This is a genomic window from Limosilactobacillus portuensis (assembly GCF_014838735.1).
In the GTDB taxonomy this organism is placed as follows: domain Bacteria; phylum Bacillota; class Bacilli; order Lactobacillales; family Lactobacillaceae; genus Limosilactobacillus; species Limosilactobacillus portuensis.
This window is the reverse complement of sequence record NZ_JABUXQ010000005.1, coordinates 1-57,671: the sequence shown is the minus strand read 5'-3', so window position 1 is coordinate 57,671 and position 57,671 is coordinate 1. Positions and strand designations below refer to the sequence as shown.

The 57,671-nt window shown below is 41.6% G+C and carries 45 protein-coding genes, 1 tRNA gene, 2 pseudogenes, 1 riboswitch and 1 other annotated feature (1 of these 50 running past the window's edge); of the genes and pseudogenes, 25 read left to right on the top strand and 23 right to left on the bottom strand.

Annotated elements, in window-relative coordinates:
- A protein-coding gene (locus HUK49_RS02550; protein WP_191912537.1) for a D-alanyl-D-alanine carboxypeptidase family protein crosses the window boundary here: on the top strand, positions 1 to 169 show its end. 1,067 nt of this gene lie to the left of the window's left edge; the window shows 169 of its 1,236 coding nt (coding positions 1,068–1,236); the start codon falls outside the window, past its left edge; its stop codon occupies positions 167 to 169.
- Positions 170 to 880: 711 nt separating this feature from the next.
- Here the strand turns inward: HUK49_RS02550 and HUK49_RS02545 are convergent.
- A complete protein-coding gene (locus tag HUK49_RS02545; protein WP_191912536.1) occupies positions 881 to 3,013 on the bottom strand; it encodes an LTA synthase family protein in 2,133 nt (710 codons plus the stop codon).
- A 127-nt stretch (positions 3,014 to 3,140) separates the two neighbouring features.
- Complete coding sequence (locus HUK49_RS02540; RefSeq protein WP_191912535.1) at positions 3,141 to 3,413, bottom strand: hypothetical protein; 273 nt, start codon at positions 3,411 to 3,413, stop codon at positions 3,141 to 3,143.
- Between the two features lie 157 nt (positions 3,414 to 3,570).
- Between HUK49_RS02540 and HUK49_RS02535 the strand changes: the two genes are divergently transcribed.
- From HUK49_RS02535 to HUK49_RS02525, 3 genes are all read left to right on the top strand, one after another.
- Positions 3,571 to 4,224: a histidine phosphatase family protein gene (locus HUK49_RS02535; protein WP_102168380.1), complete on the top strand. Its 654-nt coding sequence runs from the start codon at positions 3,571 to 3,573 to the stop codon at positions 4,222 to 4,224.
- Positions 4,225 to 4,675: 451 nt separating this feature from the next.
- Positions 4,676 to 6,082 (top strand): basic amino acid/polyamine antiporter, encoded by a 1,407-nt coding sequence (locus tag HUK49_RS02530; RefSeq protein ID WP_191912534.1) that lies wholly within the window; start codon positions 4,676 to 4,678, stop codon positions 6,080 to 6,082.
- Positions 6,054 to 7,175, top strand: coding sequence for an aminotransferase (locus HUK49_RS02525; protein WP_191912533.1), 1,122 nt, complete (start codon positions 6,054 to 6,056; stop codon positions 7,173 to 7,175). The genes HUK49_RS02530 and HUK49_RS02525 overlap by 29 nt, the downstream gene beginning before the upstream one ends.
- Positions 7,176 to 7,217: 42 nt before the next feature.
- Here the strand turns inward: HUK49_RS02525 and HUK49_RS02520 are convergent, their stop codons facing one another.
- Both HUK49_RS02520 and HUK49_RS02515 read right to left on the bottom strand, forming a co-directional pair.
- Positions 7,218 to 8,042 (bottom strand): DNA-binding domain-containing protein, encoded by an 825-nt coding sequence (locus tag HUK49_RS02520; RefSeq protein ID WP_102168377.1) that lies wholly within the window; start codon positions 8,040 to 8,042, stop codon positions 7,218 to 7,220.
- 11 nt (positions 8,043 to 8,053) lie between these two features.
- Positions 8,054 to 9,337, bottom strand: a complete 1,284-nt coding sequence (locus HUK49_RS02515) for an ATP-binding protein (protein WP_191912532.1) — start codon at positions 9,335 to 9,337, stop codon at positions 8,054 to 8,056.
- A gap of 201 nt (positions 9,338 to 9,538) precedes the next feature.
- On the opposite strand from HUK49_RS02515, the gene HUK49_RS02510 reads away from it, so the two are divergent.
- The gene (locus HUK49_RS02510; RefSeq protein ID WP_191912564.1) at positions 9,539 to 11,086 is read left to right on the top strand and encodes a YfcC family protein; all 1,548 of its coding nucleotides are present in this window, start codon (positions 9,539 to 9,541) and stop codon (positions 11,084 to 11,086) included.
- Between the two features lie 281 nt (positions 11,087 to 11,367).
- Here HUK49_RS02510 and HUK49_RS02505 read toward each other — a convergent pair.
- Positions 11,368 to 11,442, bottom strand: a tRNA-His gene (locus HUK49_RS02505).
- 203 nt (positions 11,443 to 11,645) lie between these two features.
- Between HUK49_RS02505 and hdcC the strand changes: the two genes are divergently transcribed.
- From hdcC to hisS, 4 genes are all read left to right on the top strand, one after another.
- Positions 11,646 to 13,100, top strand: a complete 1,455-nt coding sequence (gene hdcC / locus HUK49_RS02500; RefSeq protein ID WP_191912531.1) for a histidine-histamine antiporter — start codon at positions 11,646 to 11,648, stop codon at positions 13,098 to 13,100.
- Between the two features lie 260 nt (positions 13,101 to 13,360).
- Positions 13,361 to 14,296 carry a histidine decarboxylase, pyruvoyl type gene (gene hdcA / locus HUK49_RS02495; RefSeq protein ID WP_102168373.1) on the top strand — a complete coding sequence of 312 codons (936 nt, stop codon included), beginning with the start codon at positions 13,361 to 13,363 and terminating at the stop codon, positions 14,294 to 14,296.
- A gap of 145 nt (positions 14,297 to 14,441) precedes the next feature.
- Positions 14,442 to 14,966, top strand: coding sequence for a histidine decarboxylase maturation protein HdcB (gene hdcB, locus HUK49_RS02490; protein WP_191912530.1), 525 nt, complete (start codon positions 14,442 to 14,444; stop codon positions 14,964 to 14,966).
- Between the two features lie 330 nt (positions 14,967 to 15,296).
- A complete protein-coding gene (gene hisS, locus HUK49_RS02485) occupies positions 15,297 to 16,598 on the top strand; it encodes a histidine--tRNA ligase (protein ID WP_191912529.1) in 1,302 nt (433 codons plus the stop codon).
- 100 nt (positions 16,599 to 16,698) lie between these two features.
- On the opposite strand, the gene HUK49_RS02480 is transcribed toward hisS, so the two are convergent.
- Both HUK49_RS02480 and HUK49_RS02475 read right to left on the bottom strand, forming a co-directional pair.
- The gene (locus tag HUK49_RS02480; protein WP_191912528.1) at positions 16,699 to 17,874 is read right to left on the bottom strand and encodes an MFS transporter; all 1,176 of its coding nucleotides are present in this window, start codon (positions 17,872 to 17,874) and stop codon (positions 16,699 to 16,701) included.
- Between the two features lie 355 nt (positions 17,875 to 18,229).
- Entirely contained in the window at positions 18,230 to 19,171 is a 942-nt protein-coding gene (locus HUK49_RS02475) for a LysR family transcriptional regulator (protein ID WP_191912527.1), read from the bottom strand.
- Between the two features lie 130 nt (positions 19,172 to 19,301).
- On the opposite strand from HUK49_RS02475, the pseudogene metE reads away from it, so the two are divergent.
- Together metE and metF are read left to right on the top strand one after the other, a co-directional pair.
- A pseudogene (gene metE / locus HUK49_RS02470) lies at positions 19,302 to 21,564 on the top strand (5-methyltetrahydropteroyltriglutamate--homocysteine S-methyltransferase).
- Positions 21,565 to 22,410, top strand: coding sequence for a methylenetetrahydrofolate reductase [NAD(P)H] (gene metF / locus HUK49_RS02465; protein WP_191912526.1), 846 nt, complete (start codon positions 21,565 to 21,567; stop codon positions 22,408 to 22,410). It abuts the pseudogene before it with no gap.
- Positions 22,411 to 22,485: 75 nt separating this feature from the next.
- On the opposite strand, the gene nhaC is transcribed toward metF, so the two are convergent.
- A complete protein-coding gene (nhaC, locus tag HUK49_RS02460) occupies positions 22,486 to 23,853 on the bottom strand; it encodes a Na+/H+ antiporter NhaC (RefSeq protein ID WP_191912525.1) in 1,368 nt (455 codons plus the stop codon).
- Positions 23,854 to 24,253: 400 nt separating this feature from the next.
- The gene (locus tag HUK49_RS02455) at positions 24,254 to 25,579 is read right to left on the bottom strand and encodes a nucleobase:cation symporter-2 family protein (protein WP_328797252.1); all 1,326 of its coding nucleotides are present in this window, start codon (positions 25,577 to 25,579) and stop codon (positions 24,254 to 24,256) included.
- Positions 25,580 to 25,634: 55 nt separating this feature from the next.
- Positions 25,635 to 25,733: riboswitch (purine riboswitch) on the bottom strand.
- Positions 25,734 to 25,815: 82 nt separating this feature from the next.
- Between HUK49_RS02455 and HUK49_RS02450 the strand changes: the two genes are divergently transcribed.
- Complete coding sequence (locus tag HUK49_RS02450) at positions 25,816 to 27,246, top strand: C69 family dipeptidase (protein WP_191912524.1); 1,431 nt, start codon at positions 25,816 to 25,818, stop codon at positions 27,244 to 27,246.
- Positions 27,247 to 27,720: 474 nt separating this feature from the next.
- Here HUK49_RS02450 and HUK49_RS02445 read toward each other — a convergent pair whose 3' ends face one another.
- Complete coding sequence (locus tag HUK49_RS02445) at positions 27,721 to 28,638, bottom strand: magnesium transporter CorA family protein (protein WP_191912523.1); 918 nt, start codon at positions 28,636 to 28,638, stop codon at positions 27,721 to 27,723.
- Positions 28,639 to 28,782: 144 nt separating this feature from the next.
- On the opposite strand from HUK49_RS02445, the gene HUK49_RS02440 reads away from it, so the two are divergent.
- From HUK49_RS02440 to trxA, 4 genes are read left to right on the top strand one after another with little or no spacing between them, the layout of a single operon-like run.
- Positions 28,783 to 29,760: a choloylglycine hydrolase family protein gene (locus tag HUK49_RS02440; RefSeq protein WP_191912522.1), complete on the top strand. Its 978-nt coding sequence runs from the start codon at positions 28,783 to 28,785 to the stop codon at positions 29,758 to 29,760.
- Positions 29,760 to 30,662, top strand: a complete 903-nt coding sequence (locus tag HUK49_RS02435; RefSeq protein WP_191912521.1) for an RluA family pseudouridine synthase — start codon at positions 29,760 to 29,762, stop codon at positions 30,660 to 30,662. Before HUK49_RS02440 ends, HUK49_RS02435 begins: the two co-directional genes overlap by 1 nt.
- A gap of 22 nt (positions 30,663 to 30,684) precedes the next feature.
- Positions 30,685 to 31,446, top strand: a complete 762-nt coding sequence (locus HUK49_RS02430) for a DUF475 domain-containing protein (protein ID WP_191912520.1) — start codon at positions 30,685 to 30,687, stop codon at positions 31,444 to 31,446.
- A gap of 2 nt (positions 31,447 to 31,448) precedes the next feature.
- Entirely contained in the window at positions 31,449 to 31,763 is a 315-nt protein-coding gene (trxA, locus tag HUK49_RS02425) for a thioredoxin (RefSeq protein ID WP_191912519.1), read from the top strand.
- Between the two features lie 204 nt (positions 31,764 to 31,967).
- Here the strand turns inward: trxA and HUK49_RS02420 are convergent.
- The 6 genes and pseudogenes from HUK49_RS02420 to trpX form a co-directional block, all read right to left on the bottom strand.
- Positions 31,968 to 33,304: pseudogene (locus HUK49_RS02420) on the bottom strand (MATE family efflux transporter).
- A 160-nt stretch (positions 33,305 to 33,464) separates the two neighbouring features.
- Complete coding sequence (locus HUK49_RS02415; protein ID WP_003716514.1) at positions 33,465 to 33,794, bottom strand: ArsR/SmtB family transcription factor; 330 nt, start codon at positions 33,792 to 33,794, stop codon at positions 33,465 to 33,467.
- Positions 33,795 to 33,826: 32 nt separating this feature from the next.
- A complete protein-coding gene (locus HUK49_RS02410) occupies positions 33,827 to 34,402 on the bottom strand; it encodes a cadmium resistance transporter (RefSeq protein WP_191912518.1) in 576 nt (191 codons plus the stop codon).
- Between the two features lie 75 nt (positions 34,403 to 34,477).
- Positions 34,478 to 35,242, bottom strand: a complete 765-nt coding sequence (locus tag HUK49_RS02405; protein ID WP_191912517.1) for an ABC transporter ATP-binding protein — start codon at positions 35,240 to 35,242, stop codon at positions 34,478 to 34,480.
- Positions 35,235 to 36,134, bottom strand: coding sequence for an ABC transporter permease (locus tag HUK49_RS02400; protein WP_191912516.1), 900 nt, complete (start codon positions 36,132 to 36,134; stop codon positions 35,235 to 35,237). The genes HUK49_RS02405 and HUK49_RS02400 overlap by 8 nt, the downstream gene beginning before the upstream one ends.
- The gene (trpX, locus tag HUK49_RS02395; RefSeq protein ID WP_191912515.1) at positions 36,131 to 37,120 is read right to left on the bottom strand and encodes a tryptophan ABC transporter substrate-binding protein; all 990 of its coding nucleotides are present in this window, start codon (positions 37,118 to 37,120) and stop codon (positions 36,131 to 36,133) included. Before trpX ends, HUK49_RS02400 begins: the two co-directional genes overlap by 4 nt.
- A 383-nt stretch (positions 37,121 to 37,503) precedes the next feature.
- On the opposite strand from trpX, the gene HUK49_RS02390 reads away from it, so the two are divergent.
- The 3 genes from HUK49_RS02390 to HUK49_RS02380 all read left to right on the top strand — a co-directional run bounded on the left by HUK49_RS02390 (position 37,504) and on the right by HUK49_RS02380 (position 40,530).
- Positions 37,504 to 39,045: an ABC-F family ATP-binding cassette domain-containing protein gene (locus tag HUK49_RS02390; protein WP_191912514.1), complete on the top strand. Its 1,542-nt coding sequence runs from the start codon at positions 37,504 to 37,506 to the stop codon at positions 39,043 to 39,045.
- Positions 39,046 to 39,086: 41 nt separating this feature from the next.
- On the top strand, positions 39,087 to 39,869 hold the full coding sequence (locus HUK49_RS02385; protein ID WP_191912513.1) for a putative ABC transporter permease: 783 nt from the start codon (positions 39,087 to 39,089) through the stop codon (positions 39,867 to 39,869).
- Positions 39,870 to 39,936: 67 nt separating this feature from the next.
- The gene (locus HUK49_RS02380) at positions 39,937 to 40,530 is read left to right on the top strand and encodes a glycoside hydrolase family 73 protein (protein WP_191912512.1); all 594 of its coding nucleotides are present in this window, start codon (positions 39,937 to 39,939) and stop codon (positions 40,528 to 40,530) included.
- Positions 40,531 to 40,988: 458 nt separating this feature from the next.
- Here HUK49_RS02380 and brnQ read toward each other — a convergent pair whose 3' ends face one another.
- Positions 40,989 to 42,353: a branched-chain amino acid transport system II carrier protein gene (brnQ, locus tag HUK49_RS02375; protein ID WP_191912511.1), complete on the bottom strand. Its 1,365-nt coding sequence runs from the start codon at positions 42,351 to 42,353 to the stop codon at positions 40,989 to 40,991.
- Positions 42,354 to 42,432: 79 nt separating this feature from the next.
- Positions 42,433 to 42,676 (bottom strand) — a binding site (T-box leader).
- A gap of 68 nt (positions 42,677 to 42,744) precedes the next feature.
- The gene (locus tag HUK49_RS02370; RefSeq protein ID WP_191912510.1) at positions 42,745 to 43,986 is read right to left on the bottom strand and encodes a DUF2325 domain-containing protein; all 1,242 of its coding nucleotides are present in this window, start codon (positions 43,984 to 43,986) and stop codon (positions 42,745 to 42,747) included.
- A 127-nt stretch (positions 43,987 to 44,113) separates the two neighbouring features.
- Between HUK49_RS02370 and HUK49_RS02365 the strand changes: the two genes are divergently transcribed.
- Positions 44,114 to 45,193, top strand: a complete 1,080-nt coding sequence (locus HUK49_RS02365; RefSeq protein ID WP_191912509.1) for a DHHA1 domain-containing protein — start codon at positions 44,114 to 44,116, stop codon at positions 45,191 to 45,193.
- A 236-nt stretch (positions 45,194 to 45,429) separates the two neighbouring features.
- Here the strand turns inward: HUK49_RS02365 and HUK49_RS02360 are convergent, their stop codons facing one another.
- The 3 genes from HUK49_RS02360 to HUK49_RS02350 form a co-directional block, all read right to left on the bottom strand.
- Positions 45,430 to 46,080: an HAD family hydrolase gene (locus HUK49_RS02360; RefSeq protein ID WP_191912508.1), complete on the bottom strand. Its 651-nt coding sequence runs from the start codon at positions 46,078 to 46,080 to the stop codon at positions 45,430 to 45,432.
- Between the two features lie 143 nt (positions 46,081 to 46,223).
- Entirely contained in the window at positions 46,224 to 47,123 is a 900-nt protein-coding gene (locus HUK49_RS02355; protein ID WP_191912507.1) for a proline-specific peptidase family protein, read from the bottom strand.
- A 97-nt stretch (positions 47,124 to 47,220) separates the two neighbouring features.
- Positions 47,221 to 49,626, bottom strand: a complete 2,406-nt coding sequence (locus HUK49_RS02350) for a Xaa-Pro dipeptidyl-peptidase (protein WP_191912506.1) — start codon at positions 49,624 to 49,626, stop codon at positions 47,221 to 47,223.
- Between the two features lie 669 nt (positions 49,627 to 50,295).
- On the opposite strand from HUK49_RS02350, the gene HUK49_RS02345 reads away from it, so the two are divergent.
- From HUK49_RS02345 to HUK49_RS02330, 4 genes are read left to right on the top strand one after another with little or no spacing between them, the layout of a single operon-like run.
- Positions 50,296 to 51,390: an ABC transporter ATP-binding protein gene (locus tag HUK49_RS02345; RefSeq protein ID WP_191912505.1), complete on the top strand. Its 1,095-nt coding sequence runs from the start codon at positions 50,296 to 50,298 to the stop codon at positions 51,388 to 51,390.
- Positions 51,390 to 52,196 carry an ABC transporter permease gene (locus tag HUK49_RS02340; protein ID WP_191912504.1) on the top strand — a complete coding sequence of 269 codons (807 nt, stop codon included), beginning with the start codon at positions 51,390 to 51,392 and terminating at the stop codon, positions 52,194 to 52,196. Before HUK49_RS02345 ends, HUK49_RS02340 begins: the two co-directional genes overlap by 1 nt.
- Position 52,197: 1 nt before the next feature.
- Positions 52,198 to 53,013, top strand: coding sequence for an ABC transporter permease (locus tag HUK49_RS02335; RefSeq protein WP_191912503.1), 816 nt, complete (start codon positions 52,198 to 52,200; stop codon positions 53,011 to 53,013).
- The gene (locus HUK49_RS02330) at positions 53,010 to 54,083 is read left to right on the top strand and encodes an ABC transporter substrate-binding protein (protein WP_191912502.1); all 1,074 of its coding nucleotides are present in this window, start codon (positions 53,010 to 53,012) and stop codon (positions 54,081 to 54,083) included. The genes HUK49_RS02335 and HUK49_RS02330 overlap by 4 nt, the downstream gene beginning before the upstream one ends.
- A 350-nt stretch (positions 54,084 to 54,433) precedes the next feature.
- Here HUK49_RS02330 and HUK49_RS02325 read toward each other — a convergent pair whose 3' ends face one another.
- Both HUK49_RS02325 and HUK49_RS02320 read right to left on the bottom strand, forming a co-directional pair.
- The gene (locus tag HUK49_RS02325; protein WP_191912501.1) at positions 54,434 to 55,762 is read right to left on the bottom strand and encodes an APC family permease; all 1,329 of its coding nucleotides are present in this window, start codon (positions 55,760 to 55,762) and stop codon (positions 54,434 to 54,436) included.
- A 306-nt stretch (positions 55,763 to 56,068) separates the two neighbouring features.
- A complete protein-coding gene (locus HUK49_RS02320; RefSeq protein WP_191912500.1) occupies positions 56,069 to 57,091 on the bottom strand; it encodes a zinc-binding alcohol dehydrogenase family protein in 1,023 nt (340 codons plus the stop codon).
- Positions 57,092 to 57,255: 164 nt separating this feature from the next.
- Here HUK49_RS02320 and HUK49_RS02315 point away from each other — a divergent pair, with 164 nt between their 5' ends.
- Entirely contained in the window at positions 57,256 to 57,570 is a 315-nt protein-coding gene (locus tag HUK49_RS02315; protein WP_191912499.1) for a winged helix-turn-helix transcriptional regulator, read from the top strand.
- Positions 57,571 to 57,671: the final 101 nt, after the last annotated feature.

Here is a 57,671-nt window from a genome sequence, read left to right as displayed (position 1 = left end):
TAACCATAAAGCAAGGTTGAAGGCACCAGTTAAGAAGGGTGAACGACTTGGAACTATCGCAGTTACTGGCTCTGACATCAGAACCGTTGATAATAAGCCTCTCGCTATTCCGTTACAGAGTACCGAAACAATCAACCGCGGAAACCTTTGGCAGAGAATTTGGAATTAATTAGAGTGTAAGCCGCGACGAATTAGCCACCGAGTACTAGGAAGTTCAGTCGATGATTGGAAGACAATCGAGACTGGACTAATTAGACGGAGGTGGCGGTCGTTATCTTGAGGGAGCTTAGGCTGAACACTTTTTGGCTATGATACAGTAAAAGTTTAACTACATAACAAAGCAAAAACCACCGGACTACAATTGAAATTGCAGTTCGGTGGTTTTTGAATTTTGTAGCAGAGTAGAAACGTATTCGACTTGCTAGAGCTAATGTTCTAGGCAATATAGTCGAGATCGGCTCGCCCTAACCTTCCTCGAGCTAACGACCTCCGCCTCCGACGACAAGACACCGTTCAGCGGAGAAATCGTTAGCCACCGGAAGGTTTTAACGGGCTCACACTCTATTAAATGCGTTCGTCGTGACCGCAACTTCCGCCTTAGGCAACATTGTCAAAACGTGTTTGCCAGGGACTTGCTAGAGCTAACGTGTCCTACTGTAACTTAGTCGAAACGCGTTCAGCCTAAGCTCCCTCAAGATAACGACCTCTCTCCGCAGTAGCTGACTGAACTTTATATCCATAAAGTTCTAGTCATCCTTGCTAGGGTTCACAGACGAAAACAAGTTTTCTGGTTCACCGCTTAGGCGCAAGTCGCCCTCGTCGAGAGAAATCGTTATCATCCGGGAGCTCTTTACGGCTTCACGCTCTGCTGGCTCACACTCTACTTGTTATTCCCATCCGGGTTAGTAATTTTAATTCGGTTAGAATCAGTTGAAGAGTGGTTTTGTTCAGGTGCGTCGGTTGAGTAATCATCAACGGTTGAATGATCGCCATTCTTCGAGAAGATACTGGTTGACTTATCTCCTAATTTCTTTTCGATCCGTTTCTCGCGCTTCAAACCATTGGAATAATTGTAGTCCGCAGGGTTAACTTTCTTGAAGCCTTTTGGATGGTAGAAACGAAGAAGGTTCTTTTCGTTTAAGGAATCAGAAAGCGACAATTCGGTATTAACAAGTTTGCGATCCTTCTTTAGCTGCTTCTTTTGTTTTGCAGTTAATTCAGCAATTTTACCAGTCTTATTATCGTAAATTGTTCCGCTAATGCTGGAGAAACGTGGAGTCACGAAATCGTGATTACGGAAAGCAACAACCTGACTGTGCTGACTAGAGAAGAGGTCGGTACCAAACTGGATATACCGCTTGGTACTAATCCCAAGAAGGTGAAGCAGGGTCGGTAAGACATCAACCTCACCACCATATTGGTGATAAATTCCTCCGTGACCGCCAGAGCCAGGGATAACAAACATTAATGGTACTCGCTGAAGTTGAGTATTATCAAAGTCAGTCCAATCATCTGGATTACGATCAAGGGCGGTTGCTAAAGCCTTATTTTCAGAATTTGAAATTCCGTAATGGTCACCATAAATCATGATCACTGAGTTTTTATCTAACCCGGTCTTTTGCAGGTAAGCAAAGAATTCAGCAAGTGATTGATCGAGATAATGGGCTGTCACGAAATAGTTGTCAACAGTAGTGTTGCCGGTATTGGTAGTTTGAAAATTAGGATCCTTATCCTCATCGTCCAAGCTGTATGGGAAGTGGTTAGTAACAGTGATGAACTTGGTATAGAACGGCTGCTGTAAGTTTTGCAAGTAGTTAATGGAGTTCTTAAAAAGCAGCTTATCCTTAAGACCATATCCCGTTGCCTTATCACCAGAAGTATCATAGTAGCTTGCGTCGAAGAAGTATTGGTATCCTAAGTTTTTGTATACGTTGTTCCGGTTCCAGAAACTGGCAACGTTACCGTGAAAGACTGCGCTAGTATAGCCAGCTCGTTGATTTAGAATTGCTGGCGCTCCCTGGAAAGTATTATCACTACCAAGAGTAGCAAAAAGTGACCCTTGAGGAAGCCCAAATGTACTGGTTTCAAGCATATTTTCAGCATCACTGGTCTTTCCTTGACCAACTTGGTGGAAGAAGTTATCGAATGCATAAGTATCATTGCCATGATATAAGGAGTTTAGGAATGGGGTAACTTCTTGCCCGTTAACTTTTTTATCAATTAAGAATTGTTGGAAACTTTCAAGGTGGATAACAATAACATTGCGTCCCTTAGCGATCCCGTACATTTTGGGATTCGGGGATGCATAGTGCTTATCAGTAAACTTTTTAACTTTTAGCAACTCTGATTTTGTGGCACTTTGCCGCATTTTGTTAATATGTTGTGATTTCAAAACATCATACCCGGTAAACGCATCAATTCCAAGATACTTAACAATGTAAGTTCGGTCGAATGTCCGGGTAAGTAATTGTGGTCGGCTCATTTCGGCAAATGAAAGGTTAATGCCAAAAAGAGTTAATGCCATTGAAGTAAACGCAAAGGCTAATTTACTGCTGATAGCACGAGGATCAAAGTGGATCTTGTGCAATAGCATTAGAATGATAATAACGACAATATCAAGCCAATAAAAAAGATCGTGAATGTTGGTGAGAGCTAGTGAACTGCCACTTAATCCCTGATTAACCTTTGAATAACCAGTCATGGTTGCAATTGTCATAAAGTCAGTAAATTCACGATAATAGATGACGTTTAGGTACAGTAAAAGCGTGTTAGCAATATCTAATCCCATTAGAACTGGGTAGAAGAAGCGGGATCGCTTAAAGTAAAAGGTAATACTGTAAATTAATGCGGTAATTGGTAACGGATTAATCAGCAGAATCAGGTATTGAAAAATGCCTTCTGCTCCTAATTTAAAGTCAGTAAAGTAAGCAAATAATGTCTTTAACCAAAAAAGGACTACTAGAAGGGTGAAGAACCCGATCCTAGTGTCCACGAATTTGCTTAGTTTTTTCATTAGGAATGTTCCTCGCAATCGAGATTTAATAGTTATTTAGTGCTAGCAAAACTAGCAAATCAATAGCCATTCTATCACAGATCAATCGAGAAACATTTATCTAAGAAAGATTGTTGTCAAAATTTAATTATTTATTTACCTTAACCGGAGCCGGTTCAGGTTCTACTAACCAGTCATGACTGAATAACTTGCGTAACTTCTTGTTGACAGGAATCCAAATTCCAGCACGAAGAATGTCTTTTAAGGATTCAAGCATCGTTTTGTCCTGCCGGTATTCCTTGGTCAATGGAATTACCAATAAGTGGCCTTCTTCCGTCACTACGGTAACTTTTTTGGCACTCATGGCAATGATTTTAGCCGCGACAATGTTAGGTTGAGAAGTAGTTTCTTTTAATGTCATTAATAATCCCTTCCTTCATCTTGGTTTTAAGAATAATGGGAAAATATGAAGAAACTGTGAAAACGAGAATAAGCAATTTCAAAGAATTGGTTCCGCTTCTAAATCACTAATGGTAGCGCTATAATTAAGGAAATCACAGAAGAACGGAGGATGGGTCATGACAAAATTAAATATCTACTTAGTACGACATGGTCAAACATATTACAACATTTATAATAAGCTTCAGGGATGGAGTAATTCACCGTTGACTGAAAAGGGAAAGCAAGACGCGAAGAAAGCAGGTGAGCGGCTGAAAGAGATTCACTTTGACGCGGCTTTTTGTAGTGACACAACACGGGCAATGGAAACTATTCAAGAGATTCTCGATTTGAACCAAGCTGATTCCGTGCATTCACCGGTCATTGCCCCATATTTCCGTGAGGAGTTTTATGGTTCTTATGAGGGAACGAATATGGACTTAGCTTGGTATAACGCTGGTGCTCCACATGGTTACAATACGTTTAAGGAAATTGTTCTTGCTAGTTCCATCGGTCAAGCGAAGGATTGGCTGAAGGAAGCCGATCCATTCCACGATGCGGAAAATAATCAGGAATATTGGGAACGAATGAATAAAGGACTTGACTTGATCCGGCATGCTGACCTTCCTGAAGATGCCAACGTTCTGTGGGTGAGCCATGGGAATACCCTCTTAAGCCTTGTCGAAAAATTTGGTGGCGGTAAATATGATGTCACCGTCCGTCCAAAGAATGGTAGCCTCACCACCGCCACCCTCACCGACCACGATTTCAAGATTGAGGAGTATGACAAATAAGGAGAGTGTCTTCGCCCCAAAGAGTTTCCGGAAAGCTAGCGATTTCTCCTGACGAAGGCGACTTGCGCCTAGGAGGGAGGTCGCTAGCTCTAGGAAACTCGGGCGAAGCACGTTTTGACAATGCTGCCTAAGGCGGAAGTTGCGGTCACGGCGAACACGTTTGGTCTATGTTGCAGTAGAAGTAGCGATTTCTCCCGACTAGATGCTGAAACCCTCTACTGCAGGAGGTCACTAGCTCTAATATTAACGCGAATATCATTAAATACTGGGAGACTAATGACCTGTTAATCTCTCAGTTTATTTGATCCCAGATCCGAATTCGACCAATTTATCAAACCCAATTGAAAGTAATCACCAATCCTGTTATAATTACCGTCAATTAATAAATATTCATTATTTTGAATAAAAGATATTGGCTATTGCTTGAGGATAGAGATTGGAGTCAATGCTAATGGACGAGAAAAAAGGAATTAATACAACCGAGTTAACGTTGTTGATTATCGGTTCAACAATTGGTTCGGGAGTTTTTGGAATAACAAGTGATTTAGCAACAGCAGCCGCGCCTGGACCGGCGATTCTAGCATGGATTATTGTTGGGATTGGGGTCTTAACGTTAGTATTATCGCTAAATAACCTTTCGCAAAAACGACCAGATCTGGATTCAGGAATCTTCAGTTATGCAGGAGCTGCATTTGGACCACTTGGTGAGTTCATTTCTGGATGGGCGTATTGGCTATCGGCTTGGCTTGGTAACATTGCATTTGCCACGATTACAATGAGTGCGTTCGGGACATTCTTCCCTAAGGTATTTGCAAATGGTCAAAATCTAGTATCCATTATTGTAGCAATTATTTTAACTTGGATTTTGACACTTTTAGTTAACCGGGGGATTGAATCGGCAGCTTTTATAAATTCAATTGGAACAATATGCAAAATCATTCCGCTAGTTGTATTCGTCATTTGTGTAATTATTGCGTTCAAAGCAAAGATGTTTACGGCAGACTTTTGGGGTAATGTTGCTCAAAACGTTCACGGACTAAAACAAACATCCCTATTTACCCAAATTCGGTCGTCAATTATTGTTATGATGTGGCTGTTCGTTGGTGTTGAGGGTGCGTCAGTGCTTTCAAGTCGGGCACGAACACGAACCGATGCAGAACGAGCTTCAATTCTCGGTCTTGCTAGTTTGCTAACAATCTACATTGTCGTTTCGATCTTGCCTTATGGGGTAATGACCCGGGCACAGTTAGCTGCTGGTGGTCAACCGGCTCTTGGGGCAATTATACAACACCTAGTTGGTAGTTGGGGTGCCGCATTGATTAGTATTGGGTTAATCATTTCAGTGCTAGTTTCCTGGCTTTCATGGACGATGCTGCCAGCTGAATCATTAATGTTAATGGCAGATGACCAAACTTTGCCAACCGCTTGGGGAAAGTTAAATAGTAAGAAGGCCCCAACTCGAGCATTAGTCATCACTGGGGTGCTTCAATCAATTTTCCTGTTCTCATTATTATTCACTAATTATGCGTATAATTTTGCATATACTTTATGTACGGCTGCGATTCTGATTTGTTATTTCTTAGTGGGAGTTTACCAAATGGAATATAGCGGTCAAAATAATGAATGGGGTCAGTTTATTATTGGGTTAATCGCAACTTTGTTTGAATTAATGGCAATGATTTTGTCTGGCTGGAAGCAAGTGATGGTAGTTTCTGTCGGCTTTATTCCTGGCTTTATTTTCTACTTGCAGGCATGTAAGGAGTTTAAACACGTTGTTACCACAAAGGAAAAAGTTGTCATGGTTTTAATCGTTCTTTTTGCTGTGACTTATGGTAGAAATCGCTCCATTTGGTGTTGAAGCATGGTTGAATAAATGGGAAAAGAGTGCTAAATATGATATTTCCCAGAGTACAATTGCTTCGTTAACAATGCATGAAGTCCTAAACCTTGACGATAATAATGGTCAAGAGTTCTATGAGATGCTGGATCAGAAAAAGATGAACTATGGCTGGATTGAGGGTTCACCTGAATTCAAGCAAGAAGTTGCTAAGCTGTACCAACATGTGGAACCGGAGAATGTGCTACAGACTAATGGGGCAACCGGTGCCAACATCTTAGCCCTATATAGTCTGATTCAACCCGGCGATCATGTTATTGCAGAATACCCTTCATACCAGCAGTTATACGATATCCCTAAGTCGCTTGGAGCAGAAGTTGACTTTTGGCATATTCATGAAGAAGCTAACTGGTACCCTGATATTGATGAGCTGAAAAAGTTGATTCGTCCTGATACGAAGATGATTTGCTTAAACAATGCTAATAATCCAACCGGGACAATTTTAGACAAGCAATTCTTAGAGCAGGTTGCCGAAATTGCTAAGTCGGTTGGCGCGTATGTTTTGGTAGATGAAGTTTATTTGCCATTAGATGATCCAACAAAGTTTACATCAATTATTGATCTTTATGACAAAGGAATTGCGACTAATTCGCTTTCGAAGACCTATTCAGTACCAGGAATCCGGATTGGCTGGACCGCAACTAATAGTGAACTTGCGGATGTCTTTCGGAAATTCCGTGACTATACAATGATTTGTGGCGGGGTCTTTAATGACTTGCTTGCCACCTACGTTCTTCGTCACCGTGACCAGGTGTTGGCACGTAATCGAAAGCTGGTTCTCGGTAATTTGAAGATTTATCAAGAATGGATTGAAAATGAGGATCGCGCTTCAGTAGTAATGCCCCAAGCGGTTTCAACTTCATTCCCAAAGTTAGATGTTCCAATTGATATTCATACCTTCTGCGAAAACCTGCTAAAGGATGAAGGGGTCTTACTTGTTCCGGGAGATGCCTTTGATACACCTAAGCACGTTCGTTTAGGATACTGTGCTCCAGAAGATACCTTAAAAGAAGGGCTTAAACGGTTATCAAGTTACCTACATCAGTGGGACTAGTAAAAAAGAGCTGGAAAATTATTTTCCAGCTCTTTTTTACTTTTACTCTTTACTAACAAGTCCATCCAAGAATTTTTGAATAGAAATTCTCCCACCAGAGGGGCGTTTGCCTTGCTGATATAGCATTTCACTATGGACGCTTTCGTAGCCAAAGAGCAGGTTAGAAATATCGGATAGCTGCTCGTCATAAGGGTTATCAATCAAGCGGTTAGCAATGTTTGCCAAACCAACCTTAATTGCCCGGCGAATTCGTTGCTCGATTATTCGCCGTTCATGCTCAGAAAGGTCCATCAATTGTTCCAAGTCAAGGTTCCGGTAATTCTCATTCTGCGCTTCCATTAACGAAGCGATCTTAAGAATATCGCTAGTTCCCTTTTCTGAGGTCATCCCGAGATAGCTAAGGGTAGCAGTCGCTTGGTGATGAGCTTTAACTGATTTTGGTTGCGATCGGGGAGTGAAATTGTTAACCATCTTTGAAATCGAAGATAGCTGAGACGCCATTTGAAGACTTTGCTTAACGTTTTTGAGAACTGCTTGAACCTCGATTAAATTAATTGGTTTATTAATGAAAAATTCAATTCCGGCTTTATAGGCTTCAGCACGCATTTCGCTGTTCTGAACTTTGGAGATCATGACAAAGCGAATATTTGGTTTCACATCTTTGACTTTTCGGACAAGGTCAACGCCTGATAATTCAGGCATTAAAAGATCGACAAGGACAATATCGACGTCCTTAACCATCAATTCTTGCAATGCGCCAGTTGAAGAACTGGTCATCCCGACAACTTCATCGTTAAAATTTTGTTCAATAATATTCTGCAGAACATAGAGGATTGATTGGTCGTCATCTACAATATAAAATTTCATTTTTGCTCCCCCTAACTAATTAACTTTTGCCGATCTAATGTTACGAAAAACGTTGTCCCGACATTTGAAGTCGAATCAACAGTGATCTTTCCAGCAAATTGTTCTTCTGCAATTGCCTTGACGTTTGAAAGGCCGATTCCCCGATAGATATCCCCAAATTGATCAAACTTAGTCGAAAAACCTGGTTTGAAGATCAGTGGGAGAAGATTTTTCGGGATCCCACTTCCATTGTCGGTGACAGAAAAGTAGACGTGCCGACTATCAGCAGTTACTTTAATTAGCAGCTCCCCATTTCGCTTAGTCCCGATCGCATCAATCCCGTTGATGATGAGGTTTGACAGGATAGTAACTAAGTAGAAATGACGCGGGATCGTAATGTCAACGTGATTTTGAACAACGAGGTTAATATGAGCTTGTTTCTCACGGATGATCATTTGTGAATAGTCAACAACGATTTTTAAAATGTCCATCATTGTCATTGGCGCGTTACTCTGATCATCAAAATAATCGCCCAGTCCCTTAATGAGATTTTGGTAGGAATGTTTGATTTCATGGACGTTTTGAGCAATTTTATATGCCATTGCCTGTTCCTCAGGAAGTCCCTTCTCTTTTAAGCGTTGGTTAAGTTGGTAGGCGTTCTTTGTTACCTGCTCAATCTCGTTAATCGTCTTTTTCATGAAGTAAACTTCACTCTTAACCGCTGATGCGACCCAAATGAAGTGATAATATTGTCGTTCGTGGCTTTCGCTATTTACCGTCAAAAATTGAAAGTAACGAATGGGAAAAGCAATGAGGAAAGCTAATGTCGAGCGAGCAAAGGCAAGAATAAATAGTCCTTGAAGAGTATTAAAGGAGAACGCGCTGAAGTGATTTAAAAAGGCAATCTCGGTCATATTAGCAAAATAGTCACAGATAATAATCGTAAAGTAAAAGGCAACATTATTTTGAAAACTACGGAGCCAATAAATTAAATAATAAAGGAACACGTAGCAGGTAAAAAAGATAATGTCTGCGATAGTATAGGTGAGGGCATTCGATGCCGTTGCGCCATTACTGACCAGTAAAATAAAGCCCCGAAAAACCGGGGAGGCAATGGCAATTGCCAGACCTAATTGAAGCGGGTTTAAGTCCTGGTTGAAGTAGAGAAAGACTGGTAAAAGAAACGCAGAAAGAGCAATTGTATTCCCCGTGGTAAAAGCGCTGGTACCGATTTGAGACGCGAGAGCAACACAAATGGCAGCGATGATAATTCGTTGGTATTTCCGGTAACGTAAAAAATTGAGATTTTTTAACATGTGAATTCCTTAATTTTATTCATGATTAATTGTGATTATTTTTGATGATCACGGAAAGCGCTTACTAAAATTTTGGTTGTAACTGATTAATCAGTTAATAACTGTTAATCATATTAACTACTATTATACAACTATCCGAATAACGGACGGGAGTAGTAGTGGTAAATGCAATTATTTTATTATAGTGAGGAGTTTAGGGTTATGGATGCAACTGCTAATCAGCCAAAGAAAAAATGGAAACTGAAGATGCCTGGCGCCTTCACAATTCTGTTCTTTCTGACGGTCATTTCAGTATTTTTAACATGGTTTGTACCAGCGGGGAGTTATTCTAAACTTTCGTATAGCAATGATCATCTTCAAGTTGTAGCGCCAAGTGGAAAGAAGACGGTTTATCCGGCAACACAGGCGACACTGAAGAAGCTCAACGTAAAAATTGATGTCGATCAGTTCAAATCTGGGGCAATTAGTAAGCCGGTTTCAGTTCCGGGAACCTACAAGCGGCTTAAGCAACACCCAATGAGTCTGTATTCAATTTTTACCAGCATGGTTAACGGGACGATGCAGGCCGTTGATATTATGATCTTTATCTTTGTCCTTGGTGGCCTTATTGGGGTTGTTAAGGCAAGTGGGGCTTTTGAGTCAGGGCTTGAAGCATTGACGAAGAAGTCAAAGGGTAAAGAATTTATTCTTGTCTTTATGGTTGCCGTTCTGTTGGCATTTGGGGGAACGCTTTGTGGAATTGAGGAAGAAGCGGTGGCTTTTTACCCAATTTTAGCACCGGTATTTATTGCAATGGGCTATGACTCAATTGTCGTTGTTGGGGCCATCTTCCTGGCTTCGTCAATCGGGACAACTTTCTCAATTATTAACCCATTCCAGGTTGTTATTGCTTCTAATGCCGCCGGAACTCAATTTACCCAGGGGATGACTGGGCGAATTGTTGGTTTTACCGTGGCTGTTATTTGCCTGCTCTTCTACCTCCATTGGTATGCCCGGAAGGTTCAAAAAGATCCATCATTCTCATACACTTATGAGGATAAGGAGAAGTTTGATGAAATGTGGTCAATGGATTCTTCAGAAGAAAAGGATCTTACATTTACAATTAAGAAACGGATTATTTTAATTCTCTTTGCCGCTTCATTTATCATTATGATTTGGGGTGTGATGGCTAAGGGCTGGGCCTTCCCAGAAATGGCATCATCATTCTTATTGATTGCGGTAATTATCATGTTCTTAACATGCTTTGGTCATAAGGATGGGCTTGGTGAATACCAAACAACCGAAGCATTCTCTAACGGTGCTGCCAGCTTAGTTGGGGTATCATTGATTATTGGATTAGCACGGGGAATTAACAACATCTTGAATGATGGTTATATTTCTGATACGATCCTTTACCAATCTTCAGAATTAGTTCGTCATATGTCAGGATCTGTTTTCATAATCATGATGATGCTGATCTTCTTCGTCCTTGGTTTTATTGTGCCATCTTCCTCTGGCTTGGCAGTTCTTGCCATGCCAATCATGGCACCGTTGGCCGATACTGTTCATATTCCACGGTACATCGTTGTTACCGCCTACCAGTTCGGTCAATACGCAATGCTCTTCCTTGCACCAACCGGACTAGTTATGGCAACTCTGCAAATGCTTGACATGAAGTACTCTCATTGGGTTCGCTTCGTCTGGCCAGTCGTCGCCTTTGTCCTCATCTTCGGTGGCGGAATTCTGGTAACGGAGGTGCTGATAGGCTAGAGTGTGAGCTCGTTAAGACCTTCCGGTGGCTAACGATTTCTCCGACGAACGGCGTTTTGTCGTCGGAGTCGGACGTCGTTAGCTCGAGGAAGGTTAGGGCGAACACGTTTCTACTCTGTTGCCGAGAAATACTAGCTCTAGCAAGTTCCTGGCGACTCTGTGACAGTAGAACGTTATCTTGAGGGAGCTTAGGCTGAGCGCGTTTTGGCTCTAATGTCGAGAAAATTTATAATACAAAAAATGCTACCCAGGAATTTCCTGAATAGCATTTTTTATTAAAGGGCGGTATGTGGGATTCGAACCCACGCGTGCCGGACCCACAAACCGGTGTGTTAACCAAACTTCACCAATACCGCCATGAAATAACAGTAACAAGTGTAGCATACTTTTTGAAAAATGAATAATTATGTTTGAGCAGGATCGTGGTTGTTAAGACTATTATTAACTTATGATAGCGGTTAATATTTTATTGAACAATCAATATACAAGTGATATATTGAATTTGAACATTGTGCATATTCCTATTCCTTACAAATACGATGTGAGGGATGTGTACAAAATGGCCGATAGGAATAAACAAGCTGAAAAGATGGGGCTTGTTGGTTTGATTGCACTTTGTGTTAGTGCAATGGTCGGTTCAGGAGTTTTTGACTTACCAAAGAATATGTCGATGGAAGCTGGGGTTACTGCTCAGTTCCTCTCCTGGATTATTACTGGTATTGGTATTTGGTTCATTGCTGAAATGTTTGTTATTTTAAGTGATGTTAAACCAGATTTAACTGCCGGTCTTTATAAATATGCTCAAGTTGGTTTCGGCTCTTTTACCGGATTCTTTAGTGCATGGGCATACTTTGTTTGTGAGTGTGCTGCTAATGCTGCATATGCTGTCTTGGTTATGAGTACCTTAGATTACTTCTTCCCGGGAACCTTTACAGGTGGTAATAACTGGCCATCAGTTATTGGTGCTTCAATTATTACCTGGGCAATAACCGCTCTGGTTCTCCGTGGGGTTGAGGTATCAAGTGGTGTTCAAAAGATTGCTACTGCAATTATGTTAGCAGTTGTTATCGTTTTCCTTGTTTCTGTGCTATTTCACTTTAATATCCATACATTTACCACTAATATGAACGCTACTCACAGTGTTCCATCCGTTAGTGATAAACCAATGGGGAGTGTGATGCATCAGTTAATGAACACAATGATGGTAACCCTGTGGCTCTTTGGAGGAATTGAAGGGGCCGTCGTTATGTCTGGTAAGGCCAAGAATGTTAAGCAGGTTGCTCCTGCGACCGTTATTGGTTTCGTTATTTGTTTAGTGATGTATGCACTTGTCGGGATGCTATCATTAGGTGCCTATTCATATGGTCAATTAGCAAAGATGACCTCTCCTTCAACTGCCTACATTTTGACTAATATCTGGCATAATAATATTGGTCGTGACGTAATTGCAATTGCATTGTTAGTTGCTGTCTTCTCAAGTTGGATTTCCTGGATTCAAATGTTGGCTGAATTGCCACAACATGCAGCAGCAGAAGATGGTTCTTTCCCACGGGCTTTCGCTAAGGTTTCGAAGAAGGGAGAACCAGTATTTTCAATTATCATTGCGACTGTATTAATTGAAATTATTATTTTAATTGCGCACTTTGATGAAAGTGCATATCAAATGCTGTTGACAATTGTTGGGGTTATGACCGTTCCACCTTACTTGTTATCTTCAATGTACTTAATTAAGATTAGTCGTAAGGAAAACGGTGACTTTCCTACAAATACAAAACACCATCGTGGTGCAGGGATGGCAATTGGGATCCTAGCATTCCTGTACATTATTTTTATGGCATATTCTGCCAATATTAAATATACTTTGATTTCATTTATTTTCTACGCTGTTGGTATTCCACTGTATATGTGGGCTCGTCACCAACATGGTAAGAAAATCTTTACTAAGGGTGAATTGATTTTTGCAATAGTTATTTTAGTGGTAGCTATTTATGGGGTCTACGATCTGGTTCACTAACTCTTAAAGATTAAATTTGTGTGCTTAATTTAAAAAATAGAAAACAATAATATGGCTGTAAAAGGCGTCAAAATTAAAATTTTGGCGCCTTTTTTCTTTTAAATTTCGAGGTTAATTATTTTAAAAATTGCAATTTTTTCAACAAATTTCCCGTTTCCTATTGACATATATATATATATACTGAGGCTTGTAAGGAATAGGAAGCGCTTTCGTTCGTTGCTATTGTTGTAACTTTTGTTTTAATTAATGGAGGTCTAATTATGTCCGAATTAGATACGAAACTTAATAAGCTTGGCGTTGACCGTATTGCTATTAGTCCATACAAGCAATGGAGTCGTGGTTACATGGAACCAGGAAACCTTGGTAACGGTTATGTAACTGGTTTGAAAGTTGATGCTGGTGTCCGTGACAAGACTGATGATGATGTCTTAGATGGTATTGTTTCATACGACCGTGCCGAAACTAAGAATGCTTACATTGGTCAAATTAACATGACTACTGCTTCATCATTTACTGGTCCTCAGGGTCATTGTATTGGTTATGACCTGTTGAGAAACCCTGAAGTTGATAAAGCTGAACCCCTCTTTACTGAAAAGCAATGGGATGGCAGTGAATTACCAATTTACGATGCTAAGCCATTACAAGATGCTTTAGTTGAATACTTTGGTGTAAACGATGATCGTCGTCACTACCCAGCTCCAGGTTCATTCATTGTTTGTGCTAACAAGGGTGTTACTGCAGAACGGCCAATGAATGATTCAGACATGAAGCCTGGTCAAGGATATGGTGTATGGTCAGCAATTGCTCTTTCCTTTGCTAAGGATCCTTCAAAGGACTCCAGTATGTTTATTGAAGATGCTGGTGTTTGGGAAACTCCTAACGAAGACGAACTAATTGAATACCTTAAGGGTCGTCGGAAGGCAATCGCTAAGTCAATTGCAGAGTGTGGTCAAGATGCTAATACTTCATTCAAGAGTTCATGGATCGGCTTTGCTCACACAATGATGGAACCAGGACAAATCGGTAACGCAATTACGGTTGCTCCTTATGTTTCAATGCCAGTTGATTCCATTCCTGGTGGTTCTATCTTGACACCAGATAAGGATATGGAAATCATGGAAGACTTAACCATGCCAGAATGGCTCGACAAGATGGGTTACAAGTCATTAACTGCTAATGGCGCTGTTAAATACTAATAGTAAACAGTATAAGTCTTTTTAGTCAGCTATCTATTAACAGCAGTTTTTAAATTCCCTTCCAGAATGTCTTCTAGTCTTTTTGATAGGAAGAGGGTATTCAATTATATCCCTCTTCCTTTTATCGGTTAGGTTGTGTTGATTTATGACAGATAATTATAACGTAAGTGTTCAGCGGATTGAGAAAGTAGTTCCTGCTTCACTCATTACCAGTGAATTTAAACAAACGATAGAAAAGACAAACGATCGGATGTCACAAGTAATTGTGAATGATAATCATGGCAGTAAAGAAATATTGATGACATCAATCCATAATTTTTATCGGTATGTTAATGGTAAGATTACTTCATTTAAAAAGGATGAGGTTAAGAGTATAGAATTTATTAAAGGAACTCCACACGGGAAAGTAGTGATTAATTTTCTTGATTCCAGTAGCCTTCAATTAGACGATATTACTAGTGGTCGAGCATTTGATTTTATTCAGGATATTAAGCCACGAGAAATTAACCATGCAGGATATGATAATACGATCCGCGGTGAGTTCCCTCAATTACTTGATCCTGATCATGCTGAAGAAATTGATCGGTTACGACGCTGGATGCAAGATGGACATATTAGTCATTACGAATATGATGATGCTAACCCAGTTTACCCAAAAGCTGGGAAGTAAAACGTGATAAATGCATATTGACAAATTCATATGATCGTTTATCATTTAATTCAAGAGCAGTATTAATTTAATGCTTGTTCTTCAAAAAGATTAGTCGACTAATTCTTTTTATTGATTTGAGAAACATCTTTAATTCACATTTTGCTTATGTGAATACTAAAAATATTTCGTGATGGGGAGCGTTATTACCCCGGCGGGTGGTTATACCATTTACCCGGTGGAACACTTTACCTTGATGGTAAGTGTGAATTAAGGTAGTATATAAAGGCTCTTCATAAGTCATTAGACTTACTGAGGAGCCTTTTTGTTTGAAAAGGTGGGTTCTATAATATGGCAAAAGCTAAAGTTAATTATCAACGGCCACGTGGTACTGTTGATATCTTGCCTGGTGAAAGTGAACTATGGCAAAAAGTTGAAAATATTGCACGGAATACATTCGCGGAATTTGGTTATTCAGAAATTCGAACACCGATGTTTGAAGACTATAACGTCTTTGCGCGGAATGTCGGTGACACCTCTGATATTGTTGAAAAGCAAATGTATGACTTTCACGATAAGGGTGATCGTCACATTGCTTTACGACCAGAAGGAACTGCTGGAGTTGTTCGGGCTTATGTACAGAACAAGTTATTTGGCCCTGAATATGCTAAGCCATATAAGGTTTATTACATGGGGCCAATGTTCCGTTATGAACGACCAGAGTCAGGACGCCAACGTCAATTTACCCAAATTGGTTGTGAAGCCTTAAATAGCGAGTCCCCACAAATTGATGCGGAAGTTATTCTTGAAGCATTAATGTTCTTTAAGCGGCTTGGAATTTCAGGGTTACGGGTTGCCATCAATACACTTGGTGATAAAGAAACCCGTGATAACTACCGCCAAGCTTTGATTGACTACTTAAAGCCACATTATGATGAACTTAGTGATGACTCTAAGGAACGTTTATATAAGAACCCATTACGTGTCCTTGATAGTAAGGATGAGACCGATAAAAAGATTGTTGCGAATGCCCCTTCAATTCTGGATTCATTGAGTGATTACTCTGCCAAGTACTTTGATTCAGTAAAGAGGATCCTTGATAAATTTAATGTTGACTATGTAGTTGATAATGAAATGGTTCGGGGATTGGATTATTATACTCACACCATTTTTGAAATTATGTCCAACTCGCCAGTATTTGGCGGTGGGTACACGACAATTTGTGGTGGTGGTCGCTACAATGGATTGATTTCGCAAATTGGTGGTCCCGATGAGGGCGGTATTGGTTATGGTATTGGGGTTGAACGATTACTTCTTCTATTGAGACAAGAAAATAAGAGTTTCGTTCCACAGCCGGGCCTGGATTTATTCTTTGCCACTGTTGGCGAGGAGGCAGATGAATTTGCCTTTGAATTAATGGAACCGCTTCGTAATATGGGAATCAAAGTCGATAAGGATTATCAAGGCCTGAAAGTTGGTACTCAAATTAAGGAAGCAAGCCGGCGAAACAGTAAGTACTTTGCTGTTATTGGTGACAATGAGGTTTCGTCAAAGGAGCTCGAGTTAAATCTCACTGAAGCGGACAGCAGTGAGGAAGGACAGAAAGTATCTATTGATGAACTCTTGAGTGATCCAGAAAAATATTTGAAGTAATGTTAAATTACTACACAATAGCAATGAAATAAACGGACAATAAGAAGAGCAATGATCAAGACGGACACTTGGTCATTGCTCTTCTTATATATTAATAGGGTTATTTAAATTTGAGGTAGAGATGATTAGTAATCACAATTGGTATAAAGGTAACTAACATTAATAGAAAAGCAGTAATAAATAGGACGTTATATGAATAGGCCTCAATGATGATTCCCCCAAGAAGGGGACCAATTGCCCGACCGATAGAAACGGTACTGCTAATGAGACTTTGATATTTGCCAGATTTACTAATCGACGTTATCTCAGAGATCCATGCTGGGATTCCTGGGATACTAAGCATATCGCCAATAGTTAAAACAATAAAATCAAGGGTGAAGCCCAGTAATGTATGAATAAATGGTAGAAAAAGGAAAGAAAAAGTGAAAAGAAGTAAACCAATATAAATTTGGACATGTAATTTAATGTAGGGAGCAAAATAACTAATGATTGGTTGACCTACGATAATAATTGCTCCATTCAAAGTCCAAAGCAGACTATATGCTACAAATGGAATCCCCAGATTGGTTATATGAACGGACATGATACTTTCCCAAAGTGCATACGCTAAGTAGATCATGATTAGATGAACGAAAATTGCATAGATAATAACTTCTCTAAGGGATCGGTGACTACTATTTTCCTGGGAATTTGTATTCTGCTTTTTCTTTATTTGTCTATGAAGAGGGACATTAAAGCAAAAGAGGACAGTTAATAGGAAGATAATGTAAAAACAGGAAGCAACAACAAATGTTAGCTTAGTACTGATCGGATATAAGATTCCTACCAGTAATGTTCCTAAAACAACCCCAACATTAAATGCGAGATATACCATGTTATAAACAAAACGGGCATCTTTACTTGGAATAAAGTTGCCATATGAATTAATAACGGAGGCACAGATCCCGTCTCCAAAACTAACAAAACAGATTAAAGTTGGGAAAGCAGGCCAATTATGACAAAAAATCATTAAAACAATTGCAACGGTAGCGATAATAGCGCCCCAAACGCTAGTAAAATACGCATTCCACCGATCAAATAAATAACCACCGATATAGTTTCCCACTATCATAGTGATGGACATGATGAAAAGAACAATTCCGGCAACGGTTAATGATTCTCCGAGGTGCTTATTGATAAAGACTGTTGTTAACGGCCAAAGAAATGCTGCACCTGTACTATTTAATAAACTTGCTAAAGCTAACCATTTTAGCTGAAGTGTCTTAGCTTTAGGCATAGAAAATTCCTCCTTATAAAGGAAGCGCTCACCTTTATTCTATTATAAAATGGGTTAGAGTGCGAGCCAGCAAAGGACTTGCGGAAAGCTAACAATTTTTCCCGACTGGATGCTGAAAGCATCTGGGAGGGAGGTTGTTAGCTCTAGCAAGTTCCTGGCGAAGGAGTGAACCAGAAAACTTGTTTTCGTTTGTGAACCCTCGCAAGGATGACTAGAACTTTATGAATATAAAGTTCAGTCAGCTACTGCGGAGAGAGGTCGTTATCTTGAGGGAGCTTAGGCTGAACGCGTTTTGGCGCTACCGCCGAGAAACATCATTTAAGCATAAAAGAGGCGTGGACCGTAATTAAACGGTTCACGCCTTGTCGTCATTCTCCCCAATAATCTTAAACCCGTAATCACGAATATGATTTTTAAGCAACTGAATAAATTTCAGACTTAACTGGCTTGGCACAGTATGCTGATGTTGAGCAGTCCCGATTGTTATGAGATCGTCAAGCTCCAAGGGAATAGCGACAATCTTGTCATCATTAAGCTTGCTGCTAATGATTCCTGAACTGATGGTGTAGCCATTTAACCCGACCATTAAGTTGAAAATGGTTGCCCGGTCACTAACCTTAATCTCCTTTTTATGACTCAAAGTTGACTGAATCTCCTCGGAAAAGTAAAAGGAATTATTTTCACCTTGCTCAAAAGAGAGGTAGGGAAGCTCGGTCAGATCATCAAGGCTGATTGAGTGTCGTTTTGCAAGTGGATTATAACGGCTTAAAAAGACGTGTGGCTTAGCAACAAAGAGTGGCGTGAATTTGAGGCCGTTTTCCGTTAACAATTTATTGATAATTCGCCGGTTAAAATTATTGATATAGAGTATACCTAACTCACTCTTAAAAGTTCGTAGATCATTAAAAATATTTTCGGTTTCCGTCTCACGGAGAGTGAACTTATAAGTTGGTGAATTGATTTCCTTGATTAATTCTACAAAGGCATTAACAACGAAAGCATAGTGTTGTGCGGAAACAGCGAAGGACTGGTGAAGCGCTTGCTGATGTTTGAAGCGGTCATCAAGTAGACGAACTTGGTCCAGAATTTGTTTGGCATAATTCATGAATTCGCGCCCATCAGCAGTTAAACGGGCTCCTGAGTTGCTTCTTTGAAAGATTGTGATTCCCATTTCTTTTTCTAAATCCTTGATCGCACTTGAGAGACTGGGTTGGGTAAGGTAAAGTCGTTTAGCCGCTTCGTTAATTGAGCCAGTTTCAATCACGGCTTCTAAATATTCTAATTGTTTAATTCTCATTGGTCTGATCCCTTTTTATTTGCATTATAGTCTTTGCCTATATCCAGTTCAAATATTTAACAGTTATTCAATAGCGAGAATCCATGGTAGATTATTAGACAAATAAAAAGGCGAAAGAGATGAACGAACGATGACAACAACTACGATTATTGGCTTCCCCCGGATAGGTGAGAAGCGTGAATTGAAATTTGCTACTGAAAAATACTTTAAGAATAAAATTAGTCAAGAAGAGCTACGGACAACGGCAAAGAAACTAAGGAAAAATAACTGGGAACTTCTTCAGCAGGCGGGAATTGATGCAATCCCGAGCAATGACTTTTCATATTACGACCAAACTTTGGACGCTGCTTTCCTCTTTAATTTAGTTCCCCAAAAAGTTCAGGATTTGCCGCTTTCGGAACTAGATAAGTATTTTGCCTTAGCACGAGGCTACCAGGGCAAAGAGGGAAATGTTTTAGCTTGGCCAATGAAGAAGTGGTTTAACACTAATTACCACTACCTCGTTCCGCAGCTTAATCAGGACACCCACTTTAAGCTAACTGGAAATAAAATTTTTGCTGAGTTTGAAGAAGCAAAAGGATTAGGGATCATTACCCGACCCGTATTAATTGGTCCTTTTACATTACTGAAGCTAAGTGAATATCAAAATGTGACTGCTCGTGACTTTATTAATGACGCTGTAACTGCCTATAAAGCAGTTTTTGATCGACTTGCAGACAGTGGGGCGCAATGGATTCAACTTGATGAGCCGGCCCTCGTTAAGGATTTAACTGCTGAAGATCGTCAATTATTTAATGAACTCTACCAGCCACTATTGAACGCTAAAGGGAAATTAAAGGTTCTCCTGCAGACTTACTTTGGTGACGTTCGGGATATTTATGACGACTTGATCGAATTACCGTTTGACGGCCTTGGCCTTGACTTTGTTGAAGGAAAGCAGACACTTCAATTAGTTAGTCATCATTTTCCAGAAGATAAGACCCTTTTTGCAGGAATCATCAACGGAAAAAATATTTGGCGGAACCATTATGATAAGAGTTTGACGCAACTCAAGAAAGCTGGAGTGAAAAATCTTATAGTTAGCACCTCTTGCTCGTTACTCCATGTGCCAATTACAGTTGAAAATGAAAACTTTGAGCCAGCTGTTAAAGAGCACTTTGCATTTGCTGTAGAAAAGTTAGCTGAGCTTAAAGAGCTTGCAGCAATCTACGAAGGTTCTGCTAAAGAAAAGCTCCGTGCTAATCAGAAATTATTTGCTAAGCAACGGGTTCAGGAAGACGCTGAATTACATAAGCAAATTGCAAACCTGAAGGATGAAGACTTTGTTCGTCAACCAGCTCGTCAGGTACGAGAAAAGATCCAGAAAGCAGAATTTCACCTACCACTTTTACCAACCACAACGATCGGCTCCTTCCCACAAACTAAGGAAGTTCGGCAGACTCGTCGTCAGTTCCGTCGCCATGAAATTGATCAACAACAATATGACGACTTTATTAAGGAGAAAATTGATGATTGGCTGAAGTGGCAAGAGAAGATTGGATTGGATGTCCTGGTACACGGGGAATTTGAACGGAACGATATGGTTGAATACTTCGGCCAGCACCTTTCGGGATATATCTTCTCCAAGAATGCATGGGTTCAATCATACGGGACCCGCTGTGTTAAGCCGCCAATTATTTGGGGGTGATGTTAAACGACAACAGCCAATTACCATTAAGTGGTCCAAGTACGCTCAAAGCCAAACCAAAAAGCTGGTTAAGGGGATGCTGACAGGACCGGTAACCATCCTGAACTGGTCATTCCCCCGTGAAGATATTAGCTTAAAGGAATCAACTCTTCAGTTAGCTTTGGCTATCCAAAAGGAAGTCCTTGACCTAGAAGCTAACGGGATTAAGATCATTCAGATTGATGAAGCGGCCTTGAGAGAAAAACTGCCGCTGAGGAAATCTGATTGGTATTCTGAATACTTGAACTGGGCCATTCCAGCTTTCCGCTTAGTCCATAGCAAGGTCAAACCAGAAACCCAGATTCATACCCATATGTGTTACAGCGAGTTTTCCAATATTGTTCCGGCAATTGATGCGATGGATGCCGACGTTATTTCCTTTGAAGCTTCACGTTCTAATTTGGAAATCTTGGATACACTGAAGAAACAACATTTTGAAACGGAAGTGGGACCTGGAGTTTATGATATTCACTCACCACGAATTCCATCCGTTGACGAGGTGAAGGCAACAATCAACCGGATCCTTGCTAAGATTGCTGCTCCAAAGGTCTGGATTAATCCAGACTGTGGTCTAAAAACCCGTGGTGTTGAGGAAACAAGGGCTAGTTTAGCCAATGTAATTGAAGCAACTCATGAAGTTCGTCGTCAGTTAGGAGAGGGTGATTAAATGACAACTTTATCGTATGAAGTTTTTCCGCCTAATTCGACGGTGGGGATCAATCATCTTAACCAGGTACTAACATCTTTGCGTGATCTTTCCCCGGATTTTATCAGTGTCACTTGTAACAGCAATACAAAACAGCTTGCTCATGAAACAGTTAGGGTAGCTGATTACGTTGAGAACGATTGTCAGGTACCAGCAATGGCCCATCTTCCTGCTTGGTATCTCAGCCGGGAAGACGTTGATCGGATCCTGGAGCAATTGCGAGTATGTCATGTCGATCGGGTACTGGTGTTGCGAGGCGATGAACGACCAAATTTGGAAAAGAAAACTGACTTTGCTCATGCTAGTGATTTGATTGCTTATATCAAACAAAACTATCCTGACTTCCAAATTACCGGAGCTTGCTACCCGGAGAAACATCCCGAGTCACTGAGTATGGTAGATGAAATTCAGCATTTAAAACTAAAGGTTGAAGCGGGATGTGACCAAATAATTACCCAGCTTTTCTTGGATAATCACAGTTATTATCGGTTCCGTGAATTGTGTGCTATTGGCGGAATTGATGTACCAATTATTGCGGGAATTATGCCAATCGTTAATGAACGACAAGCTAACCGAATTTTACAAACTAGCGCGGTGACAGTTCCAGAGAAATTTAAGGATATCCTGGCAAAATATCATAACCATCCCCAAGCACTGAAACAAGCTGGAATCACCTATGCAATTGATCAAATTGTAGATCTAGTGACCAATGACGTGTCCGGGATCCACCTTTACACGATGAACCACTCAGATACTGCCCGCCAGGTTAAGCAAAACATTGGCTCGCTTTTCCAAGTTTGTTGCTAAGGGGAAGCTGGAAATTAACGGTAATAGTAAGAGACCGGAAAAACATTTTGTCTTTCCGGTCTTTTCTTTTGTAATTTAATTTTTAGCGCGCTTCAAGCCAATCCCAGTAAATCCGCTAATAACGGAGAAGACTGGTGAGAAAAGACTGAAGAATGCAAATGGCAAGAAGTGGAGAACCGGTACGCCAAGAGTGGAAGCGGCAAACATCCCGGCAACTCCCCATGGAATCAGGTAGTTAATAACACTACCACCATCTTCAAGGACCCGACTAAGGGCTAATGGAGAGAGCTTCATATCCTTAAAGGCGGTCTTAAAAGCTCGTCCTGGAAGGATTACTGAAAGGTATTGTTCACCAACGAAGAGGTTCACCCCAATTCCAGAAAGAATTGTAGTCAGAATTAAGCTCCCTGGAGTCTTAAGGTGCTTAACAAGGGGATCCATTGCAGATTGGATAACGTTAAATTGCATTAAGATCCCCCCAAGAGAAAGGGTCACAATAATCAAGGAGACCGTTCCCATCATACTGGTAATTCCACCACGAGAAAGAAGGGCGTTAACTGAAGCATCATTAGTATGAGCAACGAATCCTTCACTAATCAAATTAGTTAATGATTTAAGGGATGTATGTGGATCCTGAACAAAAATCATGATTACGGTCACAATGATGTTGATAAACAAGGTTGGAATAGCAGGAATGTGACGCCAAGCACAGATAAAGAGTAATGCGATTGGTAGCAAGGCCCACCAGCTAATACTGAAGTTGTTCATTAATGCTTGAGTAGTGTGAACGATCTTACTGGAGTTCATCCCGCTACCGCTTTGACCGATAATCCAGAAGAGGATAAATGAAACGATGAAAGATGGGATGGTGGACCACATCATGTTCTTAATGTGGGCAAATAAGTCACTACCGGCAATTGCGGAGGCCAGGTTGGTAGAATCAGATAGTGGCGACATCTTGTCACCAAAAACCGCACCAGAAATAATTGAACCAGCAACTAAAGCCGGGTTAATTCCCATTGCGTGACCAACAGCGAAAAGTGCTAACCCGATTGTTGAAATAGTTGTAAAGCCACTCCCGATTGAAACCCCAACTAGTGAGCAGACGAGGAAAGTAGAAGGAACGAACCACCGTGCGCTGATAATCTTAAAGCCGATTACCATAATTGATGGAATAATCCCAGCTTTAATCCAAACGGCAATTAATGCCCCAATCAGGATAAAGATAAAAATAGGAATGATTGCTGTACTAATTCCGTCTTGGATCCCCTTATGAAGGTCGTCCCAAGAAGCTCCCCGCAGTTTTGCCCAAAGCATAATTAAGGCGATGACGAAGAGGACTGGAATTTGTGGAGAGAGCCCAAACTTAATAACGGCTGTCCCTAAAATAACTAACATAATTAGTAGGATACTAACTGCTTCACTAAACTTAATTGACTTCATAATTCAAATCTCCCTTATAAAATTTATTTATTGGTTTTTATTTGAAATGAAGTTGATACCGGATAATGCCACCACAATTTTTCATTTTTTGCTCCTCCTTAATGAACTGCTTGCATAAAAAATCCCGCTGATGAAAAGATTCATCAACGGGACGATTTATTAACCGCGGTACCACCCACATACGTATTGATCTAATACGCTCTCGTATCAGGTGGTAACGGCACTGAGTATGGCCGAGCAATCTTAAACTCGCGATAATTCATTAACTCCGCCTGACCGGTTCGCACATCCCCACCGGCTCTCTGACACCGAACGAAGCAATTACTGAAACGATAATTGTTGAAATTATTCTAGCGTGACCAAATTAAATTGTCAATACTATTATTAAAATTTAATGAGATTAATCTTTAGCCGGTTTTTCCTTCCCGTAACCGTTGAAGAGTAGGTTAAGAACAACAGCAGCAACACTACCGACAACCACACCGTTTCCCATCATAATCTGAAATTCGGTTGGTAAAAATTGAAAAATGTGTGGATACATAGTGACACCTAACCCTAAACCAACAGAAACCGAGGCAACCAGGATATTTCCGTTATCGGTAAAGTCGACTTTATGTAAGATTTGAATTCCTTGGACCCCAACGATCCCGAACATAACAATCATGGCACCACCAAGAACCGGATCGGGAATAACGGTCGCAAGTGCACCGGCCTTGGGAAGCAATCCAAGAAGCAACAGCATAAAGGCGGCGTAGTACACTGGTCGACGGGTTTTAACCCCAGACATCCGAATAACACCAACGTTTTCGGAGAAGGTTGAGTAGGGGAAGGTGTTAAAGAGGCCACCAAGAATTGCGGCAATTCCTTCAGCACGGTAACCCCGCTTGATATCATCGCTTGTAAGCTTTTGTCCGGTAACTTCGCTTAGGGCAAAGAAAACCCCGGTAGACTCAATCATCGTTGTCAAAGAGACCAGGATCATTGTAATCATGGCGCTCCCGTTAAAGTGTGGGACACCAAAGAAAAATAGTTGCGGGGTGTGAAGCCAGGCAGCTTCAGAAACCGGCTTTAATGAAACCATCCCCATTGCGCCAGCAACAAAGGACCCGATTGAGATCCCTAGCAGGATGGCGATTGACTTTAAAAAGCCCTTTGCCCAGGCATTAAGAAGCAGGATTACCGCAATCGTGACGAAACCGATTAAGAGGCTTTTGGGATCACCAAATGAGTGAGCAGTTGGTGTTCCTCCACCAAGATCCTGGAAACCGACCGGAACCAGGGTAAAACCAATGATGGTGATTAACGAACCAGTAACAACGGGTGGAAAAAGTTTCTTTAGTCGGGAAAAGACTCCAGCAATCAGAAAAACAAAGATTCCGGCAGCAATGATTGCTCCGTACATATAAGTGATTCCCAGCTTACTCCCAATTGATTCCAGCGGGGTTACTGATTGAACAGCACAGCCCAGAACAACGGGAAGACCAATCCCGGTTAGCGGCGTCCGCTTTAATTGAAGGAGCGTTGCAATACCACACATGAAAATGTCGATTGAGACCAAGTAAGTCATCTGGATGGTTGAAAAGTGCAAGTAACTACCAATTAGCAACGGGACAAGGACATCTCCCGAATACATTGCTAATAAGTGTTGAAAACCAAGTACCAGATCTTTAGGCGAAAATAAAACTTTTCGTTGGTGAGTGTTATTTACTGAACCTGTTTCGTCCACGATTAATCCTCCAATAAAAAAAGAGACTGCTAACAACTGTCGCAGTCTCTACACATAAACTAGTATTATTGCTTATAGTCCAAAGTTTAAGGCTTTGGGTAGAGACTCACCGACCATATTACGGTATTATATAGGCATATAGTGTTGTTATCCTACCACGACTTGAAAAAGCAAGCAAGTCGATTAGGCTAAAAGTGTTATTATATTAGTAAACGCAACCGAAAGGACGGGACAAAATGAGCGTCAAGGAAATGAGCAGTTGTACTGCAATGTTAGTTGGTAAAAACGCGTCAATTGATGGTTCAACCATGATTGCACGGAATGAAGATTATTACGACGGTGTTAACCCAAAGACTTTCCAGGTATACCCTGCTAAGGACTATACTGGTGAACACTTTAAGTCAACCTACAATGGCTTGGAAGTTGACTTGGATGGTCAAGGTTGTCGTTTTACCGCCACAACAAATGGCGATATTAATAACGGCCGGTGGGATGAACAAGGGATTAATGAATATAATGTTGCGATGAGTGCATCCGAAACCGAAATGACTAATCCGCGAGTACTAGGTCACGACCCGCTTGTTGAGAAGGGTGTCGACGAAGACTCAATGGTTTACCTTGTTCTGCCGTTTATCAAGAGTGCCCGTGAAGGTGTCCAACGCCTTGGTCACTTAATCGAAACTTACGGGACCGGTGAAAGTAACGGAATTGCATTTAGTGATAACAATGAAGTTTGGTACTTTGAAACTGCTGGTGGTCACCAGTGGGTTGCTCAACGAATTCCGGATGATGCTTATGCAATTTGTCCTAACATTATGTGCATTGAAGAGGTTAACTTTGAAGACCCAGACAACTTTATGTTTGCCCCAACACTCCAACAATTTGTTCAAGATAATAATCTAAATCCATATCCTGGCAACTTTAACTTCCGCAAGATTTTCGGAACTAATGACGAAGCTGACCAATACTACAACACCCCACGTTCATGGTACGGTCAAAAACTATTTACCCCATCAGTTGAACAAGAACCAACCAGTTTGGATATTCCGTTCATCCAACGGGCAGAGAAGAAGCTGGCTGTTGAAGATGTTGAATACTTCTTGTCATCACACTACAATGGTACGCCATATGATCCAACCGGTTCATACGCTTCTGGTGATGAAAAAGATCAAAAGAAGTTCCGTTCAATTGCTTTAGACCGGAATCAAAGCTCATGCATTTTACAAATTCGGAATAATGTTCCGGCAGAATGTGCTGCAATTCAATGGATTAACTTCGGCTTCTTTGCATACAGTCCATATGTTCCATTCTTTACGAACATTAATGCAACACCGGCATCATACGATCACGCTGGCAACAAGGTTGACGACAGTGCATACTGGCTACAAAAGCAGCTTGAGGTAATCGTTGAACCCCGTTACCACGAATTTATTAACGAAGTAAATGCTTTCCGTGATGCTTCACAAAGCTATGCCGTTAAGCGAATTGATATGATTACCGCGATTGCCAAGACCAAACAGGGAGATGCCGTTACCGACTTCCTTACCAAGCGGAATGAAAAGACCGCTACCCACGCTATGGACGCTACCAAAGATCTCCTCAACAGCCTCATCCACCAATCCCTCCTAAACTCCAAGTTCCAGTTCGAGAGAGGGGATAATTATTAGGAGAGTGCCTTTGCCCCAAAGAGTTTTCGGAAAGCTAGCGATTTCTCCTGACGAAGGCGACTTGCGCCTAGGAAGGAGGTCGCTAGCTCTAGGAAACTCGGGCAAAGCACGTTTTGACTCTGTTGCCTAAGTTGTTAGCTCTAGCAAGTTCCTGGCGAGCAGATCTCTACTTTGTTGCCTAGAACGCTAGCTCTAACCACACAAAAAACAAAGCCTAAGTACACAGCCATTCAAGCTTATGTACTTAGGCTTTTCTAATGCCACCGAGCCAAAACGCGTTCGCAGGGAAGACCCTATAGATAACAACCATAGTGATAACGTGCTTCGTCCACGCTTCCTAGCTTCTACTTCAACTGAGTCAAAACGCGTTTGCAGGAAAGCCCCTATAGACAACAAACTCCCTCCCGGATGCTTTCAGCATCCAGTCGGGAGAAATTGTTGTCTTACGGGCCTTCTTAGCCTGCTCACGCTCTATTATTTCCACCAATCCTTTCTAATTAGGAAGACGGCGCAGAGGACCATTAGGAGGATCGCAATTACGATGGTAATGATCCAGGAATAGCTCTTGTTAGCTAGTGGTAGGGCAACGTTCTCACCATAAAAGCCGGCGACGATGGTGGGGATGGAAAGAAGAATTGAATAGATTGTTAGAAACTTCATCGTTTGGTTTAGGTCACTATCCAGGACCTTGCTGTAAGCGTTTGAAACTCGAGCGGAAACGTCAGAAGTCATCTGTGCCATTTCCAATCCTTGCTGGGCTTCAACAATGACATCATCAAGGTCATTCCTTTGCCGGGTCGACATGATCGGGTTCATTCGGTGTTCGAATTCTTCCAGTAGTGAAACATTTCCCTTTAATGAGGTAAGCATGTAGACCAACCCAGTTTCAATTTCCATAAATTCAGTAATGGCTTTTCGTCCGGTACGTCCTTGAAGCGAGCGCTGGATTTGTTGCCGCTTTTGGTCAACCCGGCGTAACGGACCAAAGTAATCGGTTGACAAGCGATACAGGACGGCAAGAACCAGATTTAATTTTTCAACGACGGTATCACGATTCTGTAAACGTTTGAGTTGGTTAGCGATAATTTCGTTAACAAAGTTAGTCTTGGCATTTGTAAATGTGATCAGATTGTTATTCGTTAACATAATACCGATCGGTGCGGTCTGTGGGGCAGTTACTTCGTGAGTTGGAACATAGACATCAAAGATCAGTAAAGTAACTCCAGCATCTGGATCGACTTCAACCCGGGCTTTTTCATAGGGGTCAATGGCATAGTCAAGTAGCTCCTTAGTAACCTCATACTTTTGGATAAGATCCTGTCGCTCATGGGGGAGTGGTTCAAACACACTGATCCACCAGCTATGAGCGTTGATTCTCTCCGTACTTAACATTGCCGTTCATCCCCCTTGCGTAAATCGCTTATAATCCTATTTAACTATTTTAGCAGAGAAAAGTAAAGCAGTCTGAGAACAAAATGATAACTATTTCCCGGGAAATCAGATAAACTTAAGATAAAAAATGGGAGGTAAACGATCATGTGTACCAGTATTTACCAGGTAACATTGGATCACACTCACTTGTTGGCGCGAACAATGGATTGGACGAACTTGGCAGTTTCGCCATTATTTGTTCCTCGGCAATTTAAGTGGGCTACCGCATTCGATCATCGGATTTATACAAATAAATATGCAATGGTTGGCGGAGGGAGTCTTTCTGCAACCCGGATCGATGTATCAGATGGGGTTAATGAGCATGGACTAATGGCGCAGAAGCTGACATTTGCTAATGGGGCACACTACGTAGATGAGCATAATCAGGGAAAAGTTCAGCTTGCAGCGTATGAATTTATCTTTTGGCTTCTCGGTAACTTTCGGACCGTTGCTGAAATTGAGGAGCATCTCGATGAAGTTGAATTAATGAGTGAAAAGAATAGTGATACCAAGTATGGTAATCCAGAACTTCATTTTGCGGTTGCTGATCGAACGGGAAGAATTGTTGTGATTGAGCCAACCCAGAACCCGTTAAGAGTAATTGAAAATCCCTTAGGCGTAGTAACTAACAGTCCTGATTTTGAAAAGCAGCTTCACCAAATGGAAAAGTATGTTGAGTTTACTCCTGAGTTTAACGAACATCGTGTTCCGCTTAATACACCGCGCGTAACGACTGGCCGTCTTTCAGGAAAGACCAATCCGCCAGGTTATTATTCGCCAAGTGCGAGGTTCGTTCGGGCAGCTTACTTAAGAGAACGATCTGATGTTCCACAAGATGAAAAGCATGGAGTGATCAGTGAGTGGCACCTCTTAGATAGCGTCACGGTGCCGCAAAATACTCGTCACCAGAACACCTATTCCGTGTACCGCGCAGTGACAGTCGCTGAGAGTCGCAGTTATTACTTTCAACCATACCACCGCGGCGATATTACAAAATTGCAACTAACTCCAGAAATGCTCAGTTGGGATAAACCCAAAGTTTACCACGTCCCTGACCAATTAACTGTTCGGGAGGTTAAGTAATGACTAACTATCAATGGCAAATCCGGGAACAGTTAACCGCTAATCAGTCAGTGATTTCCATTCGTGAACTGTTACAGCGACAATGGCTCCTTCCAAACCGCTTTGTTCACTATCTGCGTAGTCGTCGTCAAGTGTTGGTAAATGGCAAGTACCATCCAATGAATACGGAAGTTCACCCTGGAGATCAGGTAATGTTGCAATTTAGAGGTGATGAGTTCCGTCATCCGGGTAATAATCAGTACATTCCAACAAGCAATCCCAAGTTGGCTGTCCTGTATGAAAATCGTGATTTACTAGTTGCTAATAAACCACGGGGCCAAAAGAGCCACCCTAATGAAACGGGAGAAACTGGAACACTAATGAACGATGTTGCTGGATATTTACACCATCAAGCATACATGGTTCACCGAATTGATCTGCAAACTAGCGGAGCAGTAATTGTGGCGAAAAATCCAGTTGTGGTGCCAATCTTAGACCGATTAATTAGTCAAGGAAAGATTCATCGGGAGTATCTAGCATTAGTTGAAGGGCAAATCAAAGGTAGTGGTGAGTGGGACTGGCCAATTGGAAAGGACCCGAGTGATATTCGGAAAAGAAAGGTTAATGGCGAGCGTTCACAGCGGGCACAAACTTTTTATCAAACGGTTAAGAGTAACTCAAAGTACTCGCTGGTTGATTTGAAATTGGGAACGGGAAGAACGCATCAATTAAGAGTTCACCTTGAATATAGCGGTCATCCGATTGTGGGAGATCCGATTTATAATCCTTCCTCGTTAGCGAAAATGCACTTACACGGGTACAAACAACGGTTAGTGGTACCGTTTAGTAATCAAAAAATTACAATTACCGCTCCTCTTCCTGACTATTTTAGTCAAGATCTGGTAAAATACCATTTAGAATAGAGAATTTAAAGGAGGACATTGATTGTCACTTTTAGAAAAGCTTTATGGTCCATTCTTTGATGGTCATAATTGGGCAATGGTAATTACTTCGGGACAGGATTGGTTGATTATCCTTTCCTTAGTATTAATTGAGTGTTTGCTTTCGGTCGATAACGCGATTGTGTTGGCGGCCCAAACACGAGTCTTGCCAACGCTAAAGGAACAGGAAGAATCGCTTTTCTACGGAATTTGGGGTTCGTACATTTTCCGGTTTCTGGTTATTGGGTTAGGAACCTACTTGATCCACTTTTGGGAAATTAAGGTTCTTGGTTCTGTTTACCTAATGTACTTAGTGTACCGATTCTTTAGTGCCAAGTTTTCTCATAAGCAAAAGAAAGAGAAAAAGCCGTTAATTCATCGTTTAGGCGGAAAATTGACGGGAAGAAAACTATTTTGGTCGGTAGTTGCACAGATTGAAATGATGGATATTATTTTCTCAATTGACTCCGTATTAGCATCTTTGTCAATTTCAAATAATCCAGTAATCGTCTTAATCGGTGGTATTATTGGGATTGCATGTATGCGTGGTGTTGCCGAAGTTATTATGAAGTTAATGCGCAAGATTCCAGAACTGGAACCAATGGCGTATGTCTTAATTTTCATTATTGCAATTAAGCTCTTCTTAACCATTCCGGCAATCGACATCGAAATACCATCTGGCTACTTTGGGGCGTTTGTCCTCATTGTCTTTGTCGCTACGATGATCATTCACTATCTCCGTCAACCAAAACGAAAGGAAAAATAGCAATGGCAACAGTTGTGACTGACCAGACTTTTGCTGAGTTAACTAGCTCTGCTCCAGTAGTGGTGGTTGACTTCTGGGCTCCGTGGTGTGGGCCCTGCAAGATGATGGCTCCGGCATTGGAAAATCTTGAAAAAAAGTATGCCGGTAAAATTAAATTTTTGAAATTAAATGTTGATGATAATAAAAAAATGGCTGCCAAGTACAAAGTAATGAGCATCCCAACCCTAATCCTTTTTCGGGATGGCGTTGCTAAAGAAAAGGTAACGGGCTTCTACCCTGAGGCAAAGTTGGATCATTACTTTTCAAGGAAAATCTAAAAAGGGAGCGTGACAGAAGTCATTTATGACTTCGTTTTCACGCCCCCGCGAGCGCAAATAGGGTTCCAGAGTTCGGTTATACCGGACACTGGAACCCATTTGCGTACCGCGCCGTTCGTATTTGAACTTGGTAAAAGTACTTATGTCACAATCCCTTTTTTAGTTTTCTTTTATGACGAATCAATTAGGTTTCCAAAAGCTTTATTACTCAGTGCTCTTTCTATTAAAGTGTGGTTCATAGGCTTTGTAGAATATTAGCCCCAAAATCAAAGTTAGCACGTCTGAACATGCTTGAGCAGCTAAGATTCCCGTATAACCAAAGAAATGAGCCAGAATTACGATAGCTAGACCAAAGATTAACCCTTGAGACTGAATGATAGCCAAAACGCTGGAGCAGCCTTTCCCATTGACTGGAAAGCGGTGGTAAATACTAGGATTATCCCAGCTAAAGTAGTTGTTATAGATAACCAGCGAAGCATCAAGGCACCTTCTTTAACGATTACCGGATCATTCATAAAGATGCGAATTACTTCAGGAGCAAAAATAAGAAGGAGTATTGTTAAGACAATGTTAATTGTAGAAATAACAAATAAATCAAAATGGATAATTTCGTAAAAGCGTTTTTCGTTTCGGGCACCATAAGCATAACCAATTAATGGTTGGGCACCGAAAGCAAAGCCAACCATGATCATAATAATGATTGAATTAGCTTTCATCGCAATTCCCATCGCAGCAACGCTATTGGCGCCATAAGAAATTAGATAACGGTTAGTCATTGCGGTGGCAAAGGAGACCATGATGTTGGTAATCGATGCGGGAATCCCGATGGCATAGATCTGAATTTGATGATGCCAGCTGATTTTAGTCTCATGAATTGAAGTTGTCAGCTTTTTACTTTTCGTTCTGAGATAGTAAACCATAATGATGTCTGCAATTACACTTGAAGTGACCGTTGCCAGGGCTGATCCGGCAGCTCCTAATCCACAGGTAAAAATAAAGATCGGATTAAGGAAGATGTTAATGATCGTCCCCGCCATTGAGGCAATCATTGACTGGATCGCTAGGCCTTCTGTTCGGAGAATATTGGTTGGCGATAACCCGAAGATGATAAATGCCGCTCCCCAGGCGATTACCAGGTAATATTCACGGGCGTACTTCCAAGTATTAGCTGAAGCACCGAGCAGGTGAAGGATTGGATTTTGAAAAACTAATAGGATGATTGTAACAACAATTCCACAGGCGATTGAGTAATAGAAAGCGTAGCCGGAAACGTTTCTTGCAAGGTGGTCCTGATGCTCGCCGAAAAGCCGTGAAATTAATGAACTACCACCAAGACCGAAAATATCACCAATCGCAATCATCAAGGTGAAAATTGGAGCTCCCTGAGATACTCCAGCAACTAGATCAGGGTTACCAGTCTTAGAAACAAAGAAAGTATCAACCAGATTATAAATAAGCGTTACAGCCATGCTTAACACTACCGGTAGTGCAAGAGTAAAATAGGCCTTTTTAATCGAAGTACGCTCAAATAGGTTATTCACAAATAATCCTCCCGTTAAAAATTGTTTAAATTATTAAAGAGACCAAGAATGCTCTTAGCCTCTTATTATCTTAAAGGATATTGATATTGTAGTGCAAGGAGACTCGTCCGGGATTCCTTAGTACTTGGTGGCTAGTCCGTCTCGGTTTGCACTCTTCCCTCTAATACAAATTCTTTGGATGGGGTTCGCCTTTGATTTCGTGTTTAACGTGAGCAATCATGTCATCCGTTAATTCCATAATGTGAGGATCGTCAAGGATGTAGAAGACACGGGTGCCAGAGCGACGGGAACAAACCAGTTGATAACGCCGGAGGATTCCGAGTTGTTTAGAAACCACTGGCTGGGCAAGGCCAAGATCATTAACAATTGTTTTTACATCAACCTCATCAGTTTGATGACGGAGATAGTAGAGAATTTTGATTCTTGTGCTATTGCTTAATACTTTGTAAATCTTTGCCGCTTCGTTAATTAAGACATCTGGTTGTTCCACGGGTGAAGGCCTCCATCGCTTTTTGATGAATATTATACCAGACCGACCCACTGTGCCAAGTGACGGATCAGTCCGCTATCGAAGAAGACATATATTCCGACTCCAATGTAGATGATTTTCATTAACAGTTCGCTATATTTATCCATGAACCGGGCGACTGGTGATAATTTACCAATTTCCTTAATCAAAATTACAACGAGAATAGTGAGAATAAGAATGAAACTCAATGCCAAGCCAAAGTGACCGAGGGGAATTCCTGTTAGGATTGGTAAAAAGATCGAGAGATTACAACCAGAGCAAACTGCAAGGTATGTTATGAGAACAATCAAAATTGGTGATCGAGTGGTCGATTGGTGGTTGGAATCTTCATCGTTATCATGGAGTGCCATGTAAATTGGTAAGATTCCAAGGAAGCCGAGAAGCCATTCAGGAAGGAAAAGCGTAAGAACCTTACCAGCAGCAAAGCTAGCAGTGACCAGGAGTGCGACACCAATCACGTAACCGATGATAACGTCTCGCAATGGGTATTTATTGACCAGACAAAGCAAGATAAAGAAGAAGTCTAGATTGACAGCAATAAAGGTAACAAAAAGAAGCCAGTAATTCATGATTTAAACCTCCAATATTCCAAAAAACGATATATTTCATTATTAATATATATAATTTTTGGAATATTAACAAGGCTAATCTTCAAAATAGGTGTAGAGTTTGTCAGTGGTGAGCTGTTGTTTTGCTTCACCTTTAAAGTCGGCTTTAATTTGGCCGTCTTTTAGGACAATTAACCGATTACCATATGTTAAGGCATCTTCTAGGTGATGAGTAATCATCAAAGCCGTCAGGTGATCCTGATTGATCCGCTCATCAGTGGCATGGAGGAGATTTAAACTCGTATGTGGATCAAGAGCAGCGGTATGTTCATCCAATAAAAGAATATCAGGACGCTTAAGAGTAGCCATTAAAAAGCTAAGTGCTTGCCGTTGGCCGCCAGAAAGTGCTCCGGTTGCGGTGGTCATTCGGTTTTCTAACCCGTTGTTCATTGTGGCAGCTAATTTGGTAAACCGTTCCATGTTTTGCTTTAGTTTTCGCAAAACCAGGTGACGTTTTTCACCACGCTTTGTTGCGAGAAGCATATTTTCAGCGACGGTCATCCGGGGAGCTGTCCCAAGCTTGGGATCCTGAAAGACGCGGGCAAGAAAAGATGTCCGTTGTTCTTCAGTTGAACGAGTGATGTCCTTGCCATTATGAAGAATTTGCCCGCTATCAGCATGGAGGTTTCCACCAATAACATTGAAGAGGGTTGACTTACCGGCCCCGTTAGTGCCGACAATGGTAATAAAGTCACCTTCGTTAATTTTTAAATTAATCCCTTTGAGGATCGTGGTTTCGTTTGCAGTTCCCTTATTAACAACTGTCTTGACATTTTTTAATTCTAAAATGGGCTTACTCATGTGGTTGCACTCCCTTCAAGATTGGCTTTTTTAAATTAACAACCTTTTCCAATTGCGGTAGCATCATGCAGATTGCAAGAACAATCGAAGAAATTAAGTTGAGGTCGTTAGCGGAGAAGCCGAGTTGTAATACTGCTAATAGAATTAAGCGATAGATGATTGAACCAAGAGTCACAGCAACGAGTCGCTGATTAAGAGTGAGGTCACCAAAGGCTACTTCACCAATAATAATTGAAGCTAAGGCAATAACGATGGTCCCAATCCCCATGTTAACGTCAGCATAGCCATTGCTTTGGGCAACGAGGGCACCACAGAGAGCAACCATCCCGTTAGAAACCATTAAGCCAATATTAATCATTCTGTCAGTGTGAATTCCTAATGACTTTGCCATTGTGGGGTTATCCCCGGTTGCAATGAATGCTTGCCCATAATCAGTGGCGAGAAAGATCATCATCAGAATAGTTACAATGATGATCACAATTAAGCCGACTGTCACGCTATCAAAGAATTGGGGAAGTTGACGAAGAAAATTACCATTAAAAAGTGTTGGCTTTCCCAATAATGAGATGTTAGATTTCCCCATGATCCGTAAATCAACGGAGTAAATCGCGGTCATGGTCAGGATTCCAGCTAAGAGGCTTGGGATCTTTCCCTTAGTATAAAGGAGACCGGTAATTAGGCCAGCAATCATTCCAGCACCGATCGCCAATAACGTTGCTAAAAACGGGTTAATGCCGTTTGCAATGGCGGTAACTGCAGTGGCGGCACCAAGAGGGAAAGTTCCTTCAACTGTCATATCACAAAAATCAAGGATCCGGAATGTGAGGTAGAGGCCAAGACCGAGTAATGCCCACAATAATCCTTGACCGATAGATGAGACGATTAGATTCATTTGTATACTTCCCCCTTTGTTTGTGCTTCGTGGTCGAACTGGGCAGGAATTTGTAAGTGGAGTTTTTGTGCCTGCTTAAGGTTAAGGACTGGTTCACCGCGACGAACGTATTCGACTGGGAGGTTACCAACTTTCTTTCCTTTAAGGACTTTTACGGTCATTTTTGCTCCCATTACACCAAGCTTGTATTGGTTAATGCTGTATGTAGCAACCCCGCCTTGCTTAACCATGGTGTCAGTAGCAGGGAAAACGGGCTTATTAGCAGCATCCGCGTTCTTTACCAGTGTCTGCATTGCACCAGCAACCGTGTTATCGGTTGGAACAATCACCGCGTCGACCCGACTTACCATTTGTTGGGAAACCTGGTTTAAATCGTTACTGTTCGAGATCGAGTACGCTTTTAGCTTAATGTTCATCTTCTTGCATTCACGGGCAATTTGGTGGTAGCCAGTAACACCAGAGCTGTCATTGGAAGTGTAAATTACCCCGAGAGTTTTGAGGTTAGGAACGAATTGCTTGATTAAGGTTAGTTGCTGGTGAACTGGTGCTAAATCGGAGACACCGCTAATGTTACCACCAGGATGCTGGTTATTCTTCACTAGGCCGGCTCCTTGAGGGTTAGAAACCCCACCGAGGATGATTGGCGTCTTAGTGGTAGAATTGGCGAGCGCCTGAGCAGCGGGGGTAGTAATCCCAAAGAGAACCGTTGGATTGTTATTCGTTAATGTATTGGCCATTGTTTTAAGATTACTCTGGTCACCGTTGGCATTCTCGTATTCAATTTTAATGTTCTTCCCGTTGTGGTAACCTTCCTTGGCCAGCTCATCGACATACCCCTTGTAGATTTGATCTAAAGCAGGGTGGTGCATCAAGGTTAATACCCCGACTTTTGGAACCCGCTGCTTAACAACACCGCCGTTTTCGGTGAAAAAGGCAATCCCAAGAAAGCCAAGCAGCAGAATAATGACTGCGGACATTCTTTTCATAAAGATAAAACTCCTTCCCTAAAGAAAAAACGGGGAACCACATGCAAAGGGCTCTCCGCTTTTGAAAAAAGAAAAGCCTGCATGTAGGATCCATGCAGACTGAATAAATGATCACTTCTCAGCCGGCACAGATGCAATCTGTCATCTCAGGTTGCATCCATGACGAACTCAACCCGAATTACCGGCTTTGCCAAGTATTTAACTTGCTGGTGTGAGACTTAATCATTTAACATTCTCCGTTCACTTAAGATTGCTTATAGTTTAGCGAAGGATGATCTGGATGTCAAGGTGAAAATGAGATTCCTTTAATAATCAGTTTGGAGAGGAATTTGATTTGTGTTACCATATTAAGCAGTTTAAACGGAAAAATGAGGAGAGAAGACATGGCAGTATTAGATGTCAAGGGATTGACAATGAGTTATGCGGATAAGCAACTCTACGATGACGCTAGCTTTCAACTTGAAAAACATGAACATATGGGAATTGTTGGTCAAAATGGTGCTGGTAAAAGTACCTTAATTAAGATTTTGATTGGGAAAGTCCTTCCGGTGTCGGGAACGGTAACTTGGGCTAAGAACGTTAAGATCGGTTACTTGGACCAGTACGTTGATATTCCTAAGGGGATGACTCTGATCAAGTTCCTTCACACCGCCTTTGCTGATCTTTATGAAATCAATGACCGGATGAATAAGCTGTACGAAGAATATGCTCAAAAGATGGATGATGAGCTGTTAACTAAAGCAGGTCGGCTCCAAGAACAATTAGATGCTCATAATTTCTATGATATTGAGACCGAAGTTGAGCGAGTAATGAACGGGTTAGGATTAACCGAAATTGGGAAGGATAATGTCGTCTCTGAGATGAGTGGTGGTCAGCGTTCTAAAATTATCTTAGCGAAGATGTTACTTGAGCAACCGGATGTAATCCTGCTTGATGAACCGACTAACTACCTTGATACGGCCCACATTGAGTGGCTGATTGACTACTTAAACGACTTCGATGGGGCAGCGATGATCATCTCTCACGATTATGATTTTTTGGAACAGGTAACGAATACGATCTGTGATGTTGCCTTCGGGAAAATTACTAAATACCGGGGGAGCTTTGAACAGGCAATGCGGCAAAAGGAAGAGCGCAAGGAAACCCAAGAGCGGGAATACGAAAAACAACAGGTTGTTATTGAAAAGGCTGAACGGTTTATTCGAAAAAATAAGGCGGGGTCAAAATCAACGATGGCTAAGTCGCGGGAAAAGATGCTGGCCCGGATGAAGCGGATTGATCCACCGACAGATAATTTAAAAGCAACTTTTAAGTTTCCGTATGAAAATACCGGCTCCGCGAACGCGCTTCGGGTCGAAAGCCTTTCCGTTGGTTATGGTCATCCATTGTTAGCACCGGTGACATTTTCAATGACGATGGGAGAAAAGCTGCTTTTCACAGGATTTAACGGTGTTGGGAAGTCAACGTTGATTAAGTCGATTTTAAAGAAAATTCCTGCTCTTGGCGGAACGGCAACTTTTTCACCATCCGCTAAGGTTAACTACTTTGATCAGGATCTTGAATGGGATGACCCGTCATTAACCCCATTACAGACAATTCAAAATATGTTCCCAACGATGCAGCCCAAAACTATTCGGCAAAAGCTAGCTCGGGCAGGAATTAATGCGGCAAATACAATGAAGCCGTTACACCTGCTTTCAGGTGGCGAACAAACGAAGGTTAAGCTGGCAATTTTAGAGTTAACCCCGTCTAACTTTTTGATCATGGACGAACCAACAAACCACCTTGATGATGAAACCAAGGAGGGGTTGAAAACGGCATTGCAAAATTTCCCGGGAAATTTAATTTTAGTTAGTCACGAACAAAGTTTCTATGAAGGCTGGCTTGATAAGATTCTTAATGTTGAAAAACTTAGCTTAAAGTAGAAAATATGAGACAATAATTGATGAAGGGAGGGTGCCGGACCATGCATTACTCAATTTCAGAAATTATTGTCTTATTTTTTACCTATTCGGTAGTTGGCTGGTTATGGGAAACCTTTTATTGTTCGATTAAGGATCATCACTATGCCTACCGTGGATTCCTTTTTGGTCCATATTGTCCAGTTTATGGATTTGCTGTTACCACGATCTTAATTACAGCGGAGCCCGTTAAAAATAATTTAATTCTCCTATTTACTGTTGGCTTTATCGTTGCTAGCATCTTTGAATATTTTGCGAGTCTCTTTTTGGAGAAAGTCTTTCATATGAAGCTCTGGGATTATTCTAAACTGAAAGGGAACATTCAAGGAAGAGTTGCTCCAGAAATATCATTGTTCTGGGGGATCGGTGTGGTTTTCTTAGTTAAGTACATCCAACCTTTTATCCAGCGAATAATTAATTGGGAAGAAGCACGGACGCACGGTTGGCTGGCTGTTATAATCGTTCTTGTAATGGGTACTGATACGATTTTGACGATGTTCAGTGTTCACCGACTTCATACATCTACTAAACAATGGGATAACCGGATTAATCAACGGTTTGAACACTTGCATGAACTAATCCAAGAAGCCAAGCCTGCGGAAGAACATCGCTTAAAGCAGCGGCTGGCTAATTGGCGGGCAGAGATCATTAATAGTGAAGATACGCGACGGTTTAACGAGCACCTTTCCTGGAACCAACGTCGGCTGATTAGGAGCTTCCCAAAGATGAAGGTTACTGATGCAAAACACTTTAATGATGTTAAAAAGGACTTATTAAAGAAGTCTTAAAACTTTTCGCTTTATAATAAATGATTGTTTATAATAAGCGCGAATACTTAGTTAAAGAGGAATAAATATGAAAAAAGAAACTAAAATTATTTCTGCAATTACAATTGTTTTTCTTGTTGTCGTCTTTACGATTTGTGGGCTAACCATTAAGAATAGTCCATTGTCAGGGTACCCGCGACAAATTCACGATCAAAACATGACTGTTCAACAATTTGTCTCTCAGGTAGCGCCAGCAGCCCAGCGTGAACAGAAGAAGTATGGTATTCCAGCAAGTATCACAATTGCGCAAGCTGGATTAGAGTCCCAGTGGGGAAATAGTCGGCTCGGTAATAAATACAACAACTTGTTTGGGATGAAAGCAAGTAAGGGTGAAGATAGGGTGCGGATGTATACCGTTGAAAACATTAATGGTAAGCAACGGTACATTCCTCAATACTTTGCGGTTTACCAAACATGGGATGATTCAATTAAGGCTCATACTAATATTATTGTTAATGGAACCAAGGACAACCATCACCGCTTCGATGGTGTCCGCACCAATACTAATTACCGAAAAGCCGCTCAAGAACTCCAAAAGAACGGCTATGCCACCGACCCGAACTACGCCAACAAACTCATCTATGCTATCCAAAAGTTTGGATTGGAGAGGTATGACAAGTAGAGTGTGAGCAGGTAAAGAAGACCCGTAAGACAACAATTTCTCCCGACTGGATGCTGAAAGCATCTGGGAGGGAGTTTGTTGTCTATAGGGGCTTCCCTACGAACACGTTTCGGCTTTGTTGCAGTAGAAACTAACGATTTCTCTCGACGAAGGCGACTAGTGCCTAAGCGGTGAACCAGAAAACTTGTTTTCGTCTGTGAACCCTCGCAAGGCTGACTAGGACTTTATAACCAACTTGTTGGGATATAAAGTTCAGTCAGCTACTGCGGAAGGAGGTCGCTAGCTCTAGGAAACTCGGGCAAAGCACGTTTCGACTCTGCTGCAGTAGACGGAAGGTCACGGCACGCACATTTACCATGTAAAAAACTCAGCCCAGAATGGTGACATCCTGAACTGAGTTTTTTAGATTGGAGTTTTTAATTAATGGCGATTACTAGATTAGACTAATCAACTTCTGTCTACTTAACGTTAACTTGGTTGTGACGGAAGAAGTGGAATGCGAGCCCGACAACTAAACCAACAAGTGCTGGAACAACCCATGAGAGACCCATTGAGGCGAGTGGCATCATCTTCCGGACACCGGCTACCCAGAGGCCAAATGAACTTTGACTTACAACGGCTGGGAAAGCAACAACCATATCACCAAGTGCTGGAACCACAGTCAAAAGGACAACGAAGAAGTAAACAACGCCATCACGATGGAAGAGTGGTGAAGCAACTGAAAGAACGATTAAGACCATTGATAGTGGGTAAAGGAACATTAGCATTGGAGTTGACCAAGCGATGATTTGATCCAAACCGAAGTTAGCAGTTAAGAATGAAGCAAGGCAACTAAGTGCTAACCAGGTGTGGTAACTAACCTTTGGGAAGTGCTTGTGGAAGTCTTGAGCAAAGGCAGCAACCAAACCAACAGCAGTAGTTAAACAAGTAACAGTTAATAAGAATGCTAGAACAACTTGACCAAATGCACCTGCATAAGCGTTAACTAATTGGTTGAAAGCAACACCACCATCAGGTGAAACCTTAAAGCGACCAAGTGACATTGCACCAAGGACGATTAGAAGAAGGTAGATGAAACCGATAGCACCAACTGCGAGAACACCAGATTTTGTAACAACCTTTGAAACAGCACCTGGACGACGAACGCCCATCCCTTTAATTGCGGTAACAACAGTAACCCCAAAGGCAAGACCTGCTAGAGCATCCATTGTGTTGTATCCTTCAAGGAAACCATTAGTAACGGCACTGTGAACGTAAGCGCTAGTTACTGGTGCAGTAGCTGGGTTCCCCAACGGATTAGCGAACGCAACTACGAAGACTAAGAATAGAAGTGCCAAGAAGACAGGGTTCAAAACTTTACCAACGTTTGAAAGAATGCTGTTTTCCTTGTAAGAAAAGGTAAATGCTAAGACAAAGAACACTGCTGAGAAAAGCAATAGTGACCAGCCTTGAGCAGCTTTTGGAACGAATGGCGCAACCCCAACGGTAAATGAAACGGTTGCTGTCCGTGGGGTCCCGAATAAAGGACCGATGGTAGCGTGAATTAAGACCATGAAGACTAGGGCAAATGCTGCACCGAGTGGTCGACCAACATCGTAAACCCCTTCAGCACGGGTAACAGCGATGGCAAGAACAGAAAGTAATGGGAGTAAGACCCCAGTAACTAAGAAACCAAGAGCAGCTTGGCCCCAATTCGCACCAGCTAACTGTCCAAGGTGAAGTGGGAAAATCAAGTTCCCGGCACCAAAGAATAGCCCGAATAGTAACGAAGCAACAACTAAATATTGCTTAAATGTTAACTTTTTTGTTGTTAAATCCTGCATAATCAATTCCCTCCTAGGAAAAACGTTAAATAATTGCTTTGATCCCAACAAAAAAGTCCCTTAACCAAAATTACTTTGGTTAAGGGACGCTCGAGCGTGGTACCACCCTATCTTCGTATCATCATTGCTGATAATACCTTACACGTACGGCCCGGGACTGGGCGATACGCTGGCACGTTAATGGGTGCTACCATTAAGTCTTACTATGAATTAAGACTTAAGCTCGAAAGTGATTTTCGATTAACGTTGAACCTGTCTCCTTCCACCTAACGAGACTCGCTAATGGATATCGTTAATTTACTCTTCTTTCTCATTGCGATCGAATAATTAAATTGTCGTTTATTATTCTAACTAGTTTTTAATAAAAGTCAACAAGTTTTTTAGAATTTTTTTATTTTTTCTGGTAATTAGCCATATCTTCGCTTGTTTGTGCATAGGCAGGGTCACCATTCAAAGCCCGTGCAATTGCTCGTTCAACAGCAGTATTTGTTGTTGTATTAGCGATTGCTAGCGGTTTTTCATAACGCTTGGCATGATGATTTGCTAACTGGCTAATTCGATGATGAATTTTATCAATGCAGACCACAATGAAGTCAGCCTCACGAATTTCCCGTTTCATTTTACTGCTGGAGACTTTATATTCCATGGAAGCGTCAAGGGCATGGTAAATTCCATGGTGCTTATCAACAACTGCCTTTAATTCTTGTGAACGTTCCCGATCACCAGTAATCAGGAGAACGATTCGTTGTTTCAGATCGTAATCCAATTTTTTCTCGTAATCGTGTCGCGGATGAACAGGCTTCTTAACCTGCTTTGGTTTAGCAGGCTGTTTGGTTGTGTCGAAGTCCTGTTTTTCGTGAATCCAGCGAATTGACCCATTCTTAGCATCTTCAAGATCATTTCCATGATCGAAATAGGCGTAGTCGACCACCATTCCAGCCTTGAGACTTCGCCCAGGGAACTTAAATGGATCAATAACAATCGTATTAGCTGAATCTTTATCCAAGATTGAATTACCCTTTAGCGTAGCATTAATTTGCAAGACGTCTGAGCCAGGAACGCTACTTAATTCGGCGTACTCAATTACTTCAATCTTTTTTGGCTCGTAATTATCCAGGTGGTCAGCGGTCACTCGACGAATTGCGGGCAGGCCGCGAACCGTTTGTTGGGGATCGAGTTGAACAATATCACCGTCTTCCAGTGGAAAGTGAAGTGAATGAATCACTGCCTCGTTGTAATAATGGTGATTAATCTCAGCACCACTTAATTTTCGGTGAACAAGGTAAAGATCATCTGCCGCTAGTCGCTCTTCTTGAGAAACTTTTTCGACCGTGACTGGTTCTGGAGTGACTGGCCGTTTAAGAGAATTAGGTGTCACCTTGTGTGCTGGACCGGTAAGAAGGGAGGAATGGCTTGCTTGCCGAATCCGTGGAGCTGGGCGAATTGCCTTATTTTCAGGCTGGGCGAATTGCTTTGGCCTTTGAGGCGATGTTGATGGTTGAGGATCTTCGTAGTGATTTAAAATATTAATCACTGTGTTTAAACTTTGGAGTGTTTGCCGTAAACTTTGCTGGTCGCTACTAGTGTTTTCTAGTAATTCGATCAGCTCATGACGATAATCGTATATTTGCATAGGTACTTTATCCTTTCTAAATGCTTACTAATGATAATCATACCAAGAAGTTTGGAAAGTGTCAGGACATATGAATAAGCTTCTTGGTATAATTGGTTAGGATTAAGCAAAGGAAATGGTATTAATCATGGCAAATCAGGTAATTAAAATTTTCTCACACAACGACTTAGATGGCTTTGGGGCACCGCTATTATTAGAGACGGTTAAAGAGACGATGTTTCCTCATAGTGAATTTGATCTTACCAATTGCGGTGCAGGTCGAATCGATGAAGAATTCGCTAAGTGGTTGCAGACCCCAGAAGCAAGTCGTGCTACCGACGTTTACATTATGGACATGACGCCAGATAGCGACTACACGTTTAAACAGTTAAACGCTAATTTTGCTAACCACTGGTTGGTATTTGATCATCATGAAACTGAAGCTGAATTACGAGAACAATATTCAGCTAACAGTATTCGGCCAGCAAATCCAAAAGTAAACCCAAGTGCAACGAGTCTTGTTTGGGATTGGTTAACAAGTCAGCCGCATTTCATGGAGCTAAGTGAAGACCGCCGACAACAGCTTGAGTATCTTATGGAACTTATTCGAGCTTACGACACATGGGATTGGCAAAATGATCCGAATATTAGTGAAGAAGAACGGGTTGCTGCTGATAACTTTGACCAGTTATTCTGGTTCTATCCTCTACAAGACTCGGCATCATTCGTTGCAAACGTCTTTAGTGTTGGCTGGGAAGAATATGCAAAGCAAAATCAGCTTCTGATTAAGACGCTTAACGAACGTCGGGCAAAGTACCTAAAGAGCCATTTGAAGGATACCCTAATTACAAAAATCGCTGGCCACCAATTGGGGCTTGTTTATGCTGACGATTATAAGTCCGAAATTGCCCATGAATTACTGATCCAGCACCCTGATGTCGATGCAGCATTAGTAATTAGCCCAGTCAGTGTTTCCCTGCGAAGTAACGGGAAACTTGATGTTGCTAAGTTCGCTGAGAAATACTTTAATGGCGGTGGTCATGCTGATGCTGCTGGTGGACGACTTACCATCAACCCGATTGAAATTGGTGAACAGGCAGTTGCTGATAATTTAGCCGAAATAATTAAGAATAGCCAGCAAACAGCCATGTCAAATAACACCGGTACTTTGGCAGACAACCTTGATCCTGAGGTTGCAGCCAAGATGGCGCAATTATTTAAGAAGTAAGCAAGAGAGCTACTAATTTAATAGAGTAAAGAAGGGAGCGTGACAGAAGTCATTTATGACTTCGTTTTCACGCCCCCGCTAGCGCAAATAGGGTTCCAGAGTTCGGTTATACCGGACACTGGAACCCATTTGCGTACCGCGCTGTTCGTATTTGAACTTGGTAAAAGTACTTATGTCACAGTCCCCTTCTATAATTGTTAGTTTTGAAACTTACTGATTCTCAGCTTCAATTATTTTTAATCAATCTTCAATAAGTCTTGTGGTTCATGGAGCGGGTAATCAGCGTCTTGAATATTCTGCGGCTGAGATGAGCCATATAATGCACCAGCAAATTTAATGCCAGCATTATGAGCGGCTTTCAGATCGTTGATCGTATCACCAACGTAAACTGAATTTTCGGGACGGGCACCAAGCTTGTCCATTGCCAACAAGATTGGGTCAGGATCCGGTTTGTGCTTGCTAGTTAACTCCTCAGTTACGGCAACATCAAAATATTTCGTCCAGTCGTAGTCATTGACAAAGTGTTCCTGATAATCTTCGCGAACCTTAGATGTTGCAATTGCTAATTTTGTGTCAGGACGAGCAGCTAGTCCCGTAACCATTTCCTCAATTCCAGGGAAAACCGTTACTAAATCTTCACGTTGGAAAGATAACGCGCGCCATTCATCGACCATTTCGGGGATGTCCTCCTCTTTGACACCGCCCTGACGTAAAGAATCAGCACCGGTGATACCAAAGAGTTTTCTTTTGAGAGAATCAACTTGGTCAGCAGGAACATGGTAGCCATGTTTTTCCATTACATCAATCATTGGTGGCATGTATTTCTCATAAGTATTAATGAGGGTTCCATCAATATCAAAAATGAAATTTGTAATTTGGTGTGCCATAAAGTAAACCTCGCAATCTTAAGTTTTCCATTCTTATTGTATACCAATTATGGTTAGGAATTAACTAATATCAATATCTGTAACGCAAAGAATAAGAAAAGCCGAGAAAACCAATTCGAATTTTCTCAGCTTTTTGATTATCTTTAGTTTTGTTCGCAATCCCGAATGAAATCAGCGAGATGCTTGTAATAAACATCTGGATTATCAACCATGTGGTGGTGACCACCGTTTGGCGTGGTAACGAACTTAGCGTTTGGAATTAATTCGGCCATCTTTTTCCCGGTAGCAAGTGGCATTGATTCGTGTTCACCAAAAGTAATCAGTGTTGGAACCTTGATGTTCTTAAGTTGGTTACGGAAATGCCAATCCTTTAATTTCCCGGTAATTACAAATTCGTTATCACCTTGGAAGGCGTTGTAGACCGCATCGCCACCAAGATCTTTAAGGTGGTAAAGCTTAGAAGGTTGTTTCCGGTCAATATAGTTTTCGTTCATTACCTGAACATACTCTTGATACTTTGGATTGCTGTAATCATTTTTCGCTTCACAATCCTTCATAAAGTCAACGGCTTCCTTAGAGAGCGTCTTTTCCCGGAGTGCGTTGACGTGCTTAACGTAATCATCAATTTCATCGACCATGGATGAAATGATGGCACCCTTTAAGTGTTGACCATACTTGACAGCGTATTCTTGAACGAGGAGACCACCCCAACTTTGCCCAATGAGGTAGAAGTTATCGAGTCCCAGCTTTTCACGAACTTCATCAACTTCATCCAAAAAATATTCATAGGTTAAGTATTTCTTGGCAATTTCAGGCTCTGTGTAGTCGGGCTGATCAGAATAGAGTGAGCCCAATTGGTCGTACATTGTAACTTGAACGTTTAGTCCTTGCTTTTTCAGCTGTTCTGCGGCATCTTCCCAGTACTCATGATTACCACCAGGACCACCATGAAGAGCTAACAAGTGAATGTCACCCTCGCCCTGAGTGTTTGTCCAAAGGTGATAACCGTTATCCAGGGTAATAATCTTTGTTCCTGTTTGCATTCTCAATCTCTCCTTTGTCTGTATATTAATACAGTATACAAACCATTCTAGCACAGGATAAGTTTACTTGTGAAAAATAAGCAGTTGGTGCAGGAGATTAGAGTGCCATTACTCCCGGAATCAATAAGGAACTATCGGCTGTTTTAACAGTATAGGTAATCTCTTCATTACCACGAAGAGTAGCGCCATAGTCAGTGCTATAAATAATCAGACCGAGGCGATGACCTTTAAGCAGGTGATGAAAAATTGGCTGAAGCTCAAAGTGGACTTTCACAAACTGATTTGCTGCTAAATCATCAACCTGACTGGCACTATGACGGTTTTGCAGGTTGATATGGCCGTCAGCAATTACCTTGTAATCACTAGCCTTTGCTTGTAAATGAAATTCACGGAGATCATCACTTGCCCAATGAAAACCTAACTGGAGGCCGTTGCGGTTCAATAAAACAGGCGAACTCGTTAATCGTTTAGCAGTACCAAAATCAACTAATTGAGCACTAAGCATCCCGTGATCAGCCGAAGAAGCAACGGTAACGGAAACTTCAGGTGTTCCCCGAAGTAAAAGATCTTCTCCAGCGGGTGCCGTCATTAATTTATAAGAGAACTTGCCGTGATCCTTAATTAATGAATCTTGCCAGTCATTAATATTTCGGCACCATTTTTCAAAGGTTTCAGGAGTTTGGTGATCATTAAACCGATATTCCGAAGAAAGTTGCGGATCATTAGTGATTAATTCCGTCTTATTAAAGGAGAGCCTTCTTGTGTTCCCAGCAGTCCATTCATTATACTTCCACCAGGTTTCAGGCTGCGTATTATCTTGAACTAACACTTTTGGCAGAGTCTCGTCAGCATGGTTGTCCTTTTCCCACAGTTTATTAGCTAACCACAAGTTAACCATTTCAGAAAAGTCAAGGGATTGAAAGGCGTTGATGTAGATGTGCTGACCTTGGTGTAAGACTAGCTTGCTGGTTACGGGAAGCTTTTGTAATTCGTCATAGAGCGCCTTAACGTTGCTTGGCTTGACGTTGGTATCATTTAGCCCATGAACCATCATGACGGCTGCTTTAATATTTTTGATTGCTGGTCGGTAATTACGGTTAGCCCAGAATTGGTTATAGTTTCCGGTTTTCCGGTCCATTGCCTGTGAAAGCCCGTCAATATATTTGTCATTTGTTTTCTTAATTCGTTGGTAGTCAGCTGGCCGTTTTGTTCGACTGAATGTTTCATCAGCCAGAACATCGGCATCTTCACCCTGGAAGCCGCCGGGAGCACGAACAAGGCCGTTTTCGCGGTAGTAGTCATACCATGATGAGATTGCCGCTTCGCTAATGATTGCCTTTAATCCGGGAACAGCAGTTGTCGCAACGGCGGTGGCCAGGGTTCCAAGATAGGATCGTCCAGTCATTGCAACATTGCCGTTACACCACCATGCCTTGATTTTAATCCCGCTATGTCGATCGGTGAACGCAACCCGGTCACCATGGAGCCATTCGACAACTGCCTTCATTGAGTCAGTTTGTTCAGGCGAGCCACATGTTTGAAGTCCATCAGAATCCTTAGTTCCAATTCCAGCAGAGTAGATAATTGCATAACCGCGTGCTGCTAGATAATTATTCAGGGTATAAGCTGGTGTTTCCGCAAAACTTTCTGTGGCGCGTTTACTTTCTCCTTTAATCTCACGATGGGTGAATTGCTTTGGAAAGGTTGGTTCGGTAGGAGAAGTTTCTCCGGCAATCTTATGGGTTAACGGGTGATTTACATGGTGGGTTACTTTGTCTCCCCATTCATCATTAGTTCCTTGATTGTATGGACTAGCAGTAAAGACGGCCGGGACCTTTAAGCCGTTGTTACTATCGACGGGTCTGAGAATTTCAACCTTAACAAGGTCAGCCTTGCCATCGTAATCGGTATCCATATCAGTCTCAACGTAAACTACCTCACGAATAAAATTGGCTGGATCAAAGGAAGCAAGCGGCTTGCCATTAAAGTACAGTGGCTTTTTATATGCCGGCAATTGGTACGACCAGGTGAGAAAGCCTTCGCTCGTTAGCTGATCAATAAATGACTGACCATCCTTATTGCGAGTATTAAGAAGCAGGTAAAAGGCTTCTAGGACATCTAACGTTGACCAGCTTGTGTGCTGAACAAACGGCAGACCAATATGTGCCCAGTCTTCAAGGGGATGGTTAGGATTAAAGTCAACTTCTGGCTCGAAATGAAGGAGCTGAAGAGCAACTAAGTAAAAAACATCAGTTGTTAATGGCTGATCATGTTCAAGCCATTCATCAATTGCAAGGGTTGGTGTAGCAAGGAGATCGTGGAGCCATTGGCGAACCGCAATTGGCTGCTCACTTGCCATGTGAGTACGGGTAAGGAGAGTGAGCCACATTTGGGTTGAATCTAGCTCCGTTGCTTCATTAGCTCTCAGTAAATGGAGTTTCTTTAATTCACGTAATTTTTGTTCAGAACTTGTCTTAGTAATACTAAATTGGTTAATTTTCATGAAGAGCACCTCGTTATGATAGAGTGTAAGCAGGTAAAGAAGGCCCGTAAGACAACAATTTCTCCCGACTGAATGCTGAAAGCATTTGGGAGGGAGTTTGTTGTCTATAGGGGCTTCCCTGCGAACACGTTTGATAGAGTGTGACCTCGCAAAGAACTCGCGGAAAGCTAACGATTTCTCCGGGGAGTGGTGTCTTGCACCACTTCTCGGAGGTCGTTAGCTCTAGCGAGTTCCGAGGGAACACGTTTTGACTCAGCTGCAGTAGAAACTTTAACTCTTGAATATGTTGCAAAATAAAGTTTAACTATATCATTCTACTGTAACATAGCCTAAACGCGTTCAGCCTAAGCTTCCTCAAGATAACGACCTCCCTCCGCAGTAGTTGACTGAACTTTATATCTCAACAAGTTGGTTATAAAGTCCTAGTCAGCCTTGCGAGGGTTCACAAACGAAAACAAGTTTTCTGGTTCACCGCTTAGGCGCAGGACGCTTTCGCCGAGAGAAATCGTTATCATCCAGAAGCTTTTAACGGCTTCACGCTCTGCTGGCTTACACTCTCCATTATAAATCCAAATTGTCATTGCATTGTAACTACCGAGAAAATAAATAAAGAGTATAATTAATTGGCTAACTATGGACGATGAAGTAAATAAATCGTGAGGGAAGATTATGGCAAAAAATATCTTGGAATTTAAACATGTTGGTAAGCGTTACGATGACAATGTTGTTCTTCGTGACATTGATTTTGAGGTTGAAGCGGGAAAATTTTATACTCTGCTTGGACCATCTGGCTCTGGGAAAACGACAATTCTGCGAATCATTGCCGGATTTGATCAAGCTAGCAGTGGTGAAATCCTTTTCGATGGGCAACCGATTAATAACGTGCCCGCCAACAAACGACAAGTAAATACCGTATTTCAAGATTATGCCCTATTTCCGCACATGAATGTCGCTGAAAACGTGGCATTTGGGCTCCAAATTAAAGGAGTAAAAAAGACGGCGATTCGACAACGGGTAAAAGAAGCCCTGCACCTTGTTCGGTTGGATGGCTATGGTAATCGGGAAATTACCGCAATGTCTGGTGGCCAGCGTCAACGGGTAGCAATCGCCCGCGCAATTGTTAACCGCCCGAAAGTTCTCCTTCTTGATGAGGCCTTATCAGCTCTTGATCATAAATTGCGGGTCGACATGCAGCGAGAATTGCGTCAGTTGCAGCGACAATTGGGGATCACTTTTATCTTTGTCACCCATGATCAGGAAGAAGCATTAGCGATGAGTGACCAAATCATGATTATTAATGATGGCAAGATCCAGCAAACGGGAACCCCAGTAGACATTTATGATGAACCGTTAAACCATTTTGTTGCTGATTTCATTGGTGAAAGCAATATTGTTCCTGGAGTAATGAAGAAGGACTATGTTGTAAATATTAATGGTCAGGACTTTGAGTGTGTAGATGCCGGAATGAAGCCTAATGAAAAGGTTGAAGTTGTAATTCGGCCGGAAGACTTGGACATCACCACGGCTGATCAGGGAAAATTAAAGGCAACGGTTGATACGCAGCTCTTTAGGGGAGTTGACTACCAAATTACCGCTCACGATCAGCGAAACCATGAGTGGAAGATTAATTCAATCCATAAAACAAGGGTCGGGGCCCAAGTAGGCTTAACGTTTGATCCTGAAGATATTCACGTAATGCGGTATAACGAATCAGAAGAAGATTTTGATGCTCGTCTTGATAGCTACGAGGAGGATGAGGATTAATGCGGCAAAAAGTAATGTTCATTGTTCCCTATGCTTTATGGATCATCCTCTTTGTGGTTGCCCCATTAGCACTGATTTTTTATCAATCATTTTTTGATATTAACAGCCATTTCACATTGGCTAATTATCAAGATTACCTAACATCGCCAACGTACTTAAAGATGACCCTGAATTCTGTTTGGTACGCGACCTTAATTACAGTAGTGACTCTCGCAATTAGCTACCCGACCGCTTATGTGCTTACCCAATTGCAGAATCGCCAATTCTGGTTGTTGATTGTTATTTTACCGACATGGATAAACCTTTTGCTGAAAACCTATGCATTTATTGGCCTTTTTTCACGAACCGGGTCGATTAACCAATTTTTACGGTTTGTTGGTTTGGGAAGTCACCAGCTCCTTTTCACTGACGCTAGTTTTATGTTCGTTGCGGCCTACATTGAAATTCCGTTTATGGTTTTACCAATCTATAATGCACTGATCGAGATTAATCCTTCATTACTAAATGCTAGCAAGGATCTCGGGGCAACTTCCTGGCAGACTTTTCGGCGAATCGTTTTTCCATTATCAATGCCCGGAGTAAAAGCAGGAATTCAAGCAGTTTTCATCCCTTCGCTCTCCCTCTTCATGATTACACGGTTAATCGGTGGTAACCGGGTAATTACTTTAGGGACCGCGATTGAGGAGCACTTCTTAACGACCCAAAACTGGGGGATGGGATCAACGATTGGAGTTGTTTTGATCCTCGCAATGTTTATTGTAATGTTTGTTACTGGTGATACGCGTGAGAAAGGAGGTCGGCATTAAGATGAGACAGAAAGTTGCGTGGGGCAAGCTATATTTAGGGTTAGTGTTTATTATTCTGTACGCACCAATCCTGTATTTAATGATCTTCTCCTTTAGTTCTGGAAAAACGATGGAACACTACCACGGCTTTTCCCTTCAGCACTATGCCGACTTATTTGCGGATTCCCGGATGATTACGATCGTGATCAATACAGTGCTGGTTGCGGTATTATCGTCTTTAATTGCGACAATTATCGGCACGCTTGGGGCATTGGCAATTAAAGAAACACATGGAACCTGGCGAAATAGTTTGTTGTCATTAAATAATGTCTTAATGGTTTCACCAGATGTCATTATTGGGGCAAGTTTTTTGATCTTTTTCACTGTTCTTGGCATTCGCCTGGGCTTTGTTTCAGTGCTTTTAAGTCACATTGCGTTTTCAATTCCGATTGTGGTTTTGATGGTGCTGCCAAAGATTAATGAATTGTCGCCAACCTTGGTCGATGCTGCCTATGACCTAGGCGCATCAAGGTGGCAGGCATTATCCCGAGTAATCTTACCAGCGATTTCACCAGGAATTATGGCGGGCTACTTTATGGCTTTGACCTATTCGCTTGACGACTTTGCGGTTACCTTCTTTGTTACTGGGAATGGTTTTTCGACGCTATCAGTAGAGATTTATTCTCGGGCGCGTCAGGGAGTTAACCTTGAAATTAACGCTTTATCAACCTTGATGTTCATTGTGTCCCTAGCATTAGTAATTGGCTATTACTTTGTTAGTAAGCATGCAGGTCGTCGTCAACGGGTTGTTACGGTTAAAGAGGGGGATGCTCAATGAAAAAACTTTGGGGCGCCCTCTTGGGAATTATCGCCCTATGCTGTTTGCTGGCATTAGGCGATTACTTCATGAACCGGCAGAATAATGGTAGTAGTGGAAAAACCGTGACCGTTTATAACTGGGGAGATTATATTGATCCAGCGCTGATCAAAAAGTTTGAGCGGCAAACGGGCTACCATGTTGACTACGAAACCTTTGACAGTAATGAATCGATGCTAACGAAGATCCGGCAAGGTGGAACAAACTATGACGTTGTAGTCCCGAGTGAGTATACGGTTCAACGAATGAAGAAAGAACATCTTTTAGCACCGTTGGATCACCGGAAACTAAGTAATTTACGTTATATTGACACTCGCTTCCTTAATCAGAATTTTGATCCAGAAAATCAATATTCAGTTCCGTATTTTTGGGGAACGTTAGGAATCATCTATAATGATCAGAAAATTGCTGGACAAGAGGTACAACACTGGGAACAGCTTTGGAATCCACGACTAAAGAATAATTTATTATTGATTGATAGTGCACGGGATGTTTTTGCGATGGCCTTGATTACTCAAGGAAAGTCAGTTAATACGACAAACTATTCACAATTAACGCAAGCCCAACACCATCTTCAAGCTTTAACACCTAATGTAAAGGCGATTATCGCGGACGAGATGAAAATGTATATGGAGCAGGATGAAGCAGCCGTTGGGGTAACTTATTCAGGGGATGCTCGGGAAATGATGAGCGTTAACCATCACTTACACTATGTTGTCCCTAGTGAGGGAAGCAATATTTGGCTTGATAATATGGTAATTCCTAAGTCAGCGAAAAATAAGCAGGCTGCCTACCAGTTCATTAACTTTATGCTTCAACCAGAAAATGCAGCCAAGAATGCTGAATACGTTGGTTACGCGACTCCTAACCGTGCCGCAAAGAAACTATTGCCACGGTCTGTAACTGATGATCAGCAATTCTACCCGCCAGAATCAACAATGGAACACTTGCAAACGTATAAGGATCTTCCTCGACGTGTTCTGGGTGAGTATAATGATTTGTTCTTAGAGTTTAAGATGTTTAAGAAGTAAAGATGGAGCTTTACCGCAATTAGACTAAGTAAATTTAAGATCGATAAAGGCCGAGAAACGCAATTCGCGTTTCTCGGCCTTTATTAGGCTTGTAGGTTTATTTGTGACAGGTTCTATGCGGCATAGCTGAAATAGCTCCCTCAAGATAAAGTTCTACTGCAACAGAGTCAAAACGTGTTCGCAGGGAAGCACCTATAGACAACAAACTCCCTCCCAGGCAACAGAGCCAAAATGTGTTCAGCCTAAGCTCCCTCAAGATAACGAACTCTCTCCTAGGCGCGAGTCGCCTTCGTCGAGAGAAATCGTTATCATCCGGGAGCTTTTTACGGCTTCGCACTCTACTCACTCTACTACATTCTCTTTGCATCCATTCTTTTAACGGCATAGAAGATTGGGAGGCCAACGATGACGATTCCGATGAAGAGAAGGACACCGGCAGGGTCGTTGAAGACTTCACTGACAAGAACAAAGATTCCACCGGCAATTGCAATAATTGGCACGAGTGGGTAGAGCGGGGTGCTGAAAGGACGGGGACCATTATTTTTCTTTCTTAGAATGAAAATACCGAAAAATGCTAAAAGGTAGAAGCAGTAAACTGTAAAGACACAAAGATCCGAGAGGTGGTCTGGATCAAAGAAGAACATCATCACAGTTGCAAGAGCCACGATAAATAATGTGGCAACGACTGGCGACTTTCCCTTTGGTGTAACGAACGAAAGAAAACGTGAGAACGGGAGATCACCACGACGCGCCATTGCGTAAACGATCCGGGGGAAGGTAATCATCTTTCCGTTAAGGGTTCCCATCATCGAGATAATAATTCCGGCCGAGAGAAGTTTCCCGCCAATAGCACCAAATGCCTTGGTTGCTAAGTAGGCGGTGGCATTTTCACCAAGACGGTGAATTAGGTTAGCCGGCAAGAATTTAAGAATTCCGATTGTAATTAAAGTATAGATTACGAGAACGGCGGTGATACCAAGGATGATTGCTTTTGGTAGCAACTTTTGTGGGTTCTTCATTTCACCACCAAGGTTAGCGATCAAGATCCAGCCATCATAACCGAAAAGGGTGGCTAAAACCGCGACACCAAAACCGCCAGTAGCGTGTTGGACTTCGGTGACGGTTTGACCAAATGCATGCTGATTACCGAAGAGAAGACCGAAGATAATAATTGCTGCGATTGGAATCATTTTCCCGGCCGTTGTAATAATGGCAAAGATCGCTCCGACCTTGTTTTCAAAGAGGTTCATTACACCGATTGCCAGAACGGTGATAACAGCCAGTGGGATTCGCCATTCAGTACCAAGACCAAAGAAATTGGCCATTAAGATACTCATAAAGCCGGCAACTGAAGCGATGATTGCGGGACCATAGACGATTACTTGCATCCATCCGGCAAGGAAGCCAAGAATCCGGCCATAAAGATTTTCAATGTAGACGTAAAGGCCACCAGTGTATGGCATTTGGGCCCCAATTTCGGCAACAGTTAAACCACCAGTTAGGGTAATGATCCCACCAAATACCCAGGCAGCAATGGCTAAAGTTGATGAACCGGCACTATCAAGCACGGAACCCTGCTTAAAGAAGATCCCTGAACCAATAATTGTCCCCACGACAATCGAGATTGCCGACCAAAAACCTAACGACCGTTTTAATTCTTCTTTTGGTTGATTATTCATCGCCATTCCTCCAATTCAAAATCGGCATAATAAAAACCGGGTCCACGCTTAATCATCTGGAAAGTGCCAAATGATTAAGTGAACCCGGTAATTCATTAAACCGTTCTATAGGTACACTAAAATCACTCAGCCTCGAATAGAGCTAGAGGCTGAGGAGGAAGATTGTTGTAATTGGTTATTGAATACTAACATTGATCTTTCTCCTTTCGTGTACTTGATGTTTCTTAGAATACCATTAGAAATTTAATTTGGCAAGGTTTAATTTTAAAACACGCGTTATTAAGTCCTATTATTTTAATTGCAAACCTAATTTTCCCATCCAGAAACAACTACTTTCCCAATCATGTGACCACTCTCTACTAAACTATGTGCCTTTCGGAGATTATCCGCATTTAGAGGAGAAAGTGATTGCGTTAATGTTCCTTTTAACTTATCCTCATCAAGGAGCTGTGCAATTTTGTCCAAAATAATATGTTGAGTCTGCATATTGTCTGTATGGTAATAAGATTTTGTGTACATCCATTCCCAGGCAAAAGTGGCTTTTTTCGGAGTTAAGAGGCGCAGATTGATTGGCCGTCTATTTTCGGTGATTGAGGTAATCGTTCCTTCAGGTTTGATTAACTCACACATTTCTTTCCAGTGACTATCAATGTCTTTAAGTTCTAAGATATAATCTACATATTTGTAGCCAAGCTTTCGTACTTCATCAACTAAGTTATTCCTGTGGTTTACGGTATGCTTAGCGCCATGCTCTTTAACCCACTTAATACTTTCAGGACGGGAGGCCGAAGCGATAACAGTTAAACCGGCATTAGCTGCTAATTGAGTTGCAACTGAGCCTACTCCTCCAGCGCCGTTGACAATAAGGAGAGTTTTACCTTTATTTTCTGAACTAGTGGTTGGTAATGATAACTGTTCAAATAATGCTTCATATGCAGTTAATGATGTAAGAGGCATTGCAGCTGCTTCGTCATCACTTAATGTCTTTGGTGCGTGGCCGACAATTCGTTCATCAACTAATTGATATTCACTGTTACTTCCGGGACGCTTAAAGGAGCCAGCGTAAAATACTCTGTCACCAGGCTTAAAGAGTGATACGTGAGTGCCAACTTTTTCGACAACACCACAAGCGTCCCAACCGATAATTTTAGGTGTCATTAATTTTCCACGCCCACTGCGTCGTACACCAATATCAACAGGATTAACAGAAACAGCATTAACTTTTACTAATAGATCATGTCCCTTAGGAGAAGGAACAGGTTTTTCAAACTCAAACAGACTTTCAGGATCATTAATATCTAAATGTTGTGTAAAACCAATAGCTTTCATAATAAGTCCTCTTTTCTACTTTGCACTTACAAATAGTAACTCGACCGAAAAATTAAAAAAGAGGAGAATTTAAATTTCCTATGTAACAATTATTTCCCTAATAGTAACGTAAATAGAATCAATGTATTATGGAGTAAGTATATCCTTTGAAAGGAGTGCTCATCTTGCAAAGGCATATTTTTGACTGTAGTGAAGGTTGCCCTGTTGAAAGTACTTTACAGATAATTTCTGGTAAATGGAAAAGTGTTATATTGTATCACCTTATAAAAAATGACGTGTGTAGGTTTAGTGAACTGCAAAAGAAAATGCCAAATTGTTCCCGGAGAATGTTATCATTGCAGCTTAACGGATTAGAGAAAGATAAGATTATAGAGAAAAAGGTATATCCGGTTGTCCCTCCTAGAACAGAATACAGATTAACTAGTTTTGGAAAAACATTAACACCAATTATTATTGAAATGGCAGATTGTAAAATTTAAGTTGAACATTTAAGTAGACAGAAAAACCCATCAAGGTCTTTAATGGTGTTACCACAACATTCCATTAGAAAGAAGGACCTTAATGGGCACCACTATTTTAT

Coding starts and splice junctions, on each gene's coding strand:
- HUK49_RS02545 (WP_191912536.1), bottom strand. CDS start 3,013: ATGAAAAAACTAAGCAAATTCGTGGACACTAGGATCGGGTTCTTCACC.
- HUK49_RS02540 (WP_191912535.1), bottom strand. CDS start 3,413: ATGACATTAAAAGAAACTACTTCTCAACCTAACATTGTCGCGGCTAAA.
- HUK49_RS02535 (WP_102168380.1), top strand. CDS start 3,571: ATGACAAAATTAAATATCTACTTAGTACGACATGGTCAAACATATTAC.
- HUK49_RS02530 (WP_191912534.1), top strand. CDS start 4,676: ATGGACGAGAAAAAAGGAATTAATACAACCGAGTTAACGTTGTTGATT.
- HUK49_RS02525 (WP_191912533.1), top strand. CDS start 6,054: ATGGTAGAAATCGCTCCATTTGGTGTTGAAGCATGGTTGAATAAATGG.
- HUK49_RS02520 (WP_102168377.1), bottom strand. CDS start 8,042: ATGAAATTTTATATTGTAGATGACGACCAATCAATCCTCTATGTTCTG.
- HUK49_RS02515 (WP_191912532.1), bottom strand. CDS start 9,337: ATGTTAAAAAATCTCAATTTTTTACGTTACCGGAAATACCAACGAATT.
- HUK49_RS02510 (WP_191912564.1), top strand. CDS start 9,539: ATGGATGCAACTGCTAATCAGCCAAAGAAAAAATGGAAACTGAAGATG.
- hdcC (WP_191912531.1), top strand. CDS start 11,646: ATGGCCGATAGGAATAAACAAGCTGAAAAGATGGGGCTTGTTGGTTTG.
- hdcA (WP_102168373.1), top strand. CDS start 13,361: ATGTCCGAATTAGATACGAAACTTAATAAGCTTGGCGTTGACCGTATT.
- hdcB (WP_191912530.1), top strand. CDS start 14,442: ATGACAGATAATTATAACGTAAGTGTTCAGCGGATTGAGAAAGTAGTT.
- hisS (WP_191912529.1), top strand. CDS start 15,297: ATGGCAAAAGCTAAAGTTAATTATCAACGGCCACGTGGTACTGTTGAT.
- HUK49_RS02480 (WP_191912528.1), bottom strand. CDS start 17,874: ATGCCTAAAGCTAAGACACTTCAGCTAAAATGGTTAGCTTTAGCAAGT.
- HUK49_RS02475 (WP_191912527.1), bottom strand. CDS start 19,171: ATGAGAATTAAACAATTAGAATATTTAGAAGCCGTGATTGAAACTGGC.
- metF (WP_191912526.1), top strand. CDS start 21,565: ATGACAACTTTATCGTATGAAGTTTTTCCGCCTAATTCGACGGTGGGG.
- nhaC (WP_191912525.1), bottom strand. CDS start 23,853: ATGAAGTCAATTAAGTTTAGTGAAGCAGTTAGTATCCTACTAATTATG.
- HUK49_RS02450 (WP_191912524.1), top strand. CDS start 25,816: ATGAGCGTCAAGGAAATGAGCAGTTGTACTGCAATGTTAGTTGGTAAA.
- HUK49_RS02445 (WP_191912523.1), bottom strand. CDS start 28,638: ATGTTAAGTACGGAGAGAATCAACGCTCATAGCTGGTGGATCAGTGTG.
- HUK49_RS02440 (WP_191912522.1), top strand. CDS start 28,783: ATGTGTACCAGTATTTACCAGGTAACATTGGATCACACTCACTTGTTG.
- HUK49_RS02435 (WP_191912521.1), top strand. CDS start 29,760: ATGACTAACTATCAATGGCAAATCCGGGAACAGTTAACCGCTAATCAG.
- trxA (WP_191912519.1), top strand. CDS start 31,449: ATGGCAACAGTTGTGACTGACCAGACTTTTGCTGAGTTAACTAGCTCT.
- HUK49_RS02410 (WP_191912518.1), bottom strand. CDS start 34,402: ATGAATTACTGGCTTCTTTTTGTTACCTTTATTGCTGTCAATCTAGAC.
- HUK49_RS02405 (WP_191912517.1), bottom strand. CDS start 35,242: ATGAGTAAGCCCATTTTAGAATTAAAAAATGTCAAGACAGTTGTTAAT.
- HUK49_RS02400 (WP_191912516.1), bottom strand. CDS start 36,134: ATGAATCTAATCGTCTCATCTATCGGTCAAGGATTATTGTGGGCATTA.
- trpX (WP_191912515.1), bottom strand. CDS start 37,120: ATGAAAAGAATGTCCGCAGTCATTATTCTGCTGCTTGGCTTTCTTGGG.
- HUK49_RS02390 (WP_191912514.1), top strand. CDS start 37,504: ATGGCAGTATTAGATGTCAAGGGATTGACAATGAGTTATGCGGATAAG.
- HUK49_RS02385 (WP_191912513.1), top strand. CDS start 39,087: ATGCATTACTCAATTTCAGAAATTATTGTCTTATTTTTTACCTATTCG.
- HUK49_RS02380 (WP_191912512.1), top strand. CDS start 39,937: ATGAAAAAAGAAACTAAAATTATTTCTGCAATTACAATTGTTTTTCTT.
- brnQ (WP_191912511.1), bottom strand. CDS start 42,353: ATGCAGGATTTAACAACAAAAAAGTTAACATTTAAGCAATATTTAGTT.
- HUK49_RS02370 (WP_191912510.1), bottom strand. CDS start 43,986: ATGCAAATATACGATTATCGTCATGAGCTGATCGAATTACTAGAAAAC.
- HUK49_RS02365 (WP_191912509.1), top strand. CDS start 44,114: ATGGCAAATCAGGTAATTAAAATTTTCTCACACAACGACTTAGATGGC.
- HUK49_RS02360 (WP_191912508.1), bottom strand. CDS start 46,080: ATGGCACACCAAATTACAAATTTCATTTTTGATATTGATGGAACCCTC.
- HUK49_RS02355 (WP_191912507.1), bottom strand. CDS start 47,123: ATGCAAACAGGAACAAAGATTATTACCCTGGATAACGGTTATCACCTT.
- HUK49_RS02350 (WP_191912506.1), bottom strand. CDS start 49,626: ATGAAAATTAACCAATTTAGTATTACTAAGACAAGTTCTGAACAAAAA.
- HUK49_RS02345 (WP_191912505.1), top strand. CDS start 50,296: ATGGCAAAAAATATCTTGGAATTTAAACATGTTGGTAAGCGTTACGAT.
- HUK49_RS02340 (WP_191912504.1), top strand. CDS start 51,390: ATGCGGCAAAAAGTAATGTTCATTGTTCCCTATGCTTTATGGATCATC.
- HUK49_RS02335 (WP_191912503.1), top strand. CDS start 52,198: ATGAGACAGAAAGTTGCGTGGGGCAAGCTATATTTAGGGTTAGTGTTT.
- HUK49_RS02330 (WP_191912502.1), top strand. CDS start 53,010: ATGAAAAAACTTTGGGGCGCCCTCTTGGGAATTATCGCCCTATGCTGT.
- HUK49_RS02325 (WP_191912501.1), bottom strand. CDS start 55,762: ATGAATAATCAACCAAAAGAAGAATTAAAACGGTCGTTAGGTTTTTGG.
- HUK49_RS02320 (WP_191912500.1), bottom strand. CDS start 57,091: ATGAAAGCTATTGGTTTTACACAACATTTAGATATTAATGATCCTGAA.